Genomic DNA, 51,701 nt, shown 5'->3' on the forward strand with positions numbered 1-51,701 from the left:
ATTACGCTCGCTCTGGGTAGCTTCGAAATCGCGGAAATCCTTGGCGATGATCGACTTGGCCTTGTCCAGGTCCGCGTCTTCGGTGAAGCCGAGCTGGATGCCACCATCCTGCACGGGCAGGCTGCGGTAGCGCACGCGCTCTTTACGCAGGGCGCTCTTGACCTCGTTCTCGTAGACCTTCAGGCGGGCGTCGACCGCCTTGTCCATGTCCACTTCCAGCAGGAAGTGCACACCACCGGACAGGTCGAGACCCAGTTTCATCGGGTGGGCGGCGATATTGCGCAGCCAGTTCGGAGTGGTCTGGGCCAGGTTCAGGGCAACTACGTAGTCGTCACCCAGCGCGCGGCGGACGATGTCCTTGGCCGGCAGCTGGTCTTCCTGCTTGGCGAGGCGGATCAGGCCGCTGTTCTTGCCCAGCGAGCCGGCCTTGACAGCGATACCTGCGTCGGCGAGAGCCTTGCTGGCCTTGTCGACGTCGGCCTGGGTGACCTGCAGCGCGGTGCTCGCGCCACTGATCTGGACGGCCGGATCGTCAGGATAGAGGTTGGGTGCGGAATAGATGAAACCAACGGCCAGGACCGCCAGGATCAGCAGATACTTCCACAGGGGATACTTGTTGAGCATGACACCGCCCGTTATGACGCGGGGCGCATCTTGCGCCCCGTCGGTTGGGTTTCTAAGTGGAGGATCAGATCGCCTTCAGGGTGCCTTTCGGCAGGGTCGCGGCGATCGCGGCCTTCTGGAACTTCAGCTCGACGTTGTCGGAAACCTCGACGACGACGAAGTCCTCGGCGACCTTGGTCACCTTGCCGGCGATACCGGCGGAAGTGACGACTTCATCGCCCTTCTGCAGGCCGGACAGCAGGTTCTTGTGCTCCTTGGAGCGCTTGGCCTGGGGACGCCAGATCATCAGGTAGAAGATGACCAGGAAACCGACCAGGAAAATCCACTCGAAGCCAGTGCCGGCCGGGCCTGCAGCAGCGGCGGGAGCTGCTGCGTCAGCGTAGGCAGCGGGAATCAGAAAACTCATTGGAAACTCCTGTCTCAAAGCTTTTTCGATGAATAAGGTCAGTCCGCCAGCGGCGGCACGGGAAGGCCGCGCTTGGCGTAGAAGGCGTCGACAAAGTTCGCCAATGTACCCTGTTGGATTGCCTCGCGCAAACCAGCCATAAGCCGCTGATAATGCCGCAAGTTGTGGATGGTATTGAGCATGCTGCCGAGCATTTCGCCGCACTTGTCCAGGTGGTAGAGGTAGGCGCGGGAGAAGTGCTTGCAGGTGTAGCAATCGCAGGTCGGGTCCAGCGGAGACTCATCGTGCTTGTGCACCGCGTTGCGAATCTTGATCACCCCGGTGTCAACGAAAAGGTGGCCATTGCGCGCATTGCGGGTGGGCATGACGCAGTCGAACATGTCGACGCCCCGGCGCACACCTTCCACGAGGTCTTCGGGTTTGCCCACACCCATCAGGTAACGAGGTTTGTCAGCCGGCATGTGCTGGGGCAGGAAGTCCAGCACGCGGATCATCTCTTCCTTGGGCTCGCCCACCGACAGGCCGCCGATGGCCAGACCGTCGAAGCCGATTTCCTGCAGGCCCTCGAGCGAACGCATGCGCAGCTCTTCGTGCATGCCACCCTGAACGATGCCGAACAGCGCCGAGGGGCTGTCGCCGTGGGCGGTTTTCGAGCGCTTGGCCCAGCGCAGCGACAACTCCATGGAGCGCTTGGCAACGTCGAACTCCGCCGGATACGGGGTGCATTCGTCGAAGATCATCACGATGTCCGAGCCCAGCGCGCGCTGCACGGCCATGGACTCTTCCGGGCCCATGAAGACCTTGGCGCCGTCTACCGGAGAGGCGAAGTACACACCCTCTTCCTTGATCTTGCGCAGCGCGCCCAGGCTGAAGACCTGGAAGCCGCCGGAGTCGGTGAGGATCGGCCCCTTCCACTGCATGAAGTCATGCAGGTCGCCGTGCTTCTGGATCACCTCGGTGCCCGGACGCAGCCACAGGTGGAAGGTGTTGCCGAGGATGATCTGCGCGCCGATGCCTTCGATGTCGTGCGGGAGCATGCCCTTCACGGTGCCGTAGGTACCCACCGGCATGAACGCCGGGGTTTCCACCACGCCGCGAGGGAAGGTCAGGCGGCCGCGACGGGCCTTGCCCTCGGTGGCCAGCAGTTCGAATTTCATGAAGCTCATGGATCAGTCCTCGGGGCCGCGCGGTGCCGGGTTGCGGGTGATGAACATGGCATCGCCGTAGCTGAAGAAGCGATAGCCCTGCTCCACCGCTGCCGCGTAGGCGGCCATGGTCTCGGGGTAGCCGGCGAAGGCGGAGACCAGCATCAGCAGGGTGGATTCGGGCAGGTGGAAGTTGGTGACCAGGGCGTCGACCACGTGGAACGGCCGCCCGGGGAAGATGAAGATATCGGTGTCGCCGCTGAACGGTTTGAGCACGCCATCGCGGGCGGCGCTTTCCAGAGAACGCACGCTGGTCGTGCCGACGGCGACCACGCGGCCACCGCGCGCCTTGCAGGCGGCCACGGCGTCGACCACGTTCTGGCTGACTTCCAGCCACTCGTTGTGCATGTGGTGATCTTCGATGCGCTCCACACGAACCGGCTGGAAGGTGCCGGCGCCGACGTGCAGGGTCACGAACGCGGTGTCCACGCCCTTGGCGCGAATCGACTCCAGCAGCGTCTCGTCGAAGTGCAGGCCGGCGGTCGGTGCGGCAACGGCACCGGCACGCTCCGCATAGACAGTCTGATAGCGCTCACGGTCGGCGTCTTCATCCGGACGGTCTATATAAGGCGGCAGCGGCATGTGGCCGACGCGCTCCAGCAACGGCAGCACGTCCTCGCTGAAGCCCAGCTCGAACAGGGCGTCGTGGCGCTGCAGCATCTCGGCCTCGCCGCCGCCGTCGATGAGGATCTTCGATCCCGGCTTGGGCGACTTGCTTGAGCGCACGTGGGCCAGCACGCGATGGCTGTCCAGCACGCGCTCCACGAGGATTTCCAGCTTGCCACCGGAGGCCTTCTGGCCGAACAGACGGGCAGGAATGACCCGGGTGTTGTTGAACACCATCAGGTCACCCGGCTTGAGGAAGCCGAGGATGTCAGCGAATTGCCGATGGCTGAGCTCGCCACTAGGTCCGTCCAGCACCAGCAGACGGCTGGAGCTGCGCTCCGGAAGCGGATGGCGGGCGATCAACGCCTCGGGCAGGTCGAAATGAAAGTCAGCGACACGCATGGGAAGAGCATTCTCGAAGGGGCGCGTATCTTACTGGAAATGCCAAATTCTGACCATTCGAGCCGATTGACCGGCGCAGAGCGCCTCCCTATACTGCGCGCCCATTGCCTCGGTGGCGGAATGGTAGACGCGGCGGATTCAAAATCCGTTTCTGGCGACAGAGTGAGAGTTCGAGTCTCTCCCGGGGCACCAAATAAAACCCGTAAGACGTTGTTCTTACGGGTTTTTTCTTTTCTGTTGGCGTAATTTTGGCGTAATGCAAAATCACGGGAGCCGGGATGAAAGGAAGCAAGCGAACCTTGGGGCATATCGTCTTCTTTGGTGTTGCCATCCTGTCCACAGGTGGATGGCTGAAGGGGCATCCGCCGCCCTATGTCGTCTTCTTTGGTCTGCCTGTGCTGTTCTTCTTTTGGGCCTGGCTCTATTCAGTTTTCTTCAGTGACTAATCACTGGCACGCCTGCACCGCCGCGCGCAGCTGCACCTCATAGCCCTTACGCTGCTCCAGCTCGGCCAGCAAGGCGCGCACCTTGGCCTGCAGGCTATCGCCCTTCTGAAGCGACGCAGTCGCCCAGGCCGGCGCCTCGACTGCCGGCGCCCGGCAGGGCACCGCCACCGGCACCTCCACGCGCACCGTACGCGGCTCATGCTCGACCTGGCCAGCGCACCCCGCCAGCGCAACCACCGACACCAGAAGCCACTTCATAGCCCCAGCTCCTTGTCGATCACGGCCTCTGCCGCAGCGCACTGGTCGCCCTCGGCGCGCTCCAGCTGCAGACGCTGGGCGGCGGCGTAGTGCTGGGCGGCCTGCTGGTGGGCGTCGGCGACAGCCTGGGCCGCCTTCGCCTGCCGCTGCTCTGCCTGGTTGGCCAACTCGCCGAGCTTGGCGCCCTGCTCCTTGGTCAGTTCCTCGAGGTTCCCCCGGGCGGTCTTGCACATGACCAGTAGCGCGGCAGTTGCGTCGAGCTGCGGCCGGTAGTGTCCGGCGGCCAGCCACGCACCAACTCCGGCGCCGGCACAGAGCAGCAACAAGACAGCCAGGGCCAGGGCGAGGAACTTCCCCTGGCCAGTCACTGGACCGCCTCCAGCGCCGCGGCGTAGTTCGCCGCCCACTTCTTCCGCAGCTCGGCGCGCTGGGCGGGCGTACCGCGATCGTATGCCCCCGGGCGCCAGGTTCTCAGGTACAGGTCCCAGGCCACCGACTCCTTGCCCAGCTCCGGCAGGCGGGCCGGATCGGTATAGAGCAGCAGGCGCGCCAGGCCGGCCGCCAGCACGTCGTCGTGCTCGATGGCGTTCCACACGTCAGGCGCAGCTGGGACAACGCCACGCACGGCACACAGGCCGGTTGCCAGGTCTCGGACGTCCTGGGCGCGGTAGCGCAGCAGGCCGGTGACCATGCCGCCGCCCTGCTCTGCCTGCCAGAACGACTTCGCCGGCCCGCTGCCCATCTGGCGGCGATAGGTGAATCGCGACTCCTGCAGCCCGATGGCCAGCAGCATGACGACCGCCTGCGGGCTTTCCATTTTTGCAGGCAGCAGCAACAGCGCCGGTTCGATGATCGAGCGGCGCACTTCTCGAAGGTCCATGGTTTTCTCCAGGCATAAAAAACCCGCCGAGTGGCGGGCTTGATTGGTAGGTACCGGGTTAGGTAGCGGGGAGTAGCTTCAACAATCCCTGAAGTTGCGCCTCCAACTGGGCGATTCGCTCAGCCTGGCCGCCAATCACCGCCTGTAGCTCAGCATCTTTCGACTGCGCGAACAGCAAAGCTTCAGCTGTAGCGGCGCCGACGATAGAGACGAACGCCGCATAGGCCTCGGTGTCTCCGTCATCAACCACAACGGGGGGATTGACCGTGGCGCTTATCACTACGCCATCGCGTAGCACCTCGCTGATGTACGACGCCTGGGAGGCGATCGAGCCATCCGGATTAACGCGGGTAAGCACCTCGTAGAGTCGGGTGCGTTCTTCGAAGGATGCCATGGTGTTAGCTCACGGTTGTGGTGGTATTGATGACCTGCCAGACAGAGCCATTCGATCGGCAGATCTTTGCGCCGCCAGCGGCGTTCGACACCTCAATGCAGTGCCCGCTATAGGCTGCAGCGGATGGCAGAGTGGCCAGCGTGTAGGGAGGAAACCTGAAGGGTGTGCTCAGCTGTACACCGCCCGTTGACCCGATCGACACGCGATCGGCGCCGGACGTTCCAAGCACAAGCGGTAGCTGTGCTCCAGCGCCCGTTGCAGCTGCCAGCAGCAGAATACTGGATCCGTTATTCTGGAAAACCCCCAACGGAGAGTTCTCCACATCCGCCGAAGAGAACAGTTGGAAACCAGATATCGCCGAAGTCCCATTCGGAATGATCGGAACCATTGTCTGACCATTTACAGTGCTCGTCTGGAAGAAGGTTCGGTTAGCCAGAGACCCCACACCAGATGAAAAATCGCCCACCAGTTTTCTACCATTACCGGTGAACTGCAGGCTGCCTGGCAACGCCATGGTCTCGCCAGTCTGGTACTCGGCCCAGCCGGTCGGCGAGCTGCCGCCGCTGTATTCGTAGCGAAGCGGGATGAAGTTGTTAGCCATTGAGGGTCACCGGCAGGTTGTAGGTCGTTCCGTTGTTCATCGTCAGCGCAAGCGTGCTGTTTGCGGACACATTGATGTAGGCGCCAATACCGCCGTTGAGCAGCACCGAAACCTTCGTCGGCCGGTTCATGGAGTAGGCCACTATCGTCCCGCTATGGTTGGTGACGTACTGGTCGTAACCGCTGCCCACGCGGACGAAGTAGATGCTGTCGGCCTCCAGCACCGCCGGCAGGCTGGCCACGAACTTGTGGTGCTTGATGTTGGCCATGCGCTCACCAGTTCAAGCCGTCCCAGCGGCTGTGGATTGGCTGCCCGTCGTAGAGCAGGCCGTCGGCGTCGGCGCCGAGCTTGTCCAGGGTGACCTTGTTGGCATGGCTGTGGGCAAGGCTGACGGCGTTGTCGATCTGCGCGGGCGTGCTGGTGGGCTTGCCCTGGATCGCCGCCCAGGTCAGCTGCACGTCCATCGACTCGTACTCAGCCACCTTCAGCCAGGTGCTCGTCGCCGGGTTCCAGGCGTACAGCGCAGCGCCGGCCGTCACCGTCGGGTCACCGGTGGCGTCCTGCACCAGCACGAACACCGCCTCTTCGGGGTCCAGCGCGTCGCGTGCGGCGATGTCAGCCACGAACAGCACCAGCGCGCCACTGCTGGGCAGGCTGGCCAGCGCGGCGGCGATCAGGGCATTGATCATCGCTGAGTTGCCCAGCGCCTTGGCTTCGCCGGCCTGGTTGGTCAGGTAGCTCTCGGCATAGTCGCCGTTGTCGACGTAGTAGAAGGCGTTCGGCTGCAGGGTGCCCGGCAGCGTGGTGACCTTGAAGAACTGAACATTGTTGGCCATGGGCCGCTCCTTACCATTCGTTGGATTGCCACTCGCTCAGGCCGGAGCCTGGTGCGCCCGGCGGGCCCTGCTCGCCGACGGTGACGATCACCAGTTCGGCCGGGGCCTCGACCGTCACCGCGTATTCATTGATCTGCTCGAGCAGGAACGGCGCTCCATCAGCCTCGATGGCCACCGCCCAGGGCTCGATCTGCTCGGTGTCGCTCATGCTCGCCTCACTGCTCTACGGTGACCGGTCCCCGGAAGAAGCGACTCACCGTGCCGTCGGCGAAGGTCACCTCGAGGTGATACCAGCCAGCGGTCCAGGTGATGGCCTGCGTGGTGTCGACGGCGATCTCCACGGCGAGCGTGCCCGGTGCCGCGGAGGTGATGCCGCTGCCCATGGTCAGCTCCAGGAGCTGAGCGCCGCCCTCCTCCCGCTCGCGGATGACCAGGCGCGCAGTGGCGCCGGTGAGGTCGACCGGAGGTTGGTAGATCAGTTGCCCGGCGCCCGGCACTGGCTTGAGGCCGGCACCGCTCACGCCGTTGATCTCCAGCGTGTCGGCGTCGACCACCTCCACCCGGTGCGGCAGTTGCCGCGGCGGCTCGCGGTTCAGCTCCTGCAGGCCGCTGGTGCCGATCACCCAAGCCAGCCAGTCGCCGGCCAGGCCATGGGCGGGAACCGTCAGCCGAACGGGCGCCGTGGCCGATATCGCCGTCAGCGGCCGGTACTCCTTCGGCGGCTGCATCAGCCGCCGGGTGTCGCGGTAGGTCGCACCCCGAATGAGGCGCATAGGTAGGCAGGCCGGCTGCATGGCTGGCTTCTCCTTGGGCAAGCGGGATGGTTACTCGGTGGGCTGGAGCTGCGGGATGATCACGGTGTTGTCGTAGGAGCGGATAAAGCGGAACACGTTCATGCCGTTCGCAATCGGGAAGGTGTAGGAGTTGTCGCCGGCATCGGTCGGCGTGCCGAGCGATTCCGGGATGACGTACACCGAGTGGGTCGCGGTGCTGAAGTCTACGCCCGGGATGATCTTGAGCGTCTTCTGGGTCGGCGAGCCCTTCACCAGCAGCAGAAGCTCGTGCACGTTGTCGTCCGCCGCCATGCTGCGCATGGTCAGCGTGAACGTGGTACCGGCACCGCCTGCGCTGATCTGAAGCGCCGTCTGCCCTGCCGGCCACACGATCGCCGTGGTATTGCCGGGAGCGAGCTCGTCGGTGGTCAGGGCGTACTCGACGCCGTTGCCGCCACCGCCGGCCGGCGGGTCACCCGTGAATACCGGATCGCCCCAGTCCGCCGCCGAGGCGGTGCCGGTGGCGACGTAGGTCTTCTTGTTCGTGGTGTCGACGTAGTGCGCGCCCACCGAGGGTGGTGCGCTGCTCGGGGCGCCCGCCCCGGTGACGATGTGTTGGACGTTCGCCATGTCATGCTCCAGTCAGATTGTTGCCCTGGCCATCGACCAGGTAGTTGCCGCTGCCGTCGAGCAGCACGCCGTCAGGTACGGTGCCGCCCTCGAGCACGGTGACGCGATCCTGCAGGTCTTGAAGCGCCGTCTGCTGCTGATCGATCAGCGTTGCCTGGGCGGCGATGTCGCCCTGCAGCTGGCCGATCAGCGCGGCCTGATTCCCTATTGCATCCTGCTGCTGGCCAATCAGTTCGGCTTGGTCAGCGATGGCGCCCGATTGGGTGGCCAGCGTGCTGAACAGCCCGCCGAGGGTGCCGGCCGTCATGCTGCAGAACACCCAGGTATCGGCGGGCCAGCTGGCGGCGCCTGTGGATTCCTGGGCACGCTCGATCGCGATGGTGCCCCCGGCACCCGGCGTGGCCTTCACGATCTCCACGACGGTTTGCTGGCTGGGGTCGAGCGTGCCGACCAGTGTCAGCAGGTAGTGGTCGCCCGAGCCCATTGGGAGCTTCGCGGCCGCCGCGGTCGAGATCGGCAGCACGGCGCCGCCGGCTGCCAGTGCGCCAGTCAGCTGGGCAAAGAAGTTGTTTACGAAGCGCTGCATGGGTCACATCCAAGTCGAGATGCTGTTTCCGTCACTGGGGGCTGTGTGCTCCCCGGTGATGGGATTGAGTGAGCCGTAGCGCAACGGCCCAAAGATCGATTCGGGTTCATCCAGGTCAGCACGCCGGACCTGGTAGGCCTCCCCGCCAGCAACCGGCGCCGCCGGCCCACGGTAGTGCTGGATGTACAGCTCATCCGGCTTTACGCGGACATAGAGGCCGAACAGGTTGTTGGAGTAGCGCACCCAGTCGAAGGGCCGCAGGCGCGACCGGATGAGGCACTGTTGCTGTTGGGTCCAGTTCGAGAAGTCGAACGGCACCGGCGCCCAGGTCCCCGCGATGGGGTTGAACTGCCCCGTTACGTTCTCGCCGTTCAGCGTCTCCGTCTGTTCGACGGTACCGGCCTGGTTCTCCCAGTGCTCGGTGTGCACCACCACTTCATCCATCGTCGTTGCCAGTTCTCCGCCGACCTTCAGGGTCAGCGAGTAGGTGGTTGTGTTCGAGGTGGTGCGGTTGACCGAGGTGGGCGACGGCCCGACGTTGAACGCGGCGGCCGGGTAGTTCCAGGCGTAGAGGATCTGGAAATCCAGCGTGCAGTCCACCAGCTCCCCGGCGGCGTTGAACCACACCGCCAGGATCTTGTTCTGCACCGCGTCTGTCCGCGTGCCCTCACGAACCGCATACCGGGCAAGCTGGCCGTTTACGTCGATGCCTGCGTACACCGTACCGGGAGGGTCAGACGCCGCCGGCCGGTCCACCACCACCGGGTTCTCCGGGTCGTGCGGGTACGGCGCGCCCACCGTCCAGCGGGACTCGCGCAGCTCCCCGGAATAGGCGTCCTGCCCGATGTACGTGCCCAGCGTCTGGAGCCTGGTGCGCAACACCGAGGCCTCGGCGGCGAAGCCTGTCTGGCGATCGCCAGTGACGGTCACCAGCAGGAACCCCAGGGGAATTGGCCGCACGCCCGGCGCAATGGTGCTATCCGGGTCTTCCATGTAGAGCATCAGCACCGCTCGGGAGCCGTCCGGCGAGATATCCACAGGGGCGTTGTCGCGCTTCACCACCACGCCGGAGATGACCGGCGTGGATTGCCCGAGGTCTTCCGGCCAGGTGACCGGCATCGAGCGAATCACCTGCTTGCCGCCCAGCACGCCGAACAGGGTGGCGGTCTGGCCCTCCAGGTTGATCGTCCAGTTGCTGCCATCCGGCGCGCTGTAGACCCAGCCGCCCAGGTCACGGTTGTAGAGGTTGAAATACCGGCCGCAGAGGATCGACTGATTCCGCCACTCCCGGCCGGCAGCCTGGTCGGCGGCCAGCTCATCGTCGCTGCGCTCCACCGGCGCGATGCCGGGCACCTGGTGGCGATACGTCAGCCAGGGCATATCGCCGGGCATGTAGATCGTGCTGATCAGCATGCCGTTGGGCAGGTGCAGGCCGTCGCTATCAAGCCGGCCGTGCCACGGCCAGCCCCAGGGCGGTACGGTCATAAGGTCCCCTTCGGATCGGCCAATTGGAACTCAACGTCGGCGCCGTTGGCGTCCGTCATCCGCAGCGTCTTAATCGCCGGCAGGATCAGCAGGCCGTCGCTACTGGTCAGGCCGTCGGCGTAGTAGTCACGGTCTGGCACCTGCGAGGCGCCCTCGGCCTTGGTCTTCTCGACCAGGGGGCTCGCGATGCCGCCGGAGCTGGTGGAGGACGGCGCCTTGTACACCGCGCGCCCCGGTGTTGCCGGCCGGGAACCGCGGCGCTCCAGCTCGTTCAACTCCCCGATCTTCCGCCGCTGGCTCTCGAGCGACTGCAGGTCGCTCACCAGCTGCTGAGACTTGCGGGCAGCCGTTATCCCGCCAGCGATCGCGCGGCGCTCATCGGCAAGGGTCATGACTACAGCTCCAGCAGGTCGTTGGGGATGGCGACCCTGTAGGTTCGCGCTGTCGAAGCGGTGAACTCGTCACGGTGCTCGGCCGGCACTTCCGGCGCGGTCATCTGGTGCCGGCGCGGGAAGGCGTCCGGCGGCGAGCCAATATCCAACTCGTCGTAGTTGCCGGCGAACCCATCCAACTCATCGTCGTAGGTCATCAGGCCGCGACCGCGCAGTTGGGTCGGCAGCTGGATCAGCTCGGGCACCTCACCTGTTACCTCGCTGTTCGGCGGAGGCGGCAGGGTAAGCGGATCGTCAATCGTGCCACCGCCTCGACTGATGGCCAGGGTGATGGTGCTGATGGCTGTCTGCCCCTCGATGTCGTACTCGTCGATCAGGGAGAAGACCTTGCCCTGGGCGCGAATGCGGTCCTCCATGAGCAACGTGTGCACGAGGTCAATGCCAAGCGCCATGGAGGTCGGCACCTGCCACGCGACCTTGTTTCCGCGGTGCGAACCGAGAGCGGTAACGCGGGCTCCAGACAGAATGCATGACGCGACAAGCTCCAGCCTCTCCGTCTCACGTAGGTCGACCAGATAATCTCCAATGGGGTCCTGGGCTGCATCTGACTCCGGCCCGGTGAACTCGGCCGACTCCCAGTCATCTGCTCGTGCCAGCTCACTTTCCAGTGAAGCGCCATCTCTCCGTAGCACCGGCCCGGCCTGGGCGATGCTTTCCGAGGCCACAACGGTGAGCGCATAGCTCTCCGTGACCGGTTGCACCCAGCGCATCCCCCCCACCACGTCGGCGGCCAGCAGTAGGTTGTCGAAGTCGTTGCGCCAGGCCTGCGGCGGGTCGCAGTACACCCCGGAAAGCGGCACCGTTAGCAATTCCGCACCGGCGAGCAGGTTGTACCCAGCCGAGCTAAGCGCCTCCTCGAGCATGTCGATGGTTGGCAGCTCTGTGGAGTTGGCGCGCCAGATACAGAAGCCATTGTCCACCGACCAGCCCTGAATATCCGGATGCTCCCAATTGAAAGCCTGGTGCCTCTCGCGGAGGCGGCTGAACCGATATTTGAGGTCAAGCTCGACTTGGTTGACGCGGTCAGACAGCTTGGCGATATCCACAGACAGGGAGCCGTCGATGGTTGTGCAGGAGGCGAACCGCTTCAGGGGTGCCTGCGCAGCCCAAGGCGTCAACCGAAGCGCACCAGCAACGGATCGATCCAGGCTGCCAGCCACGGACGCCAGGCGCTCGCCGGCATAGTCCCAGCGACTGCGCCCGTCAGTGGCCTCGAACACATCGACAGTCCAGATGCCGCCCACGAGTGCGTCGATATCGGCGATCTCCATCGCTTCGACCAGGTCCTGCAGGCGGTCGGTCGCCTCGCAAGAAACGATACGGTTTCGCGGGTCGTAGCTCGGCTGCTCCAGCCACCCCGAGAATCGCTTCTCCTCGAGCCATCCGGCACCCAGGGTCTCGCGGTAGTAGATGTCGACAGCACGGCCGGTCCAGCCGACCACGTCGACGCCGGCCTCAGGCAGGTACAGGGAGAACTCCGCGATGGCGGCCGCCCCCTCCTCCCGCTCAATGCGGATGCTGCCGGTAACCTGCGCGGTGACATCTTCGTCGCCCAGCATGATCCGGCAGGACCACAGCGTCGACTGAGGGGCCGGCACTGGCTCAACCTCGCCGCCCTGGATCGCGCCAGCAGAGTTCAGCGCGAACGAGTTCAGCGGGGCGCCGTTGATCTGCATTTACAGCTCCTCGCAGGTAATCTGCCAGCCGTGAGGCGTGGCGCCGTTGCCCGGGTCCATGTCGCCCTGGGGCCGCTTCGCCGAAACGGTGAACATGGGCATCCACAGGACTTGGTAGAGCGATGCGCCAGGAGCCTCGGCGACCGCTGCCGCACTACCGGTCAAGGTCAGTTCCGCGCTCACCCACTCCTTGCCGACCAGCGCCAGTGCGTAAACAGGGAAGTCCGGCCTCGGCGTGCCGATCACCTGGAAGCTGCGGCCGGTGCTGACGATGCTCAATTGCTTGGTGCATCGCAGCTCCAGCGGCTGGGTATAGTCGAGCCCATCCAATCCGGGCGGCATCCAGCCGGAGCCGCTGAGCGCGATCGCTGAGCGCTGCCAGTGGGTCTGCTGCACGCCCTTGCCGCTGGTGAGCCGGAGGACTTCCGGGCCACCCAGCGGCGTAATGGACTGCGCCACCGTACCGGCGTGCAGCACGATGGGCAAGCCACCCAGCATGACCATGGGTAGAGACATTCAGGTGCTCCAGAAAAGGAAAGCCCCGCAGGTGCGGGGCTCAGGGTTTACGCCGGTGGCCTTTCTTCATCGACTCTCGGTGCAGCGCTGCGAACTGATCACCACCGGCCTGCATGGTGTAGGACTGCCCATTCAAGTTCAGGATTACCGTCCCCAGGCTTTCGCCACCCTGGCCGAGGGCCAGCGATTCCGGTAGAGCAGGTATGTTCGGGACAGTCACCGCCCCAACCAACCCACCATCAGCGTAGCCTGACAACCCGCCAGCCAGTCGCGACCGAAGGTCAGCCATCGTTCGGGTGAAGCCATTCCGTCGAATGCGCTCAAGGAAGGTGAGCGCTCCGGGCTCATTGACCACCCGCTTCGGCTGGACGTGCTCATCCGCGTGCACCAGGCCGACCTCTTTGAACTTCTCACCTGGACCAGTCCAGCCGCCTTCGGCAAAAGCCGGCGGTGCCGAGGGCGCGTCTGCGGTGACCCTCGCCACGTTGGAGTCAACGTCCGGCGCCGTCACCTGCACCTTGAACTTCAACTGCTCGGCGATCTGCTGAGATAGCGCCAACATCCGAGCCTTGATCTGCTCTTCGTTGGCTTGGTCCCAGGAGACGGTAACGCTCAGATTTTTCAGTGCGTCCGCCTGGCGCACTAGGTCGGAAATGCTGTCCTGTACGCTGGTCTGGATATCAGCCGCACGGACCTTCCGGACCTCCTGGGCAGCGGTAGCGATGTCCTCCAACTCCACAGCCACACCACGCAGGCCATAGGTATTCTCCCCGGCTGATAGCAACTGCTCCAACGACTCACGCGCCTTGTTGGCATACTCAATCGCTTTCTGGGGGTCGCTGTCGATCTGCGACCTGGCCTTCAGCTTCAGATCCTGCACCTGGCTGTAGCTGGCCGATGTCGCTGGCCCAGCGGTGCCATCCTTGAAGGACTGCGTCAGGTCCTTGAAAGGCTTCAGGATCGTTTCGGTTTCGCCGACCACCTGCTCGTAGTTGGCCTGGGCCTTCTTAAGTTCCTGATACTGCTGGTTCAGGTAGCCCTTCAGCTTGGCCAGACCTCCCTGCCGGGCGCGGTCGATCCGATCCTGGAACCCACGCTCGCCGGCCTCGCGCGCGGCCTGTAGTGCTCGCTCGCTGCCAGCGAATCCATCCAGAGCTCTGAGCTGCTCCTGATAGTTACGCTCTCGTTCCTTGGCCTCTTCCACCTCCGCCTTCGCCGTCCGCTTCTGCTTGGCGTCGTTCTCAGCTTTCTCACGCGCGGCTTTGAGGCTATTGAGATACTCCTCATACTTGGCCTGCTGACGGTCTAGCTCGGCCATGTCGGCAGCGCCGAAGCGAAGGAAATTCAGGATGCTCAGGTTTCCGTTGTCCTGCAGCTCCTTCTTCGCGGCCATGACGCGGGCAATCGACTTCTCCACTTCCGCGATCGCATTGTCCTGCGTGGCCTGGCGGTCGAACTCGAAAAGAGAGGCGAAACCACCTTTGTTGAACGACTTGAAGCCATCACTCACCAGCTTCACAGCGCGACTGACAAGGCTGAGACCGGTGGCCAGCGCCTTGGTTTGCCCGGTCAGATCATCGACAGCACCCACGGCCTGAGTGGCTTCGTTCGCCAACACCTGGAATTGTCCGCCGGTGGTCTTCTCCAGCGCAGCGGCCTCAGCGCGCAGCTTCGGCAACTGCTTCAGCAAGGCGTTGATAACAACGTTGGCGGTTAGCTGGCCATCGTTGGCCATCTGCTTCAGGGCGCCTCGGGCCACGCCCAGACCATCGGCCAGGGCGCGCATCAGGCGGGGCGTCTGCTCGGCTACTGAGTTGAACTCATCCCCCCGCAGCGCGCCGGCGCCCAGCGCCTGGGCGAACTGAACGATGGAGGCGTCAGCCTCCTCAGCGCTCGCGCCGCTGATACGGGTAGACGCAGACACTGCCTCGATCACGCCCAGCAGGTCCTTCTGCCCCCGCTTCAATTCAGTCAGGCTCGGCGCCAGCCGGGTATAAAGGGAGTACAGGCTAGAGATCGGCGCCTGGTTCTCGTTCGCCAGGCGGCCCAATTCGCGCTGAGCAGTGTTGAACTCCTCCTGATCGTTGGTCGCCAGCCGCAGGCGCGACTGCAGGTTCTTCACCTGGTCGGCGGCCTTGATGTAGGCGGTGACGGCCTCCGTTACCCCGAGACCAATGCCCAATCCGGCAGCGCCGTTAATGAGACCCTGGACGCGCCCAGCGCCATGGCTGGCCACGGTCAGTTCTTGGATTTCCCGGCGAGTTTCCTCCAAGCGGCGTTGCAGCTGGAGCTGCGCTGCCGACTGCTCAGCGACAGACTTGAACCCCGCCCGGCTGAGTCGCTCATAGTCCGCAGGTAGGGTGCGCAGTTGAGCCTGCAGCGTCCGCAGCCGATCTACGCCAAGCGTCCCGCCGGCGGAAGCCAGCTCTGCATCGGCGCGGCCCGCCGACACACGCTGCCCGAGCTCGCTACTGAGTCGTGCCTGCTCAGCCGCCAAGTTCCGGGTGTCGACACCTGCCGCCTGCAGTTCCGCGCGCATGCTGGACAGCCGAACAATCTGCTGCGCCTCGACACGCTCCAAGCGCTGCAGGTCCGCGACCGATGCCTTGTAGCTGGCCTGGAGGGCTTTTGTCGGAGTGTCCGTCCGAGCGATCTCGTCACCAAGCTCACGCACGCGATCACGCGCACGACGGATAGTCCGAGAGCCGCTATCCAACTGGCTCTCCAGGTCCCGAAACGCATTGGCCTGGCGCAGCGGACGCTCGACGTCCTTAACCAGCTTCTGGTACTCAGCGCGGAACCCCGAGACTGCGCGGCGCGCCTCGGCATCATCAGCCGTAAGCCGCAGCTCTACATCGGTCATGTCTTACACCTTGAGCGCCCGGAGAAACAGGCTCCATGGATAGGAAAGGACGTTCTGGTGGCCGATGCGCACCAGCAGGGCAATGGTTTGATCTAGGCGCCCTATGGCTTCACCAGAACCTTCTCCAGTCGCCCCAGCATCTCGAAAAAATGGCGGTTTACCTCACGGCAGGCCTTGGCTAGCTCTTCGAGTTGCGACGGGGTCATTCCGTCGATCTGCTCGGTGGTCAGCGAGGACATCACCGCAAGGTCATGCAGGCGCAGCGCACCACCAAGCAATGAGTCGCCGATCAGGTCGGCCGTGATGGTGTCCATCAGCTGGCGGACTTGGGCGACGGTCATTTCTCGCACAGTGACATGCAGCCCACCGATTGGGACCGTGCGACACCCTGAAGCTTCAGACATCTAATTCTCCAGAAAATAAAAAACCCGCCGAAGCGGGTTTTAAGTGATCGACTCTTACTTTCCTATTCTTCCTAGCTGTTCGATGGCAACAACCGAGTCTGTACCGTAGACTGCTGAAACTTCAGAAGACAGATTCTTAAGATCGGAAACCCTCGACGTTAGCGAGAGTTCAACCTCTAGAATCTTATCCAACTCTTTCTTCTTCTCTTCCAAGGATTTCAGATACCTTGCAGATGCGTATTGCGCAGTGTATTCATTGCTTGTTTCTATGCTTTCCTTATGGGCATCTTCCGCCGCAGCTGAGGCAGACTCAGCTCTCATTGAGGCCCGCATGATCGCGCTCATGTCGCGAATGGTCTCACGAACGCATTCCATGTAACGCGACGCTAGGACAATTTTATCCCTAGCGATCCCCGAGTCTATTCCGTTGAGATTAATTATCAGCTTGTCGATTTCAGATATAGCATTCGACGCCCTTTCAAAGTACTCGCCAAACGTGATACTTGAATCTGATTTATGATATCCAATCTGCTGAGCCAGGTAAGCAGTAGTTACCTTTATGGACGGCCTGGCCGAGGACACAACCTCATTTTCTTTATACTTGTCGTAGCCGAATTTAGCGCCAAAGCCAACTGCGCAAAACAGTAATAAAAAGGCTATCCAGAAGGCGAGTCCACGGGAATGCCCACGGTGCTTCTCTACTACTTCAGGCTCCTGCTTACCACCCTGAAGCTTCGCGTAAATCACTCCGCAACTTGTGCAGGAGTCAGGGCTAGCCTGCATTTCGTTAAGCGTGGGCTCATAGCCACATTTCGGGCATTGCATAGAGGGCTCCCTCCCATTCTTCAATGGGAGGGAATGTACCCAGATTGACACCCGGCGTCACGCCGCAGCCAGTTCCTTCTTGATGCGGAAGTACTTCGAGGTTCCGTTGCCGACCTTGGTGTTGTCCTTCAGCACCTTCGCGGTCGCCTGGAAGCCGCCGAAGTCGTCGGTGTTGATCCAGTCCATCTGCGTGGCCAGGTTGAGGCGGCACTGGAAGAAGCGAACCTCGATGCGCTTCTGGGTGCCGGCGGCGTTCTCGCCTTCGAAGAGGAACTCGAAGGTCTTGCCGCTGTTGGTCAGCGCCTCGATCACGTCCACAGCAGCGGAGCTGTAGTCCACGCTGACCTTGTACGGCGTACCGGACGGAGAGGCCTTGATCGCTGTCTCCAGCGCGCCGCCGGGCACGGGTTCGATGCCGGAGCCGGTCATCACCCAGTCGTCGAACTCGTCGAAGTCGGTAGTGCCGGCTTCGTTGCTGACGCCGGTGATGCTCAGCGGCATCTTGTCCAGGGCGATGGTGCCATCCACCTCTGCGATGTGCACTTCGCCAGTTACGGTGGTGGCCGGGACGTTGGTTGCATCGCCCCACACCAGGGAAGCCAGCACCCAGGTGAAGATCTCGCGGAAGTTGATCGCCAGCGACACGCTGGTGACGCGGTCCAGGCTGTCGTACTCACCGCCCTGCGGGGTGGTGGTGTCCGGCAGGGTCAGCGTATTGGTCTCGGTGGTGTGCTGGATGGTCGAGACCAGGCCGCACTTCTGGAACGGCAGACCAGAGCCGGCCTCACGCGCCTTCCAGTGGCCGCCGATGACGACCGTTTCTTTGTTGATGGTCATGGGCTTACGCCTCCTTGGGAGTAGTTGCGGCGCGCTCAACCTTGCCCGCTTGCTGCAGGAAGGCCTTCTGGCGCTCGGTGACTTTGATCTTGTCGCCAACCTTGCGGTCGACGCCCTGGTGGGTATGCGCGCCGGTGAGGACTACCTCGACCTGCTGCACGGGTTTCTCAGTGCTCATCGGCGGATCGGCTCCTGGATGATGGTTGTGATGTGAACGGGAACGATGACGCCGGCGTAGGGCTGGCCATTGCCGGGCGGGAAAGGATCGGATGAGCCAACGGTGGTCCCGGTGCAGCCCTTCGGAAGCCACTTCGGAAACTGACCCTCCACGGGAACAAAGGCCTGGCTGATATCCAGCTCCATGGATTCGAGCGATTCCTCGTAGGTGGAAACGTCCGTGCGAACCAGCCCGATGACGAAGTACCCGACATGCATCCGCAGCGCGCCCGGCTTGCCCTCTGGTGGCCGGTTCGGCGCCTTCTGGATCAGGACGAACTGCTGAGGCAGGCCCTTCTCGGTAATAACCTCATTCAGCCAACCGGTCCGGACCTGCTGGCCAATGTTGGTCAGGCAGCCGTTGTCGACGGTGATCTGCTCGACGCGCCGAATCAGTGCCTGGCGGACGCTGGTGAGGATGTTGCTCATGGGGCCTCCATGCAGGCAGCAGTCACCACGTGGCCGTCGTCGGCTGCGATATCCTCGACCAGCAGTCGCCGGCCGCAGCAGAGTACAAACACGCCGCCGCGCTCGACCGAGTCGAGAAACACCTTCCGCCAACTGATGGCGACAGCATCCGCACGCATCAGGCCCTCTGGGCCGTTCTGCATCAGGTTGTGGTCGACGATGACCGTCAGATTGCTCGCCACCAAGCGGCCATCCCTGGCCAGGTACTGGGCAGTTCCGTCGTTCAGCCGCTCGACCACTCGCTCATGCAGGCGGCCAAGCGCGCGAGCGAATCTGTCGCTGGTCATTGCTGGACGAGCAGCGCGGAAGCAAAGCCGCCGACAGTGGGCTCGGTGATGTAGCCGAACGGCACCGATTCGGCGGTGGCAGCAGCCACCAGCTCACCATCCAGGACGCTGCACTTCACGCCCTGGGCCAGTCCGGCGGCGGCCGGCAGGCTCCAGACGCCGCCGACCTTGGCGGAAAACTCCTCGCCCGCAGCGGCGGTCACCAGCGGTACCACTACCAGGTCGCCGACTTCCGCCGGAACGCCGGAGGTGACACCACCGGCCGGAGCGATCAGGGTCAGGACGTCGCCGTCCTGTACGAAATTCTTGGCCATGTTGGGTCTCCAGATGGCTGAAATGAAAAAGCCCCGCAGGTGCGGGGCTTGAGGTGGCGGTGCCGATTAGGCGGCGCCTTTGGACTTCACCAGACCGCGGAAGTCCAGCGGGGCCACACCGGCGTCGATGCGGACCTTGGTGGCCACGCCGTCGACGGTGAAGCCTTGCTGCTGCTCCATGTACGGCAGCTCGTTGCCATCGAGATAAGCCACCTCGATGGTGTCGGAGCCTTGGCGGGCGGCCAGGTAGAAGGCGGTGGCCGAATCGTCGTCCAGGCGCGGCTCGCCGATCACCTCGGCGAAGCCGCGAATCGGGTTGATGATGCCGCTGTTGACGTCGGCGCCCGGCACCGACTCGGAGTTGATGATCTGGTTGGCCTTGTCTTCCAGGGCCACCGGAGTCAGCACGAAGGCCGGGCGGATATTCAGGGTGCGGCCCTTGGCGTTTCCCTCCACCTGGGTCCGCTGCGTGGCCATCGCAGTCTTGGCCTTGCTCAGCGAATCGATGGACAGCGCCGAATCAGCGCCAGTCAGGTAGTTCTTGTGGTCGGCATGGAACAGGCCCTTGCCATCGCTCAGCGCCGGGTTTTTGGTGAGAACCGCGTAAACCAGATCACCGATGGTGCCCTTGGCCGCCATGCCCATCTTGCGAGGAATGTCGGTGAGCATGTTCATGTCATCGTTGATGACGACCTGGCGGGTGATGCTGAAGATCTCGCCGTAGGTGGCCAGGGCGATCTGCTCGGCGCGCTCACCGATGGTGATGTACTTGTATTCGGCGCCCTCGCGCACCTGGCGCAGAGCCGGGAACTCGCCGAGACCGATGCGGCTGGCGGTTTTGAAATCCGACAGAGAGCCCTTCTTGGTCCATTTGTCGAAGGTTTCGCCAGCCTCTTCCCAGCCCGCCAGCATGGAGCGGTTGGCGACATCCAGCAGGATGATGCCGAAGTCGCTGGTGGTGTGGGTGAAAGCGAGGCCTACCATGCGCATCGGATCGAGGGTCGAGACTCCAATGCCGCGATCAGCGAGCGAAGCGCGGGCCAGCTCGCGCAAGCTCATGAAGTTGTAGCGGTTGTCAGCTTGCCGCTCTTCCAGGCCAGCGCGAGCCAGCACGGAAGCGCGAACCGAGTCGCCCACCAGGTTGCCGTTGCCGGCGTAAATCACCGCGTTTCCGCCAGCGGCAGCTTGGGGGCCGGCGGACGGGGTGGCGCCTTCGGCCAGCTTGGCCAGGAGCTTCGCCTGGGCCTGCTCGACGGTGACAGCACTGTCCAGCAGCAGATCGTTGAGCATCTCACCATGAGTGGCGGCGAAGGGCTGGAAGACCGCGCGGATGCCGTCGCGGCGGACGTTCTCGGCGGCCTGGAGCTGGGCGCGGACTGCGTTCTCGTCCAGAGCAGCAGGGGTTGCGGGAGCCGCCGGCGCGGCCGGAGGAGTCGGAGCAGCCGGCGGGGTGACTTGCGCGCGCGGCTGCATCAGAGCTTTGAGAGCTTGGGGCATGTGGTTGAACTCCTGCATGCGTTTGGAAGTGAGTTGAGCTGCCGCGCTGAGCGGCTCGGTGAGCTGGTCGGCAAAGCCGGCCTCGATGGCCTCGCGGCCGGTCATCCAGGTCTCTTCCTTGAGAAGAGCCTTGATCTCGTCGGCGGACTTCCCGGTCTTGCTGGCGTACGCCGTGACCATGGAGTCCTCGATCTTGTCGAGAATCTCTACGTAGCGACGCATGTCATCTGCGTCGCCGCCGGAGATCCCCCAGGGTTTATGGATCATCATCAGCCCGTTCTCAGGGATGTAGATCGTGTCGCAGGCCATCAGAACGACGGTGGCCATGGAGGCGGCCAATCCATCCACGTAGCCGTCCACGCGGGCCGTGTGATGCTTAAGCAGGTTGTAGATGGCGGTCCCTTCGAAGACATCGCCACCGGGCGAGTGAACTCGCAGATCGATACGCTGCAGATCGCCGAGAGCCTTCAGTTCTTTTGCGAACTGCTGCGCGGTGATGCCCCAGGCGCCGATCTCGTCGTACAGCATGATCTCGGCCACGCCACGCGCGACGGCCTTGATGCGATACCAGCACTCACTCGGTTTGGTTTCCTCAGTCAGCGCGGCGGCCATCGCCATCGGCTGGAGCAGGTTCTTCAGGGTTTGATGGCTGCCCATTGGCGCCTCCTTGGTTGCTTGTTGCGGTGAAGTCGGGGCCAGGCACGGCCAAGTTCGCCCCGTACTGATTCACCAGTTCGCGGGCCTCGTCGGCGGTGAGCATCTTCCCGACGCCCAGATAAGCCTTCTGCACGGCCTCCACCGGATTCATGCCGTCCTTGACCAACGAGTGGTAGGCGTCCGAGCTGAAGACGAGCCCCAGCTCGCGATTGGTCTTGACCTCAGAGGCGCGGGACTTCTTCAGCTCCTGCGGGTTGCGGCCGCGAGCGCGGGCTACCTCGGCCTCGTCTGCGAATCCGGCTTTCACCAGCAATTCCCAGGCATTGGCTTCGTGCACGGGGTTGATCCACGGCATGACAGGACCTTGGTAAACGGCCGCGTAGAGCGTGGACATGTCCACGTTCTTGGGGACCTTGAGGACGCCTGCAGCAATCGCCAGCGGCAACCAGGTGCGATAAACCGGACGGCACCAGTAGTCGATAAACTCGTGCTGCAGCAGGTCGTAGCCTTCCTGCGCCTCGACCAGCTCCTGACGCTGCGCCGAGTAGGTCCCGTCGTAGGATCGCGCGATGGTCGAGTAGGCGCTGCGGCCGGCGGCTGCCACTGCCCGGAGCATGCCGTTGCGGAAGCCCTCGAGGAGAGTGCTCGGGCGATTGCTCTCGAACATCCCGATGTCTTCACCGGGCTGCAGGTCGTCGAAGACCATCCCCGGCGCGATCGGGAAGGTGCCGCGCTTGGCCTCCTCCCCCTTCGCCTCGTAGTCCTGTGGCTCACCCTTTTTGATGTAGAAGGAGATCGCCGCCGAGATGCGCGCGGCGATACGCTCGCTCTCCTCGTAGTCTTTGAGGTCCGCCAGGCGGATCAGCGCGGCGTGCAGCAGCGGTACGCCTCGGTTCTGGCCAATCCGCTTGCGGTGAGCAATGTGGATAACCCGGTCGGCCTCGACCCGCTTCGTCTTCTGCAGGATGCCCAGGCCCAGGTCCCCCGGGTGAGCCGTCAGCAGGTGGTATGCCCGCACCCGGCGCCAGGCATCCCGCTCAATGCCCTGAATGATCCCCTTTGCCAGGTCGTTCTTCTCGAACGGCAGATAGTCCGGCTCCAGCAGCTCCAGGGCGAATGGCACTGAGGTCAGGTGCTTGTAGTTCGCCACCGGCCCCATGATCTTCTGTGCCAGGGTCTCGCCATCGCGCAACCAGGTGCGGCAGACCAGGCGCTCCATCTGTGGCCTGGTGATCTCGCCGGCAGTCTCGGGCTTCAGCGACCATTCAGCCCAGGCGGCCTTGATCTGCGCACAGAATTCCAGATGCACGTCACCAGCCAGATCCAGCACCAGCGGTTCCACTCCGATACCAGCACCGCCGACCACACGCTCCTCCAGGCGGTCGAAGATGCCGGTCACGATGTCGTGGTTTTCATCGAGCCAGCGGCACTGCTCGCGGAGAGATCGGCCGGCAGCCTGCAGCGCCGAGTTTGCGCTGCGCGGTTCCCCCTTGGCCTTGTGCGTCCTGCTCGGCTTGGCGGCCTCGTAGGCCTGGATCAGTGCACGACTCCGCAGGCGGCTGGCCACGAAGCCGGGAGCGAAGGGCTCCAATACACGATCGAACCAGTTCATCAGAACACCGCCAGTTTGTAGGGTCGGGACCTGCCGCGAGCGGCGCTTTCGAGATTCGCCACTTTGCGCTCCCACTCCTGTCGGCCGGCGCGGATCTCATCCAAGTCAGCCATCGTCAGAGTGCGTGCGCCGAAGGTGACAGAGCGTCCATCGAGCACCGCCAGCTCCGCCTCCACGTACCGCTCCAAAATGGTCTTGGCCTGGGAAAGTTCTATAGCCATGGGCTGCTACCTGTAGTGCTCAGGAATGCGTCATTCACTTCCTGGGCTGATTGCTTTTTAGGGCGCTCGCGCTTGACCACGACAGCCTCAACCGGCTTCGCGGCTGACAGCCGAGCAGCTTCTAGCGCATCGAGGTCAAAGCCGAAGCGGGTCTGACTGATGCGCAGGGCGGCAAGGGCGTACACAAGGCAGTCCAGTGCCTCGTTGCGCCGTTTTTCGTTGTCCCAGACCAGTACTGGCTTGCCCTTGTGGATCTTCCGTTTCTTGCGCTCAGAGGTGAGCTGCCGAAGCTCGTCCTCGTCGCACCAGTCAACCAGGGGCAGGTGAATGCAGCCTGGCGTTGAAACCCAGGGCTGCGGCACCACGATGCCCAGGCGGCCGTAGATCACTTCCTTGGCGTTATCGGTACCCACCTCGGTCTTGTAGATCTTGTTTTTCCGGCGCCGCGGGAAGTTGGCGATGGGCTTGCCGTAGGTGCTGGCACCGAAGATCGGGATCACCCACCGAGCGCCGTGCTTGATGCTCTCCTCGGCTACAGCGTCGGAATGGTGACCGCCGGCATCCCAGCACCAGCGTTCAACACGCATGGGCGTTCCGTCCGGACGCTTGAACTGCCGATTGATCTCGACGCCAACCTGGCGCCGCAGCTCTGCGCTATCCGGGTTGCCGGTGAGGATGACGCGGCGAATCAGCCACATCTCCTCGCCAGCGCCAACGGCCCACACCCGTAGTTCGTAACGGTCATCCTGGGTGTCGATACCACCGAAGAGCCCAAGCGCCTGCTCCGGCACATAGTCGGTGCAGGGGTAGATTTCACGACGGCCGTAGAGCGTTTCCCACTCCAGGCGTTCGGACTGATCCTCAACCCACACCTCGCCAAGGATGGTGTTAGTGAAGGTCTTCAGCTTCTCGCGATCACCGTTGACCTTCAGCCACTCGTCCACCAACTCAAGCCAGCCGGTCCAGGTGCTGTAAACAGCCCAGCAGAAGAAGGCCAGAGAGCGCGGTGTCTTTATCGGCTTGTCGTCGGGCCCGAACCACGCCATGGCATCCCGCGTCCAAACCCCAGACACTTCGCAAATCCATCGGCCGCGCTCCGACGCAAGCACCATCTCATGATGCTCAAACGTGGCGTTGCACTTGTCGTTCTCGCAGGCGTACCACGCCGAGGTGGCCTCGTTGAGCTCATTCGATATCCACTTCAGGCCGTGGGAGCAGTCTTTTCCGCCCCACTTCAAAGTCTGCTCGTGATGACAGTGGGGACACGGAATGTGATAGCGAAGCTTGCGAGGCGACTCGTCGGCTGCCTTCGTGACCTGGCACTCTCCTTCAGTTCCTGGAGTAGAGCCTCGGATTGACTTCGGAGAAACCGCGCCGCGCAGGCGCTGGTCACCGAGGAAAGTTGGTGATCCCTCGCCCTCAATATCAGCGTTGAACTTCGACAGTTCGTCGTAGATGACCTCGTCAGCTGACTTCTCGCGGTAGTTGCGAGATGCGGTGCCGCCGAGCGTCCAGAGCGTCCTCCGGTTGGAAAACACTTTGGCTTCCAAGGTGTTCCGGCCATCTTTGCGGCCGTACCACGGCGCCAAAGCCAGCATCGACGGCACGTCACGAATCAGTCCGTTGACATGGCTTTTGCTGATCGCCTCAGCGTCTGGATCGGTCGGGCTCCACATCAGCACATTGCGGCGCTTGTGCTGAATCTTGTAGCCGATGTTTGCCATCAGCATTTTCGTGTAGCCGATTCGCGCCGATTTCACGAAGTTCACGACCCGAATCAGGTCGTTGCCCATGGCGTTCAGGATGGCGATCTGAAAAGGAGCAGTCTTCCACTTGCCCTCGTTGTAGGAGGACTCCGCCGACATGTAGAAACCGTCGTCGGGATCTTCAGCCCACTCAACCGCCGTCATCGGCGGCGACTTGTAAAGCCCCTGCAAACCCAGATCGACCGCTTTCCGCAGGTCATTCATCCAGGGTGGCTGAGTACTCATCAAGGATTTCCGGTAGGTCTTCGGCGAACTCCACGGCCAGGTTTCTGGCCAGCGCTATCTCGCGTTCGAAGGCCTCCAACACCAAAGGCGGTGTGTCAGGAATGCGGCTGCGCACTGTTTTGCATACCGTCTCCAGTTTCGACCCGATCTTGGCCGCGATCTTGGCAAGGGCGAAGGTGGCAAACGGAGTTGGCACGAGGGTCTTCGCTGCTACCTGGTTCTTCAGCTCCTGGGCGTCTGCTTGCGCCGTAGTAAGTCGAAGGCGCTCTTGCGTCAGCTTGTGCTCGGCCAGCGGGTCGATGCCCTCAGGAAGATCATCGTCTGGTTGGTGTTTCCGCTCCGCACACTGGAGGCGGTTTTCTAGCACGGAACGGACATCGTAGAAGGCCTCTCGACCAATCCTTGCTACCGGCTCAACGCCCCATTTATCAAAGGCTTGCGTGCTTATTGCGAGGCTCGCCGCCATTCGACTCTTGTTGAGCCAATGAGGCTGCCGGGTGATGTCTGATTTGCTCATAACAACACAACAACCAACCCCTGAATTTTGGTCATACATAGTTGGCGCGCGGGGCTCGAATTACCCTCGGGCCACACCCCTCCCGGGAGGACCCAAAATCCCCCCACGGGCCTGCAGCTATCGCGATTTTTTCGGGCACAAGTTTCAGCTGTCGGGGGTTTGGCGTGCCACAACTCCAAGCTAGTGGGGAAGTGACGTGCCACATCTCACCGGCGGCGACGGGTGCGGCGAGCCTCTGCGACTGCCTTCACGGCCTCGTCGCGCAGCCTCGCCTCAGCTTCTCGCTGCGCGATCTGATGGAAGTCGAACGTCTTGCGATAGGTAGGCTTCGACACGAACGCCAGGATCATGGCCAGTCCGTCCTTGCCCTTGGCAGTGCGCTCGGCAATGCCTATTGGCTGGCGATCAGGGCCATGCATCACGAAGTAGCGACGGTAGTTGCCCTTCTTCACGCTGCGCGCGCTGTCGGTAGCGTTGGCGTCATACCCCTGCTGGGTGTACCCGCCGATACCTGAGACCGCCTTGGTGACCTGGCCTCGGTTCATGTTGCCGTACTTATCCAGCTTCGCTCCTGCACCAGGCACAACGTACTTACCCTCAGGCAAGATGCCGCGCTCTCGCAGCTGCCGCTCTACCCGCTTCGTCCGGCGGTCACCGCCGTAGATCTCAGGAGTAAGCCAGCGCGTGGCGGGCTCGGCCTTCACCGATTCGTCCTTCATCCACACCCGAGCCACCAGCTTCTCCTTGGTGGCAGGGAACACGCGAAGACTGTTCAGGGTGTAGGGCGTCGGGCGGTCGAACACGGTGCGCATCGAGGTGACCAGCACCTTATCGACAGCCTGAGCTGTGCGAGTCAGCGCGAGAGCTGCTGCGAAGGGGATCTGGTCCTTCTCGAGGCTGGCCAGCTCTTCCTCGAAGTCATGTAGCGTGCCAGGGCTGATCTCGATCATGAGGAAGCTTTCTCAGCTCAAACGCCAGATTCTGGCCACGTTCCCATTCGCGCGAAGGGTCAGCACCAGGATGACCAGCAGCACCATCAGCAGCCAGGGCGAGACGGCAGGGACTGGCCGGGCCAGCAGCGCACCGAACATGATCTGCACTGCCTGGGCACCCGAGCCAGCAGCGAGCACGTATGCGCACAGGGAAACACCCAGGCGATACGTTGCCTCACCGCGGCGATAGGTGACGATGCGGACGCAGATAGCCCCGCACACGACGGCGGCGAGCAGGGTTACCGGATCAACTGCCATCTTTCCGACCTCCAGTAAGGCGCTCGAAGACAGCGCGCAACCAGGTTGGCGCCTTGCCTCCGATCATCCACTCAAGAACGCCGATCAGTGCCGTGACGATGCTTGCCCCCGCCACCAGGGCAGGAAGGCCCGAGTAGGCTGTCCAGGCACGCCCAACGGCCTCAGCCGCGACGTAGTAGCCACCAATCCAGGACACCAGCAGATAGCCGATCCGGGCCCAGGCAGTTAGGTCGCGGGCGTACACCACGAAGAAGATGGCGCCGGCGAAGGCGCCGATCACTGCATTCAGGTCAACGCCTGGGAACAGCGTGGCAGCTCCAAGCCCGACGACGGCGGTACCGACGGCTGCCCCACTACTCGGCTCGGCCATGGCGTTCTCCCTATATGGCCAGCGAGGCGGGCCCGAAACGAAAAGGCCCCGCACCGAGCGAGGCCATGTATTGGTGCGCGTCTTTCCGCGCTGTCCGATCAGGCCAGCCCCCGAGTACCGAAGGAATAGTAGGCCGCCTGATCTGCCGGTGTTTTCCCGTATCACCGCACCGCCGGCAGACGGTGTTCGGCTCCCCCTTGCGGGCCGTGCCGACCACGGGTCCCAATCACTGGGCAATAAAAAACCCGGCTCAGTGGCCGGGTTTTTCAAGGCGTCTCGCTGCGTTCACAGCAGTTCACGCTGGCATGAAAACACCCCTCATTCCGCGTGTAAAAGATTTTCTTTAAGCAGGTGCACGCAACTGCTCCAGGGCACAGTCAATCCATCCGACGGCCAGCTTCAGTTCCTCTCGCACCTTCGCCTCGCCGAGGCCGTACTGTCGCGCGATCCGCAAGGCTGGCCACTTGGCGCCATAGTAGAACCACACGAAGTCTCCAGCGCGCGGCGCACGGCGAATGAGTCGAGCAAGAACGCCATCTACAGCCAGCGCATCGTCATCGGTTATCCGGTAGGCCTTGGGGTTGGACATAGGCATGGCCTGGCTCATGAGAGCAGCAGCCGGCGAGACGTACCCAGGGACGCCCATCCCATCCATCCGCCAGAAGCCCCACTGCTCCAGCTTGTACTCGGTATCGCCCAGGGGCTTGTCGGTGTAAGTGCGTGGTCTGGTCATCATTCCCCCTTCGAATTGTTCAGGCCGAACAGGTCGCGCAGCAGGGTCTCTGCGGCGGCGCCTTCGGCGTTGCCCTCCAACAGCCAGCGACGCCCGAAGGCGTGCAGGCTGAGCGTGGCCGGCGATCCGTGCCAAGCCACGATGAGGCGAATCAGGTTGGCCAGGGCGCTCGGGGCGCAGGCCTTCATCTTGCTGAACTCACTGGCGGCCACCTTCAGGAACTCCCGCTCCAGCGCCGTCATGGTCTTTGAATTGGTCATTGGTTCCTCCATTGCGTTGGAGCGCCGGATGCGGCGGGAGCCGCTGATTCAGTGGGCGGGCACGAGCCCGAGGGGTTTTGCGATCCTCCCCCAGTCCACCCGTGCAACTCGTCGAAACCCTGCTGATCGAGCCAGTCGTGCCACTGCTCCAGGGCCTTGCGTTTCTGCACCGCCGCCGTGGTGTGGATGTAGGTCACGTCGAGGTCGCGCAGGGCGTGGTTGAGCAGCAACTGGCCAATCAGGTAGTCGATCCCGAGATCGGTCCAGCAGGTGCTCGCCAGCTTGCGCAAGTCGTGGCTGGTCCAGCGGCCTTGGCCCAGGCTGGCGAAGATGTCGGTGGCCTGGCTGTCGCTGATGGGGCGCTTGCCCTTGCCCGGGAACAGGTACGCGCCCGAGTAGCCGCGCCGCTGTTGCCAGTCGCGGTACCGGCACAGCAGCGCGCACACCTGCGGGGTCAGCGGTAGCCGATGCTCCTCGCGGGTCTTGGTGGTCGCCGCCGGCAGGTACCACTCCGGTGCGTCGCCGCCCAGCGTGATGTCCGCCCAGCGCGCGACGCGGGTCTCACCCACCCGGCAGCCATGGCAGAGCATCATCAGGGCCAGCATCCCCTCCGGAGGCGCCTCGGCATACCGCTCGTGCAGGTCCACCAGCAAGTCAGTGATCTGCGCCGGCCGCAGGCGAGCCTCCTTGGGCCGAATGCGGGCCTTCACGAAGTCGGTGAACTTCAGGCCGGCCACCGGGTTGCTCGCGATCTGTTCCAGCTCCAGCGCGCGGCGGAACGCCACCGCCAGCACGCCGAACACCTGGCGCACGAACGACGGTGCGTACTCGGCCTGCAGGGGCCACATCAGCAGCCGGTCCAGGCTGGAGCGGTTCACCTCGGCCAGCGGCAGGTCACGCAGCGCGGGCAGCAGGTGCAGCTTCAGGATCGAGCGGGCCGAGGCCTTGCGCTTGGTCGACAGGTTGCGATCGCGGTCCATGCGCTCGGCGTACCAGATCAGCAGTTCGCCGACGGTCTTCCAGCCGCTGGCAGTGGATCGGGCGCTGGGGTCCTCGGCGCGGCGCTGCAGAATCGCCGGTAGGGCCTCCAGCATCGCGCTGGCGGTGAGATCGGGATAACTTGCGGCCTTGCCCCACACCTTGCGCACCACGACGTGCCAGGAGCCGCGCGAGCGGTCTTGGTGGAAGCGGAAGCGCAGTGCCGGATAGCGAGCGTCGCGCAGGGTCTTCGCAACACCTTGGGCCTGCCGGCGGATCTCTGCGTCACTGAAACGGACGTAGAGGGTCGTCATGGGCCACCTCCGGCCAGCGCGCGGGTCTTGTCGACGCAGGCCTGGAACACTTCAGGGGTGACGTGCTCGCGCAGGAAGGCGATGAGCAAGGCGTCACGCTGCTGGACCAGGGACTGCTTCTCGGCGCGGCGCAGCTTGGCCATGTGATCCTGCAGGCGCTGGCGGTCCCGGTTCATCCAACGCAACGCGGTAGATGCGCGATGGAACCAACCCGCGTCGGCGTATCGGCCGTCGGTCTTCACGCCGGCGCGCGCGGCGTCTACCTGAGAGCGAATCGCGGTGCAGTCAGCGCTCAGGCGCTCCATGACCAACTCGCATTCCGCCAGGGTCTCCGGCATCACCAGGGGCTTACCCTTCTCGTTGATCATGCTGCTTTCCCCTTGCCGTACTGACGGCCCTTGTACGGCCGAGCCATCTCGACCTCTTCGTCGCTGGGCATGTAACCGCCGGCCAGCTCGACGAACCGATGGAAATGGCCCTGGTGCTGGACGTGGGCAATACCGGTGGGGCCGTGGCGGTTTTTGTCGACGATCAGCTCGGTGACGCCGGCCTGCCCCGCCGGGCTGTCGTTGTCGCGGTGCACCAGCACCACCACATCGGCATCGGCCTCGATCTGGCCTGAGTCGCGCAGGTCGCTCTTCGTGGGGCGCTTGTTCGCCCGCGCCTTCGGGCCGCGGTTGAGCTGGGCCAGCACCACCACCGGCACGCCAAGCTCCTTAGCCAGGCGCTTCATGCCCTTGCTGATCTCGGTCACCACGTCGTAGCGGCTGGCGTTCTTCTGCTCGCCCTTGATCAGCCCGATGTAGTCCACCGCCACCATGCCCAGCCCATGCTCGCGCTTCACGGTGCGGCAGATCTGGCGGATTTCCCGCATGGTCAGGGATGCGTCGTCGCACAGGATCAGCGGGGCATCGTTGAGTTTCGCGACCGCGCCGGTCAGCCCAGGCCAGTCAGAATCCCGCATGGAGTGGCCTTCGCTGATGTGCTTGAGCGGCACGCTACCGACCGAGGCCAGCGCGCGGTTGGTCAACTCCACATCGGTCATCTCCAGGCTGAAGACCAGCGCGACGTCACCGCTGTGCAGTGCCACCCGCTCGGTCAGGCCGAGGCCCAAGGTGGTCTTGCCACTGCCGGGCTCACCGGCCACCACAACCATGTGGCCAGGGCAGATTCCGGGAATGAACGCGTCCAGCGAAGGCAGCCCAGTGTCATAGCCCAGGCTCACCTGCCGGTTGAAACGCCTGTCGATGCCATCCACGGCCTCGGGCAGCACGTCGCGGATGAAGCGGTACTTCTGTCGGCTGTCGGTCCCTTCAGCCTCCAGTGCCAGCCAAGCCTGCTGGCCTTGGCTCAAAACCTCGTCCAGGGGTTCACCATCCATGAGGCGCTGGCTCATGACCTGCGCCGCGGCGATCACACGGCGCGCTACCGAGCGCTGCTTGATGGCTTTGGCGTAAGCGCCGGCGTTGGCCGTGCTCGGGGTGTTCTCCACCAGCTTCGCCGCCGTCTGAAGGACGTTCTGCCCATCAGCCAGGTGCGAGCGGGTCTCGTACAGCGTCACGATATCGATCGGGCGGCTTTGGCTACGCATGGCCACCAGCAGCTCGAACAGTTCCGCGCAGGCCGGGTGGTGGAAATCCGAGACCACCAACTGCCCACTGAGGTCGTCGATCAAATCGGGCTGCTTGATCATCGAGCCAATGACGGCGTACTCGGACTCGTGGCTGTACAACCTGGATTCGTCCGCGAAGCCTTCGACCATGTGCTCATCGGGGTAGTGCTCCATCATGCTGCACCTCCGACACGGGCAGATCGCCAGGTGAACGGGGCCAACAATCCACCGTTTTCGCGCAGGCGGTCGGCAGCGCGCGGCCCGATAAACTCCGGCAGGCGCTCGCGTGTCTGGTTGCTCACCAGCACGGTGGGCAGAACCAGTTGATACCGGCGGTCGATCACCTCATGCAGCAGCCCAGGCGCGAAGTCCCTCCCCTGTCGTGGCGTGTGCATCCCCACTTCGTCGATCACCAGCAAGTCGACCGCGGCCAACTCCTGGAGCAGTTGGGATTTGGTATGGCTGGCGTTCTGGCGGAAGCTATCGGTTACGCCCTGGATGATGGCTTCGGCGGTGACGATCAAGCCCGAGGCCTGCTCCTCGCGAACGATGTGCTGCAGGATCGCGCAGGCCAGGTGAGTCTTGCCGTTGCCGATCTCCCCCAGCAGCATCAGCGCGCGGCCCTGGCGATAGTTCTCCGCGAACTTCTCGGCGTAACCGCGGCAGATGCTCAACGCGCGAGTCTTGCCGGCATCGCCGCCGTCGGTGAGGAAGTTATCGAAGGTGCAGCTGCGGAACCGCGGGGTGATGCCGGTGGCGATCAGGTCCTCGCTCAGCTCGTGCTCAGCGGCCGCCTTCTCGGCAGCTTGCCGGTGCTCGTCTTCCTTGGGCTTGTTGTACAGCAGCTCCCACTGACAGGCCGGGCACTCGGTGCGGTACCAGCCGCCGCCGAACAGCTCGACCAGCTGCTCGTCGTAGTTTTTGTGACCACGGCCAGCGCGGCAGCAAACCTCTCGCTGCTCAGCGATTCGCGGAGCGGGACGGAATTTAGAAACGGTCATCGGGGTACATCTCCTGCGAATGGGTCGGAACGGAGAGAACGGCGCTCGACTGGGCACCTGGCTGCGCTTCTGGCTGCTGCCCCTGGTAGGGCTTCCAGTGCTCACCCTTGCCGAGGAAGGTGGACGGGAGCTTCACGTACTCGGTGCCGACCTTGCCCTTGGCCATCTGGTCGGCGCGGTAGTTGGTCGCTGCGCGGATAAGGTCTTGCGGGTCTACGCCATCCTTCAGCCGAGCCCCCCAGGCCTTCCAGGCGTCCGGCTTGGATGAGGCACGGTCGCGCTTCGGGTATTCACGCCAGAACGCCTCGAAGTCGTCTGAGTACTTGCTGCCCTTCCCTCCCTGATCACCCCCTGCAGGGGGTAGGGGGTTTATCTCTTTCTCCTCTTCTCTTCTCTTCTCTTCTCTGGTCCGCATTTCGTCCGCATCGGAAGCGGACACTTTGCGGACGCCCCTTTTCCGGCTGGAATCGAGCGCTCGACGCTTGGAAGACGCGCCGTTGTGGGCTTCGAAGCGAGGAAGGGAAATGTCATCGCCATCGCATTCGAGCCAACCGACCGCGACCATTGCCTCGGAAAACCCCTTCCAAGCGGCAAGGTCATCGAGCGATTCCAGGGTGTAGCCGGACAGCGTTCCGTCCGTTGAGTGGGAATCGAAAAGACTCCAAACGGACAACAGTCCGCCGACGATCCGGAATCTGTCCGCCTTCAAAGCGGACGACATGCGGACAACCTTCGGACTCGTCAGCAAGTCCGTCCGCATCTTGATCCAGTCACCAGCCATCAGATGTTCAGCTCCTCAGTTACCCGCTTCACGAAGTCGTCGTAGCTCTCGGCCATGACGAAGCCCTGATCTTCGAGCGCGGCGCGGCATGCCTTCGCGTGGCCGTACAGCACCCAGCGCTCGCGCTCGGGCAGGTCGCGGAATTGGCGATAGGAAGGCCATGGGCCGGCGATCACCGGCTGGCCGTTCGGGCCGGTGGTGATCCGGCCGGGGTTCGGTTGGTGGGCGCTCATCACATACGCTCCAGGCGCCCGACGAGCGTCCGCAGCTTGCGCTTGAGGCGGGTGGTCAAGTCGCGCTGATCTACCCAGCGCCGGTAGGCCGCATTGGTGAAGTTCAGGACACCCTCGAAGGCCTCGTCTTCAGGGTCTATGCGCTTCGTGGAGTCCGGATAGGGATGGCCGTGAGCCCTGAAATAGGTCAGGTACATCGCGTTGAGTTCCCGCCGCAGGGAATTCCGGCGCGTCTCGGCCTTCTGGTAGGCCACCGCCGCCTCGGCGATCAGGTGCATGTGCTGCTGCTCGTCGAATACCTTGCTCATTGCTTCACCTTCTGGACCAGGCGGAACCGGCCCTCAACATACGGATGGGTGGCCTGGGTCTCGCTGACCATCTGGCACTCGGAAACGAAGCGACGGAACACGGCGGTGATGTCGCTGGATGCCCACACGGCGTACTGGCTTCCCTGGGCCTCTTCGTGGGCATTGCGGACCATTCCCCATGGCTTGGGGCTGATCGGCATCTGGCGCACCACCGTATTCACCACCGAGGCCGATAGGCCGTAGCGCTCGTGGATCACCTCGCGGATGCGAGTGATGGGCATGCAGTTCTGCGGGCAGTGGCTCCAGACGCGCGACTCGGCCAGGTCCTCCACGTGCTGCTCGATCCGCTCAATGGCAACCTGGTGCTGAGCCTGCTGCTGTTCGGTCTGGCGCTGACGGCGCTCCAGGTCGACGGTGAGCTGCACGCTGGCCAGCAACTGCTCGGCGGCGGTCAGCGGCTTGGCCACCCGCTCCTCGAGCGCGGTCATGTGGTCGAAGACAGCGGCCTGCAGGTCGTAGCTGTAGGACATGGCCATCAGGCAGGACTCGCGCTTCGGGAAGCGGTAGCCGCGGCGGGGCCTGTTGTAGCTGTCTGGGAGATCGGCTAAGAACTCAGCCGATCTTTCGCCAAGCACTTCCGGCACCTTCGCCAGGAAGTTCTTATGCATCAGCTCGGGGAATTCCTCCGAAGGGAACAACTTGCCAGCGAACTCGGCCTGCTGCTTACGGTGGGCGTTGATGAAGTCGACCAGTTCCAGACTGGTCATGGTGGCGGCCGATCCGCCGGTGATGGTCAGGCCGGTCATTGCAGCGACTCCTCAGCAACCTTCAGGCGGTTCTCCAGCGACTCCCGCTCGCAGTCGAGCAGGTTGTGCCAGTCGTCGGTGTTGTAGATGGCGAGGCCGAGCAGCTTCGCCAGGTGCTGGAAGTCCTTCTCGCCCTGCAGACGCTCGCGAACGATATGCAGCGTCGAGCGCAGCCAATCGATCTGTTCCATGGCACAGTGGATCTGGTCGATTCCCTTCTGGGCGATCTGTTGCATCTCGGTCTTCTGATTCATTTGGGCAACCCCGCGAGGTCGGCCAGACGGCAGAAGTCGTCGAAGTTGGCGCGCGACAGGTGGATCACCGCATCCATCAGGGCGCCGGCGCGGTAATCGTTGAGGTAGGGGCCTGGCGTACCATCGCGCATCGCGTCATTGTCGAGGACGATCTCAGCCAGGACGGTGGTGGTATGCATCCGTGCCTCGAGTCGGTCTGCCAGCTCTTTGAGCTGCTTCTGCTCGTAGGTCAGTTCCTGACTTTTCATGGCTTCACCCCCTTGCACAGCTGGGAGTTGGCCGCGTCGAGCAGCGCCTTCGCGCCTTCGAGCAGGAAGCTCAGGCAATAGGCCGATTGCTCTGCGTCATCCTGGTGGCCGTCGGTGATCAGGCGAGCGAGATGGATGCTTCCGGCGAGCAAGTTGCTGCTGCCGTCCAGGCAGTTCTCAACAGTCATGCCCGGCGCGGTCGAGAACTTAGAGCAGCTGGCAATCAGCGGACTGAAGGTTTCGAGGCTGGTGCCTTCCACCTCGACATCGAGGGCGCGGCTTGGCTTGGTGCTCATGCCTCACCTCCTGCGCGCTCCAGGCCCCGTACGCAGGCCACGTTGATGCTGTTGGCGACTTCAAGGACCATCTGGATGGCCAGGATCTCCAGCCCCTGCAGTTCTCCTTCGGTGTCATCGTTGATCTGCCGAAGGAGGCAGGTGACACCATCGAGCAGTTGGCTCGAAAGGCGCAGCGCCTCAGCGACCGGCTGCCCTTCCTTCACAGCGAGCAACGCGTTTCCGGTATCTCGGCTCATCTGGAAGGACAGGCCAGTGGTTACAGCTTGTTGCGCTGGAGTCAGCGCTGGGTTATTTTTGGGTTGTGACATTTCCTCGCCCTCCTTACAGGCGAAAGCAGTCCACGCAACCGTTCCAGCGGTTGCGAATGAAGAGCCCGGTTCCAGCCGGGCTTTTTGCTGTCTGGCGAACGGGCAAAACCCATCCTCCACACAATTGGGGAAGTGCAACCCCCTGCAATCAGGGCGGCTGAGAGAGAGGAGCGCGTGCGCGCGTAGCAGACTTTTTCAAAGTGCAAGCCCCCGGTTTTGCTGGGTTAGGTCGATGCAGGCAGCCTGCACCCTTTTAGAAATATCCCAAGCTGCGACACGAACGAAGGCCCTCAAAGGGGCCAACCGATGAACACCCCGTCCAGGGCGCCGCGCCGGGGCATCCAGTAGAAAAGTGTTTTGGGAGTGACCCTTTTCGCAAAGGGCTTTTGGTTTCGCATGCGAAAGTTGGGCGATCATGCCGGCGCGCCTGTACTGGATGTCTGCACAGCATCGTTGTCGGACTGTGCTGGGAGGCCAGGTAGCTCTACGATTTCGCCATGTTCGCCGGAACTGTTGCTGGCGAAATGGCTTGGCATGAATGCCATTGGATCGGGAGCGAGGCACGACCGGCCGCCACCAGATGGAAAACGTTTGAGCTCTGCAGCCTCGAACCCGCCGCCTTGCGATTGGATGATCAGAATGATCCGCTGCGCTTTGAGAGCTTTGCTGATAGCCGCTTGGCTCAGGCCCAGCGCTTTTGCGGCGCCCTCCTGCCCATAGCGATCAACGAAAGCGCTGAGTGTTTGTCCGGTCATAGGTTCGCGCCTTTTGGTTTACCGCCAGCATAACCAGCGGTACTAGCAAATGACAAGACCGCTAGTTCTTTGAACGCATAACCGTAGGTTGTTAGGATTCGGACATGAAAAAACGACCGCTCAATGAAACTGAACTGTCTGAATGCGCAGCCTTGAAGAAGATCTTCCTGGAGAAGCGCGAGCAGCTTGGGCTTACGCAAGCGTCTGTCGCCGAAAAAATGGGCGTGAGTCAGACGGCGGTTTCGATGTACATGAATGGACGCAATGCCCTCAACGCATCTGCTGCCTCCCAGTTCGCTCAGATCTTGGAAGTCCCGGTAGCAAACTTCAGCCCGAGAATCGCCAGCATGATCAAGCTTCTAGCTGCTGGTGTGGGAGCTGCTGCAGCTTTCCGAAAGCAGGCTGAAGCGATTGAGTGGGAACTAGAGGCACACGGCAACATCGCGCCGATGTTGCAGCCGAGCAAGGACGCCAAGGAGTATCCGGTGATTAGTTGGGTAATCGCGGGGGAACGAGCTGAGTCGCCGGACAATTATTCGCCAGGCGATGCGGAAGAATGGCTGCCATCAACCGAAAACGCTGGGCCTTATGGCTATTGGCTGCGCGTAAGGGGAAAATCGATGACATCCGAAACCCCGCCCAGCTTTCCAGAGGGGACGCCTATTCTGGTTCGCCCAGAAGGATTCGAGTTGGTCAGCGGAAAGTTCTACATCGCGAAGCACCGCGACGGGGAGACTACGTTCAAGCAGTACATCTACGATGCTGGAACTGAGTATCTGGCTCCGCTGAATCGTTCGTTCAAGACATTTGAGCTTGACGATGACTGGACGATCATTGGTCGCGTCATTGACGCCAAGATCGTCGGTCTATAACCGCAGCACCGCATAAGGGCCCTGATGGGTCCTTTTTTTGGCCCAATCTAAAACCGCCGGTATTGACACTGCAAAATAACCGCTAGTAAAGTCGTCTCATCCAACGGGATTGAGGTCGACATGGAAACCATCACCACCAGCAAATGGAAAGGCACTCTCGGCATGGGCCTCGCGCCCCGCGAGCTGGAGGCGACCTTGCTCGCCGCCGACGAGATGAGCGCGAAGGAGATCGCGCGGGTGATGGGCATCTCCCCGGGCACCGTGCAGAAGCGCCTCGATGACGCGCGCTTCAAGCTCGGCGCCAAGACCGTTCGCGGCCTGGTGCTGGAAGCCTTCCGCCGCCAGATCATCGCCCCGGCCTGCGTGATGGTCCTTGCCGGCATGGCAGCAATCCACCCGATCCTCGATGACGACCCGATGCGCCGCGACCGCCGGCCGCCGGAGCGTAAGAGCGAGCTGCGCCAGACCTCCCGCCGCAGTGAGGAAGCAGGACTCATAGCCGCGTGATCAGCGGCGTGCGCTCCTGATCGAGCGCAGTCCGGTGACCACCTACCACAGATTTTCGGAAAGCCAAGTAGCCCGGCAGGCCCCCGGCTTGCCTCAAGAAAGAGGAAACGACGTGATCAACCAGACCCTGAGCCAGCTGCTCACCGAGCGCGTAACGGCGTTCGCTGAAAGCCCCAAGCCCGCCGAACTGATCGATGCCGGCATCGAGAAGATGTTCCAGTCCGTGGTCGACGACCTGTTCCGCTCGTATGGCGACTTTACCAAGGTAGTGAAGGAAGCCATGGCCGCTGCCATGCCCGCCAACGTCGGCGATGTCTTCGAGCTGACGAAGTACAACGCCATGGTCGCCTCGCTCCTACGGCAGCGCTGGGAACAGGCCGCCGTTGAATCCCTGGTGCTCAAGACCGCCGACAAGGCCATCAGCGAAGTGCTCACCGGCGACGGCCTGATCACCGGAGAAGTTTCCCTGCGCTCGCTTCTGCAGGCGTTCGTCGACGACAACAAGGACGACGCTCGGGAGCATGGCTGGAGCCATCCGGAAATCCGCTTTGAGGAAGAGCAGCGCTACGGCAACACGTACCTGGCCGTGTACTTCGACCCGGAACCGGAAGACAGCTACCGCAGTGGTGGCTACGCACGCGAGAAACGCGGCGACTACGGCCTGAAGCATCGCATCCACGTCCGCCTTACGGGCGATGAGCGCGCGCCGGCAAACAACTGGGAATCGGCAGTTCGGCCGGGCGAGGTCTACAGCGCCTCGCTTGATGACAAGAAGATCTCGCTGGAACTGAACGTGCGCAGCCCCTGGGAGCGCCAACTCGTCGCCCTCTACTTCGGCAACGCCATGCTGCTGGTCGACTGCGACCAGGACGACTTCAGCTACGGCCTCGACGACTGACTGCCAAACGACACCGGGCCGGATCAGCCGGCCCAGCCAAGGAGAAGGAACCATGCTCATCCTCAGCCGCCGCCCAGGCGAAACCATCCGCATCGGCGACGAAATCGAAGTCACCGTGCTCGGCATTCAGGGCAATCAGATCCGCATCGGCGTGAAGGCGCCGCGCAGCCTCGACGTGCATCGCCAGGAAGTCTATGAGCGCATCCACGGCGTCGAAGCAGACCGCATGCCCAAGGCAGTGGGAGAGTGAAATGGCCACTCAATCCCACGGCCAGTACCTGGCCCACGTCAATCCGAAGTTCTTCGCCGCCGTGCAACTCTTCGCTGCGGTGCGCGACGTCCGCTACTACCTGCAGGGCGTGTTCATCGATCAGCACCATGAGCAGGGCGTGGTTCTGGTAGCCACCAACGGGCACCACATGGCGGTCATGCACGACCCGGAAGGCTGGTGCGAGCGCCCGGTGATCGTCGGCGGCATTCCGAAATCGCTGATCGCCTGCTGCAAGAAAACAGGGCTGGAGCCTCCAAAGCACCTTTGGATCGGGCAAGACAGCGCTGTAGTGTCCAGCCTCGAGGCATCCGAGCCGCCTGACTCTCCCTTCTGTGCCGATGCACTGCATGCCTGCCGCATCTCTCTGATCGACGCCAAGTACCCCGACTGGCGAAAGGTCATGCCCAGGCAGGCGAAGCCTGTGGACGTGATGCCGGCGATGAATGCCGAGTATGTGGCAACCGTCACGGCCGCGGCGAAACTGCTGCACCCCAGCTATCCAGCGACGCGTGTCTTCTCGACCGGGACCGACTGCTCACTGGTGTTCCGCATCTGTGGTCATGAGGTCGCCGACAAGTTCGTGGCAATCATCATGCCCGTGCGCGACATCGAAACGCCCGAGATGCTGCCGAAGGCATTCCAACTCCCCGCCGCTGACCTTCCCGGCGCTGAAGAAGCGAGGGCCTGATCATGGACCGAATTCTGATTGTTCTCCGTGCAGGCCTGGGCCTGAACTTCGAAGCAATGCGCCCTGCCCTGCAGGTCGGTGCTCCGATCGCCATCGGTCGTGGCGGCGCCGTCATCGCCGACGTCCTCGACGACTTCCCCGCAGCGCACTCCCTCCGCCTGAAGGAGGTCCGCACCCAGCTCGGCAACGAAGGCCATGGCCACGTTGTCCCGCGCCTGGACGGGACCGTCATGCGTTGTGGTGGCCCCAGCATCTGCAAGACCTGCCAGAAGGAACGGCTGCTGCTGGACATCTGGCAGCAAGCTGCCGAGCACTCAGCGACCTACAACACCAGTGCCGACAACCGCCTTATGGACCCCGAGCTGAGTTCCACTTGCTGCGGCATCTGTAGCCAGCAGGATCACGTCGACGAGAACTGCCCCTGGCAGGGCGCTCGCGCCGGGCTGGCATTGGTGCAAAAGATCGATAGGCACCTGGTCGAGCACGCCCATGAGCTCAACGCCGCACCCAGCGAAGCACTTAAGCCCAGCATCTTCGACATCATCACCGGCACCGCTGGGCAGGCAGCCCGCGTGCCCCAAGTGCTCCCGTCGACCGAGGAACATCACGCCCAGATCGAGCGAGTCGCCGCCGACCTCCGCGAGCATGGCCCTGACCGGGAGGAGCTCAAGCCCTGCGCATTCTGTGGCGGTCCGCCGGTTCCGTTCGTGCAGCTGGCTTCCCAGGGCTTCGGCTCAGCTCCTCGCATGGAAAGCTACGGTGAAGACGGCCTGTCGATCGAAGCCTTTGTCTACTGCCACGAATGCGGCGCGAATGGCCCGACGTTCGAAGACGACATCTTCGATGCATCCGACTACGACCAGGCCATGGCCGAGGGTGTTCGCCTCTGGCAGGACCGCGACGGGCGTCATGCCGATCTGTACGAAGCCAATGCCAACCTGAACCTGTTCCCACGCTGGGACAGCATGGAAGAAGGCGGTGGCGCATGAGCATCACTATCAAGGGACATGTGCTCAACCAGCGCCAACTCGACGCCATCACTCCGGTGATGAATGACCTACTCCAGGGCCGGGTAAGCCAGCACCGCCTAGAAGATGCCTGTGTCCAAGCGCTGGAGCAAGCCGGCTGCCCGCTAGGGTACGACGTTTCCATGCCTGGGGCCGGGTCGACCATCGAGCAACGCGCCACCAAGTGGCTGCGTGACGGCCAGGTCGGCGCCTCGTCGCGTTCAATCCATGACCACATGCTGGGCCTTGCTCCGAAGCGAGGCTACTTCGACCACCCTCACGATCCTGACGACCTGAATCGGTGCCTGCTGCTGCTCGACCTGATCCCGGAGTGGGCGCCGCGCATGGGTGAGATGGCGCAGCACTGCCCTCAATGGGCTGGCCTGGCCGCCGAATGGAAATCCATCAGCGAGATGTTCCTGAGAGAGGCTGGCCTGGATTGGCAGCACCACTGTAAGGCACCTCGAACCTATGCGCTCATGCGGCGCGCCCTGGGGGAATCATGAGCAATCGCTTTCATTGGTTCTGGCACGCCTTGCTGAGCGTCGCGGCAACCGCCTTCTTCGCCATCGCGATGGGCGCATTCGAGCAGCGCGACGAAGCCCGACGCCTGGCCAAGCCTGTCATCGACATGAACGGCACCACCATCGTGGTCAGTTGCCCCAAGCCCATCACACCAACCGCCGACCGCCCAGCGCTGCGGCACGAGAGGTTCGTCCTATGACCCTGACCGCACACGTGCCGGTGACGTCCGGCTCGCAGACCTTCGAACTGGTCAGCAGCAATCCCTTCGCCGCCCTGGGTGATCGCCTGGTGCAGTTCGGACTCGCCCTGCAGAGCGGGGAAAGCACCGTCGAGCAGCTCGTGCCGCTTGCCAAGGCATGCGGCCTAGAGCTGCGCATCAAGGTAGTGGAGGGCGAGAAGTGATCCGCTCCCCCAATCGCCTGCACAAGGCGATCGACATTGCCAGCGATGAAGCCAGGCCGCTGGCCGTTCGCCTGATCGCCTACCGGATGGCAATCCGCTGCATCTGGGGCATTCGCTGCCTTGGGCTGGTCACCTACCGGCAGAAGCTCGCCGAGCTGAAGCGCGCCGGGCCATTCACTAACTCGGCGCAGAGAGCCGTCAGAGACCAGGATCGTCAGCAAGCCCAGGCTACGTGGAGTGCAATGGTGGAGACAGGCGGCTGGCTGGCCAGAGCATCAGCGTCGATCGATGAACTGATCCCCTTTGATCAGCTGTGCGACATTCTTGCCGTCAATCCAGTTCATCGCGCCGAAGCCCGCGAGGTTGCGGAGCAGTTCCGTCACACGATCGATGGCCTGCTCTGGAGCGGTGGAGTATTCGAGGACAGTGCGCACCACCGCAGCGGCCGGCGCACACGCTGGGATGCCGGCCCCTTCTCCGTGGCGATGAACTTCGCCATGAACGACTTCATGCTGAACAACCCGGACGCCGTACCTGACCCGTTCGCACCGGACGGCCCCTTCTATGGGGCGCCGCGTCGGTACCAAGCAGATGACGGGACTACCTTCATTCAGCGGCCGGGGCTCACGGTTCATCGCGCGGACGGGTCCACCAGGGTGATCGAGCGTAAGCCGGAGGTGAGCCGTGGGTAAGCCTCTCGGAACACTCGCACGGCAGGCCCTTGACCGCGCTCGGCGAATCGCGCCAGAGCCTGCGCGCAGGAAGGCACTCGCCAAACCCGCATCGATAGAGGCGCCGCCGGCGCAGAAGCGTGAGGAGGTTGAGGAAATCTGCCGCTGGTTCCGGGTGCCGCTGGCGGGGCAGCGAGTCGACCAGGTGCTGTTCAGGCAGGGCCGCATCGATACGGCCGAACTTCTGAGCACGATGCTCGGGATGATCGAGTACCAGGGCGCCGCGGCTGAGGTGATAGCGCGACTGAGGAAGGGGGCCGAGGCCAAGCCGGCAAGCTACGCCGCTGGCGTCGAGTCCCTGCTTGAGGAGGTGGCGGCGCTGGTGGCGCGCCACGAAATGAACAACCCGCGAAACGTGGCGCGGGAAAGCTGGAGGTAAGAGATGGAGCAGAGCGTTCAGCCGGCGGACCAGGACTTGGCCGCCGCCATTCGCGACCTTGTGGCGCAGCTCAGCGGGCCGAAGATCGCACCCGAGGATGAGCTGTGGACCAGCAAGGAGATTGGAGAGTACCTGAAGCTATCGCATGTGACGGTCGAGCAGCGTGTGGCGATCCGGCCAGATTTCCCGGAGCCGTTGCAGCCCTGCGGCACCGTGAAGGCGATGAAACGCTGGTTCGCTGCCGACGTGAAGAAGTGGGCAAGGCAGAACAGCAGCAAGCTACCCAAAGGCCGCCGGGGTTAATCCAGGCGGCTCGCCACTTCGGTGGCAGTCGCGTTGTAATAGATCATCAGCGAGCGCGGGTCACGGTGGCCTGTCATCCGCGCCAAGTCCAGGACGTCGAGCTTCCTGGCAAGCCTGGTGGTTGCCTCGTGGCGAGTGTCATGAAACGTCAGTCCATCGATCTTCACGCGATCGCGAATACGACGGAACATGACGTCAGCCGACTTGGACGACAGGGTGAACAGCTCCTGGCGATCACCGGCGGCATCGATCATCACCTTCAGAAGATCAACAGCGCGCGAGCTGAGCGGCACCTTGCGCGCGTCGCCGTTCTTGGTGTGGGTCAGCTCCACATATCGGGCGCGTAAATTCACCCGACCTGGGGCTAGGCCGAGAATCTCGCCTTGCCGCATGGCAGTCTCAAGCGCGATCAGGAAGGCATAGGCCAGCTCCTGCAGCTTGCTGGCCGGCGCCGCGCCTTCGACATACCCGAGGCCGTCGAGGATCTTCTTTTCCTCGGCCGTCGAGATCCGCCTATCCCTAGGCGGCCTGTTCTTCGGCCGCTTCACCTCGCGCACGGGGTTTGACTTGATCCAACGCCACTCACGCCGCGCCTGTTCGAACACGCTGGACAGCAGCGTCATCTCACGGCGGACGGTAGAGGTGGCCACCGACTTCAGGCGCAAGTCACGCCAGGCGGCGATCTGCTCGGCCCCCACATCCACCATGCGCTCGCCAACGAACTCCAGTTCGTTGATCAGCTTGTCCAGCCGGATCTCCTCCCAGCGCTGGCCAACCTTGCTGGGCGATACCTCGAGCTTGTATTTCTCCAGCGCCTCCTTCAGAGTCGAGTTCGATGCCCCTTTGGGGCTCCCCACTCCAGCCAGAATCTCAGCCTCTCGCTGAGTCGCCCAGGCCACCGCCTCGGCCTTCGTAGAGAAGGTGCCAGAGTCCCGAACTCCCTTCTTGGCCACCTCTACGCGCCACCCTCCGCTTCGCTTCCTGTACGTTGCCACCGTGAACCTGCCTTGGCGTAAATTTGGCGTAAACGGTAGCACGAAATTACGCCAAGCCTATGGAAGCTGACGAATTACCTTTGGCGTAAACCCTTATAAATCGTGGCCTTGAGTAAACCCTATAGAGGTTTACGAAGCCTGTAGTGGGATATGAGAGTCCCTCCCGGGGCACCACCACATCGTTTCAGGACTTCCCAGGAAGTCCCGAAACCCACGAAGAACCGGCCCTCTGGCCGGTTTTTGTTGCCTGCGATTTGCCCTTCAGGGTGTAGACAGGGATACCTTCATCCCCTCAGGAACAGCTACCTGTGGCGGTCTTGCTGACGTAGGCGCGCCCGGTGGCACTGACATTCACCACCCGTTCCTGGGCGCCAGCCGTGGGCGCGGAGCGGCAGACGGTGACGCTTGCCTGGGTATTGCCCACACCGCTGGGCTGGAAGTCGATCTTGGCGACACTGGAAGTGACCTTGAACCCCGTCGGGGCGGCGGGATGTTTCTGGATCACGGTGGAGCCGGAAATGACGATCCAGCCCTGCTCCCAGCCGCCCGAACCGCAACTGGCTCCATCGCTGGAGACGCACAGGCTGGTCACCGCATTGCGTTTGATCGCTTCGCTGCGCCCCATCGCCACACCCGCCACCAGATCGTTGGCGCTGGCCTTGAGCTTGCTGGCCAGGGTGGCTTCGCTCAGCGACGGCACGGCGATGCCCACCAGGATTGCCAGCACCGCCAGGCTGACCATCAGCTCCAGCAGGGTGAAACCGCTGGTTGCACGCCGGGAAACTGCGTTCATGGCGCGGTCCTCCTATCGTTCGATGTCCCAGAACACCCAGGATTTCGGCCGGGTCCCGGAAGACGGCGGCACCGCTTCGCAGCCCTGCAGCGACGAATCGGTGGCGCAAGTGCCGCCGCCGATGATGAAGGGTTTCTGCGTGCCGTCATCGAGCACCACGACCCCGGCCACCGGCGAGGGCGGCAATCCGCCGCCGGCAATCACCTGGAAGCGATCGCCGGGCGCAGAGGCATTCAGGTAGTTGATGTTGTAGTTGCGCGCGGTGCCGAGACCGACACAGCTGGTCGTGCTGGCGACCTGCGGTGTGTGGGTGCTGAAGATGATGGTGTCGAACAGCAGCAGGGCTGACGTCACCACCTGTTCGGTCGATGCCAGGCCCAGGTACCAGCCCTTCGGGTGGGCGGCAAGGTCTGCATCGCTCGGGTTGGCCGTGCTGGTGATGGCGAGCAGCGACGCATTGCAGATCACGTTGGCGCCGCAGGTGGCGTTCTCGGAAGTCAGCCAGGTCGAGTCGGTCGGGTTGTCACGCAGGGTGTAGAAGCGATTCGCCACGCTCGCGGCCGAGGTATAGCTGAGCAACGGTTTCTCGCGATCTCCGGAGCCGAGCAGGATGACGTACTGCCCGTTGCTGACCGCAACCTCGGGACCATAGAGGAACTTGCGGTTCGCCGTGCAACTGGAGGCCGAGTTGCAGCCCAGCGCGGCGATCTTGGTGATGGTCCAGTTCGCCGGCACAGTCGTTCCGATGGGCGAAACGGCGTCTGCCCCGGAAATCCGGTAGACGTTGCCCCCCAGGTCGGCGGCATAGCCGTAGACAGCCTGGCCGCTGCTGTTGGCCACCATGGTCACGTCGCCAACGACGCCGCGGTCTGTGGTGAAGGTCCTCAGCGCGGCCCCCGTGTCGGCGTCGATCATATAGATCCGATTACCTTTGGACGATGAGGTACAGGTGTTCGGGTCACCGTCCTCGCAGGCGTCATACCCACCCCCCATCGCGAGTATGGTCGAGACGCCACTGCCATAGCCGGCTGCCTTGAAGGTCGTCGGCGTGGCCCAGGTCTGCCCGATGTCGCTGTAGCCAGTGGAGCAGCCGGTATCGTTGGCCAGGTTAGGGCAGCCGATCTTCCATTTCAGGCTGGGACTGGCCAGCGTGGTGACATCGAAGGCGTACAAGGCGCGGCCGCCACGGCGCATGGCCGCGTAGATCCAGGTGCTGGTGCCCTGCAGGACCGTGGTGACCGAGCCATCCATTCCGTAGGCTTTGGGCTGCGGAGTCGGCGTACCCGTGGTATGGCCGGGGAAGGCGATGGTCACGCTGTTGTCGCGCAGCCGCTTGATGTTGGGGTAGAACTCAGGCGGCATGAACGACCATATCTCGTTGCCAGCCGGCACCGAGCCAATGGCTGCGGTACGGTTGCCGTTCACCGCCCGCAACAGGCCATCGTTGCCCCCGTAGTAGACGACTACCTGCGGTGAGGCCGCTGTCCCGTAGTTGATCGCCGCCGGGCGCGAGTGCACCACGTCACCATGCACCGAAGCGCGCACTTCCGTCAGGTTGGCGTTGGTGTTTTCGTCCTGGTTGTCGTCACCCCGCGCCCAGTTGATCAGCGTGTCGCGCTCGGTGGTGTTTGCCGTCCCCAGCAGCCCGATAGCGGTGCCGTTGGCAGTGTTGAAGTTGGTCAGGGTGGTGCAACCGCTGGCGGCGCAGGTCTTCACAGTCCGCGTGCCACCCTGGCGCAGGCGATAGGCCTGGGCGCCCTTCTCGACGATGTTGCCATCCGGGTAGTTGGATGCATCGGCGCCGGTGACCGTGAGGCACCCGCCTTGCGGCTTGAACGCCCAGTAGTTGTCGGTCGTGCTGGGCGTCCAGAAGCTGCGCGCGCATTCGGTGATGAAGCCGGTACTGCTGTTGATGGCGCTCCTGTCGTCGGCATCCACCGTTTTCAGCGCCCCGCCCACCATGCCCAGCTTGTACTGCTTGAGGTTGCCGGGCCAGCGTGGGAAGGAGTCGGTATCCGGCCGGAACATCCCGACGAACACCTGATTCAGGTAGGTGCTCTGCGTGTTGACGCTGACCGGCAAGGTCACCGAGGCGAACACGCTGTTGGTGGCCTGGATCTCGGAGAAGATGGCGTTCAGCGCGTCGGCGATCTGGGTGCCACTGGCGGTCACGTCGAAGTACTTGCCGCTGCTGACGTTGGCCATGCTCTTGAGCAAAGCGGTCCAGCCCGGTCCCTGGCCCGTGGTGACCTTGTTGATATCCACGGTATAGGTGGTGATGGCGAGACTGCTCTTCTTCATGAAGCGCGCCCACTCGTCGGCCACGTTGTCCTGCGAGCCACTGGGGGAAATCGGGATCGCCGTGGTATTGCCTCCCGCGGCGGTCAGCGCACCGGTGGCCTGGTTGACGTCGCTGGTGTTGTCCTGCGCTGCACCGTTACTGATGTAGATGATGAAATTCTTCGCGCAGCCGGCGACGATGGGGGTGACGTAGGGCGTGCCATCCTTCGACGGCAGCGCGTTTCCCGCGAGGGCGTAGACGGCGTTGGAGGATGCTGTGCCCGAAGCGTTGCCCGCGTAGTCGGTCTTCACTTTCTTGTTGCCCGAATAGGGCGCACTGGCCGAGTAGTAAAGCCAGGCCTCCTCCATCGCCTTGCTGATCTTGCCGCCATTGGACTTGTCGCCTCCCACGTCGAGACTGTTCACCAGCGCCTGGTACTTGGTCTTGTTCGTCGCATCGAACAGGCGGATGGCAGCCCGGACATAAGCCCCGTCGTTGCCCTTATCGCCGCCACCCGTCTCGGTGAACATCATCAGGCCGACACGGAACTTGTTCGCGGTCAGGCCGTTGATCACCGACACCAGCGCCGACTTTTCATTGTCGAACGCTGTGTTCCAGTTGGCTGTGTTGTCGAGAATGATCAGTACGTTCGGCGCATCCGTCGAATTCGGCGGCGTGCCAACGAACAGGTCGATGTCTTCGGCCAAGGCCGCGAACGAACCGAGGCACAGCACGCAGGAAGCCAGCGCACGCCGGAGGATCATGAAACTGCCCTGAGTCTTCATCGTCATGCTCCGCACACGGTCTGCTTCTGCGTATCGGTGAGTTGCACGCGCACGCCCGACCGTACCTTCACAGCCGTCCCGGTCACGGCATCGGTCACGGTCGCGTTGAGCTCCCAGACGGTGTTCCAGTCCTGGCTGCACATGCTCTGGGTCTGCTTGCCGCAGAGCGAAGACCCGGCGCCCTGCTTGGCGCTCAGGCAAATCGGCGCCGCCATCGACACCTGATAGTCGGTGGTGCCGTCATTGTTGATGTCGACGTTGAGCTGCTCCGCCGTCGGTGAGGTGGTGAACGCCGACCCCAACACCCGCTCGATACCGATATTGGCGGAGGCGATCGCCTCGTTGCGGAACTGCATGTTGCCCACAGCCTTCAAATTGGTGCCGCTGAGGGTGTAGGAGCTGCCCACCATCAGCATCAGCATCAGCAACATCACCAGGGTGACCACCAGGGTTGCGCCCTGCTGGCTTCTCATACTGCGGTGCGTTTTCATGGCGTCTGCCTCCGCCGGGATACGTTCACCAGCGTGGCGCTGGAGGTGAACAGGTGCCGTTTGTAGCCATCGGTGTAGGGGCCGAGAGTGGCCGAGCCGAGGGCATAGGTCTTGTCGGAGCTGTAACCCGGCGTTGGTGTGCGGCTGCGCGCCACGACGTAGAGACGCGCCTCCACGACGTTGACCAGCTGGGCTGCGGTGCAGGAAGCCGGGCCGCAGTGAACGAAGCTGCCGTCCGGAGAGCCGTCGCCTCGGTTGGTGGGCGAGGTCTTGGTGCTGTTGTCCGCCCAGGACACACCCTGCGCATAGTTCACCGCTGCGCCGGAATCGCTGATGTTGTCGAGCCCCAGTTCGACCCGGAAAGATTCGACACCCTCGATCAGCGGCACGGCTGCCTGCAGACCATTGCTCGGCGTCGCGCCACCGGATGAGTCGAACTGAGCGCGCATCAAGGTGGGAATCCCGTCCCCAGCGCTCACGGCATAGGTGCGCACGTAATAGACGTTGCTGATGAATTTGCGGCGCTCGCCCAGGGTCGTGCAGTCGCGTTTGCGCAAGGTGAAGCCGGATGTCGCGAGTACAAAGGGATTAGGGGTTGTGGGGCCCGCATCGGTGTCGCAGAAGGACGCCTGGAAATACACCTTGCCAGCGGTCAGCGCTTCGCAGGTACCGACGCCGGGCACACAGTTCTCTGCGTGGCGAATCACCACCACATCGGAATTCGCCGCCAGGTCCGAAACGATCCCCGAGCAGCCCGCGGGTACCGCCGAATAGGTCTGCACGACGATGCCCACAGCATTGAGCTTGTCCGCCTCAGTCCAGGTGGAGAAGTCCGAACAGACCGGCGCCAGGGCAGTCGGCACGTCCCCGGGAATGCCAGTCACCGTGAGGTCGTCGAACTGCGGGACGTAGCCATTCCAGAAACCGGCATGGGCGAAGTCCTCCTGCATCAACCCGACCGCGAACCGGCCGTTCTCGATCAGGGCATTGGTCTTGGCCATGTCGTCATTGGTACGGCTCAGGTTCAGGTAGAGCGACAGGACCCCCGCCATGATGATCAAGCCGATGGTGACGGCGACCATCAGCTCCACCAGCGTGAACCCCTGCTGGTTGCTGGCGCGACTCATAGGGTGGCCACCCGCACGACCGTGGTCACCACGCGGCGGCACAGATCGTTGCTGCAGCCGGAGCTGCCGTCGTAGCTTCCCGTGCCGCACGCCACGCTGGAGGGCGGCGCCGAAACCGGGCTCATCCCTTGCCAGGCGACGGTGATCATGTACTGATTGCTGCCCAGCGACTGGATGCAGCCGCGCCCGCCCAGCATGGCGCCAGCCTTGACGTTGCCACCGCCGACCTCCGCTGCGCCCTGCAGGCTGTTGCACCAGTCAGCGATATCCGCCTGCTGACGGGTGCCGGTGGTGGTCGAGCAGGTCATACCCGAGCCAACCGGCGAAGAAGCGCCGGTGACATAACCGGATGCGTTGTTGGGATTGGCCGTCATCCGACTGGAAATGTCGTTGAGCAGCAGCAGCGCCTGCGCGCGCTGGTAGGACTCCATGTCTGACAGCTGCATGCGCATCTGCAACTTGGCCAGGCCCAGCAGTCCGAGGGAAATGATCAGAATGCTGATCAACAACTCGATCAGGGTCACACCGCTCTGGCGAGAGGTCATCATGGCGATCACCACTTGGCCGACGGCGTCCTGCTGCCGTCGCTGCTGAGGGTCAGGTTGCCGTCGCTGGCCTGTGCGCCGCTCGGGGTGAAGGTGATGGTGAAGGTCGGCGGAGTGCCACTGACCACCGTGACGTCGTAGCCGTAGTTGCTCGATACCTCGCTGGGCAAGGCGTAGCCACCGCTCTCCAGCTGGCTTTTGCTGGCGTAGGCACGGTTGGCGAGCAGGTACTGCTGCTGGCGATTGGCGATGTCCATCATCTGCGCCTGGGCGGCGGACCGCTTGCCGCGGATGACGTACTGCTGATAGCTGGGATAAGCAATAGCCGCGAGGATCGCAATTATCGCCGCCACCACCATCAACTCGATCAGGGTAAAACCGCGGGAACTGACAGGCATTGTCGAGACACTCTTTTCCGGGGTCTTTAAAAAGACTCTATTAGTTAAATGGCGAATCGCCACCCCACCCACTCGATAATTCAATACCGGTCGTCGACAACGACTCGCCATATACAAAAATAGTTAGCGATAAAGTTGCCAGATTTTTCGCGCCAATTTGTTATCAACCCAGACAACACGCCACTACAGACGCCACGAGCCGGCACTGAAGAGCCACAGGACACGATTCTTAAGCATAAAAAGCAACAAACAGGAGCAACTTCAATAACAACTTATCGAGCCACAGAATAAAACATTAAATTGGCGTAAATAATTTGTGAAGAACATGTCAAACAGAAAATAGAGCATCTCCACAAAGCCCATGGAAAGACTCTGACCAGCACTCAACCCATTCAAAAAACAGAATTGAAAACAAGAACAACTTACACTTTCAAAAGTTTGTTTACGTAGCTATTCATGAGCCGACTATCGAGTCAACTTATCTGGAAACTGAAAGGCTCTGCGACAGCCAGACGCCCGGAAGACGTCGCGCCGATCACCACCTCGAATGATCCTCAGCCCCCGCTTTGCCGCCCCTGCAAGGCCGCAACGAACGCCGCCAGCGGCATTGGCCGGTCGAACAGATACCCCTGCAGCACCTCGACACCACGCAGGGCGAGATAGGCCCGCTGCTCTTCGGTTTCCACGCCCTCGGCGATGATCATCAGATCCAGCTTGCCGCAAAGCTCGACGATGCTGTCAAGGACGTGGGAGGACAGTGCGTCCACGCCGATCATCGCCACGAAGCTCTTGTCGATCTTCAGTGCATCCACCTTGAAGCGATGCAGGTAGGCCAGGCTCGAGTTGCCGGTGCCGAAGTCATCGATGGCCAGCTTGACGCCCAGCCCATGGAGGTTGTCGAAAAGCTCGTCGGTCACCTCACTGGAGACGATCAGCTCACGCTCGGTCAGTTCCAGGGTGAGCTCGGGACAATGGGGCAGGAAGCGCGCCTGGAAGTCCCGGCAATCGTCGAACAGTCCCGACTCCGTACAGTGCCGCGCACTGATGTTGAAGCTCAGGTGGAAGCCCTGGCCCAGCAGTTGCCCATGCGGCGACAACCCGTCAGCAACCTGATGCATCAGTTCGCGGGTCATCGCCACGATCAGCCCGGACCGCTCCGCCATGGGGATGAACAGGTCGGGGCCGACCATACCTTCGCGTGGGTGCACCCAGCGCATCAGCACTTCCGCACCGACCCAGCGGCCGTCGCGGGCATCCACCAGCGGTTGCAGGTAGGGTACGAATTCGCCGGCCAGCAGGGCCCGCTCCAGCTCCAGGCTCGGCGTGGCCGAGCGCCCCCAGAGCCAGAAACAGACGAATCCGGAAATCCCGCCCAGCATGAACATCAGTATCACCAGGGGCAGCGAATCCTCGTGGATGTGCCGCCACTGCGCACCCGCAGGAAAACCGCCGATTACCGAATAGGGGAATCGCTCCGAGTGCTGGATGACCCGCCCCAACGGCAGGGGGGCTGGCGAACCGTTGTAAACGCCGCCTGCCTCGTCCATCCATTGCCCGCCAACCTGCAATTGCAGGTCGCTACGTTGGTCAACCAGCTGCAGGGTATTGCTCAGGTAACGCCCGTCCACGGTCGCAAGGGCCGCATAAGGCCCTTCGGCTCGGCGCAGGATCAGCAGGGCATAGTGCGGCGTCACCCGGTTGCCGGCCA

At 63.0% G+C, this 51,701-nt stretch carries 71 protein-coding genes and 1 tRNA gene (2 of these 72 running past the window's edge); 14 read left to right on the forward strand and 58 right to left on the reverse strand.

Going from position 1 to position 51,701, the window contains the following annotated elements:
• The 4 genes from secD to queA all read right to left on the reverse strand — a co-directional run.
• A protein-coding gene (secD, locus tag ACKI1H_RS29040; RefSeq protein WP_440467101.1) for a protein translocase subunit SecD crosses the window boundary here: on the reverse strand, positions 1-624 show its 5' end (the start). The gene continues 1,239 nt to the left of window position 1, outside the view; only the first 624 of its 1,863 coding nucleotides appear in the window; it begins with the start codon at positions 622-624; the stop codon falls past the left edge of the window.
• 64 nt (positions 625-688) lie between these two features.
• Complete coding sequence (gene yajC / locus ACKI1H_RS29045; protein ID WP_017522301.1) at positions 689-1,030, reverse strand: preprotein translocase subunit YajC; 342 nt, start codon at positions 1,028-1,030, stop codon at positions 689-691.
• Positions 1,031-1,068: 38 nt separating this feature from the next.
• On the reverse strand, positions 1,069-2,187 hold the full coding sequence (gene tgt, locus ACKI1H_RS29050; RefSeq protein ID WP_138525109.1) for a tRNA guanosine(34) transglycosylase Tgt: 1,119 nt from the start codon (positions 2,185-2,187) through the stop codon (positions 1,069-1,071).
• A 12-nt stretch (positions 2,188-2,199) separates the two neighbouring features.
• Complete coding sequence (gene queA / locus ACKI1H_RS29055) at positions 2,200-3,243, reverse strand: tRNA preQ1(34) S-adenosylmethionine ribosyltransferase-isomerase QueA (RefSeq protein ID WP_440467102.1); 1,044 nt, start codon at positions 3,241-3,243, stop codon at positions 2,200-2,202.
• Positions 3,244-3,349: 106 nt separating this feature from the next.
• Between queA and ACKI1H_RS29060 the strand changes: the two genes are divergently transcribed.
• Both ACKI1H_RS29060 and ACKI1H_RS29065 read left to right on the forward strand, forming a co-directional pair.
• Positions 3,350-3,435, forward strand: a tRNA-Leu gene (locus tag ACKI1H_RS29060).
• A gap of 86 nt (positions 3,436-3,521) precedes the next feature.
• Positions 3,522-3,689: a hypothetical protein gene (locus ACKI1H_RS29065; protein ID WP_440467103.1), complete on the forward strand. Its 168-nt coding sequence runs from the start codon at positions 3,522-3,524 to the stop codon at positions 3,687-3,689.
• Here the strand turns inward: ACKI1H_RS29065 and ACKI1H_RS29070 are convergent, their stop codons facing one another.
• The 46 genes from ACKI1H_RS29070 to ACKI1H_RS29295 form a co-directional block, all read right to left on the reverse strand.
• Entirely contained in the window at positions 3,690-3,947 is a 258-nt protein-coding gene (locus ACKI1H_RS29070; protein WP_440467104.1) for a hypothetical protein, read from the reverse strand.
• Positions 3,944-4,315 (reverse strand): hypothetical protein, encoded by a 372-nt coding sequence (locus ACKI1H_RS29075; protein WP_440467105.1) that lies wholly within the window; start codon positions 4,313-4,315, stop codon positions 3,944-3,946. The genes ACKI1H_RS29070 and ACKI1H_RS29075 overlap by 4 nt, the downstream gene beginning before the upstream one ends.
• On the reverse strand, positions 4,312-4,827 hold the full coding sequence (locus ACKI1H_RS29080) for a hypothetical protein (protein ID WP_440467106.1): 516 nt from the start codon (positions 4,825-4,827) through the stop codon (positions 4,312-4,314). Before ACKI1H_RS29080 ends, ACKI1H_RS29075 begins: the two co-directional genes overlap by 4 nt.
• Before the next feature lie 58 nt (positions 4,828-4,885).
• Entirely contained in the window at positions 4,886-5,221 is a 336-nt protein-coding gene (locus tag ACKI1H_RS29085) for a hypothetical protein (protein ID WP_440467107.1), read from the reverse strand.
• A gap of 4 nt (positions 5,222-5,225) precedes the next feature.
• Positions 5,226-5,822 (reverse strand): hypothetical protein, encoded by a 597-nt coding sequence (locus tag ACKI1H_RS29090; RefSeq protein ID WP_440467108.1) that lies wholly within the window; start codon positions 5,820-5,822, stop codon positions 5,226-5,228.
• Positions 5,815-6,090, reverse strand: coding sequence for a hypothetical protein (locus ACKI1H_RS29095; RefSeq protein ID WP_440467109.1), 276 nt, complete (start codon positions 6,088-6,090; stop codon positions 5,815-5,817). Before ACKI1H_RS29095 ends, ACKI1H_RS29090 begins: the two co-directional genes overlap by 8 nt.
• Before the next feature lie 4 nt (positions 6,091-6,094).
• Entirely contained in the window at positions 6,095-6,658 is a 564-nt protein-coding gene (locus ACKI1H_RS29100) for a hypothetical protein (RefSeq protein ID WP_440467110.1), read from the reverse strand.
• 10 nt (positions 6,659-6,668) lie between these two features.
• Positions 6,669-6,866 (reverse strand): hypothetical protein, encoded by a 198-nt coding sequence (locus tag ACKI1H_RS29105; RefSeq protein WP_280056008.1) that lies wholly within the window; start codon positions 6,864-6,866, stop codon positions 6,669-6,671.
• 7 nt (positions 6,867-6,873) lie between these two features.
• Positions 6,874-7,452 carry a hypothetical protein gene (locus ACKI1H_RS29110; RefSeq protein ID WP_440467111.1) on the reverse strand — a complete coding sequence of 193 codons (579 nt, stop codon included), beginning with the start codon at positions 7,450-7,452 and terminating at the stop codon, positions 6,874-6,876.
• Positions 7,453-7,482: 30 nt separating this feature from the next.
• Positions 7,483-8,061 carry a hypothetical protein gene (locus ACKI1H_RS29115; RefSeq protein WP_440467112.1) on the reverse strand — a complete coding sequence of 193 codons (579 nt, stop codon included), beginning with the start codon at positions 8,059-8,061 and terminating at the stop codon, positions 7,483-7,485.
• Position 8,062: 1 nt separating this feature from the next.
• Positions 8,063-8,647 (reverse strand): hypothetical protein, encoded by a 585-nt coding sequence (locus ACKI1H_RS29120; RefSeq protein WP_440467113.1) that lies wholly within the window; start codon positions 8,645-8,647, stop codon positions 8,063-8,065.
• 3 nt (positions 8,648-8,650) lie between these two features.
• Complete coding sequence (locus ACKI1H_RS29125; RefSeq protein WP_440467114.1) at positions 8,651-10,132, reverse strand: hypothetical protein; 1,482 nt, start codon at positions 10,130-10,132, stop codon at positions 8,651-8,653.
• Complete coding sequence (locus tag ACKI1H_RS29130; RefSeq protein ID WP_416748269.1) at positions 10,129-10,524, reverse strand: hypothetical protein; 396 nt, start codon at positions 10,522-10,524, stop codon at positions 10,129-10,131. The genes ACKI1H_RS29125 and ACKI1H_RS29130 overlap by 4 nt, the downstream gene beginning before the upstream one ends.
• 2 nt (positions 10,525-10,526) lie before the next feature.
• A complete protein-coding gene (locus ACKI1H_RS29135; protein ID WP_440467115.1) occupies positions 10,527-12,260 on the reverse strand; it encodes a hypothetical protein in 1,734 nt (577 codons plus the stop codon).
• Positions 12,261-12,776: a hypothetical protein gene (locus ACKI1H_RS29140; protein WP_440467116.1), complete on the reverse strand. Its 516-nt coding sequence runs from the start codon at positions 12,774-12,776 to the stop codon at positions 12,261-12,263. It lies immediately after the preceding gene.
• A 40-nt stretch (positions 12,777-12,816) separates the two neighbouring features.
• Complete coding sequence (locus tag ACKI1H_RS29145) at positions 12,817-15,639, reverse strand: tape measure protein (protein ID WP_440467117.1); 2,823 nt, start codon at positions 15,637-15,639, stop codon at positions 12,817-12,819.
• Positions 15,640-15,740: 101 nt separating this feature from the next.
• Positions 15,741-15,980 (reverse strand): hypothetical protein, encoded by a 240-nt coding sequence (locus tag ACKI1H_RS29150; protein ID WP_440467118.1) that lies wholly within the window; start codon positions 15,978-15,980, stop codon positions 15,741-15,743.
• A 117-nt stretch (positions 15,981-16,097) separates the two neighbouring features.
• Entirely contained in the window at positions 16,098-16,868 is a 771-nt protein-coding gene (locus ACKI1H_RS29155; protein WP_440467119.1) for a hypothetical protein, read from the reverse strand.
• Between the two features lie 57 nt (positions 16,869-16,925).
• On the reverse strand, positions 16,926-17,705 hold the full coding sequence (locus tag ACKI1H_RS29160; RefSeq protein WP_280056019.1) for a hypothetical protein: 780 nt from the start codon (positions 17,703-17,705) through the stop codon (positions 16,926-16,928).
• A gap of 4 nt (positions 17,706-17,709) precedes the next feature.
• Positions 17,710-17,883: a DUF7210 family protein gene (locus ACKI1H_RS29165; protein WP_440467120.1), complete on the reverse strand. Its 174-nt coding sequence runs from the start codon at positions 17,881-17,883 to the stop codon at positions 17,710-17,712.
• Positions 17,880-18,350: a hypothetical protein gene (locus ACKI1H_RS29170; protein ID WP_151189218.1), complete on the reverse strand. Its 471-nt coding sequence runs from the start codon at positions 18,348-18,350 to the stop codon at positions 17,880-17,882. Before ACKI1H_RS29170 ends, ACKI1H_RS29165 begins: the two co-directional genes overlap by 4 nt.
• Positions 18,347-18,676 carry a hypothetical protein gene (locus tag ACKI1H_RS29175; protein WP_440467121.1) on the reverse strand — a complete coding sequence of 110 codons (330 nt, stop codon included), beginning with the start codon at positions 18,674-18,676 and terminating at the stop codon, positions 18,347-18,349. Before ACKI1H_RS29175 ends, ACKI1H_RS29170 begins: the two co-directional genes overlap by 4 nt.
• Complete coding sequence (locus tag ACKI1H_RS29180; protein ID WP_440467122.1) at positions 18,673-18,990, reverse strand: capsid cement protein; 318 nt, start codon at positions 18,988-18,990, stop codon at positions 18,673-18,675. The genes ACKI1H_RS29175 and ACKI1H_RS29180 overlap by 4 nt, the downstream gene beginning before the upstream one ends.
• A gap of 66 nt (positions 18,991-19,056) precedes the next feature.
• Entirely contained in the window at positions 19,057-21,144 is a 2,088-nt protein-coding gene (locus ACKI1H_RS29185; RefSeq protein WP_440467123.1) for a ClpP-like prohead protease/major capsid protein fusion protein, read from the reverse strand.
• Positions 21,080-22,756 carry a phage portal protein gene (locus tag ACKI1H_RS29190; RefSeq protein WP_440467124.1) on the reverse strand — a complete coding sequence of 559 codons (1,677 nt, stop codon included), beginning with the start codon at positions 22,754-22,756 and terminating at the stop codon, positions 21,080-21,082. Before ACKI1H_RS29190 ends, ACKI1H_RS29185 begins: the two co-directional genes overlap by 65 nt.
• Entirely contained in the window at positions 22,756-22,977 is a 222-nt protein-coding gene (locus tag ACKI1H_RS29195) for a DUF6148 family protein (RefSeq protein ID WP_440467125.1), read from the reverse strand. The genes ACKI1H_RS29190 and ACKI1H_RS29195 overlap by 1 nt, the downstream gene beginning before the upstream one ends.
• Positions 22,968-24,968, reverse strand: coding sequence for a phage terminase large subunit family protein (locus tag ACKI1H_RS29200; protein WP_440467126.1), 2,001 nt, complete (start codon positions 24,966-24,968; stop codon positions 22,968-22,970). Before ACKI1H_RS29200 ends, ACKI1H_RS29195 begins: the two co-directional genes overlap by 10 nt.
• Positions 24,940-25,485: a terminase small subunit gene (locus ACKI1H_RS29205; protein WP_440467127.1), complete on the reverse strand. Its 546-nt coding sequence runs from the start codon at positions 25,483-25,485 to the stop codon at positions 24,940-24,942. The genes ACKI1H_RS29200 and ACKI1H_RS29205 overlap by 29 nt, the downstream gene beginning before the upstream one ends.
• A 206-nt stretch (positions 25,486-25,691) precedes the next feature.
• Complete coding sequence (locus tag ACKI1H_RS29210; RefSeq protein ID WP_440467128.1) at positions 25,692-26,435, reverse strand: hypothetical protein; 744 nt, start codon at positions 26,433-26,435, stop codon at positions 25,692-25,694.
• A gap of 12 nt (positions 26,436-26,447) precedes the next feature.
• A complete protein-coding gene (locus ACKI1H_RS29215) occupies positions 26,448-26,735 on the reverse strand; it encodes a phage holin family protein (protein WP_440467129.1) in 288 nt (95 codons plus the stop codon).
• Positions 26,725-27,105, reverse strand: a complete 381-nt coding sequence (locus ACKI1H_RS29220) for a putative holin (RefSeq protein ID WP_430317535.1) — start codon at positions 27,103-27,105, stop codon at positions 26,725-26,727. Before ACKI1H_RS29220 ends, ACKI1H_RS29215 begins: the two co-directional genes overlap by 11 nt.
• Before the next feature lie 343 nt (positions 27,106-27,448).
• Positions 27,449-27,841 (reverse strand): antiterminator Q family protein, encoded by a 393-nt coding sequence (locus ACKI1H_RS29225; protein ID WP_440467130.1) that lies wholly within the window; start codon positions 27,839-27,841, stop codon positions 27,449-27,451.
• Positions 27,838-28,098 carry a hypothetical protein gene (locus tag ACKI1H_RS29230; RefSeq protein ID WP_151189194.1) on the reverse strand — a complete coding sequence of 87 codons (261 nt, stop codon included), beginning with the start codon at positions 28,096-28,098 and terminating at the stop codon, positions 27,838-27,840. Before ACKI1H_RS29230 ends, ACKI1H_RS29225 begins: the two co-directional genes overlap by 4 nt.
• Positions 28,095-29,390, reverse strand: coding sequence for a tyrosine-type recombinase/integrase (locus ACKI1H_RS29235; protein WP_440467131.1), 1,296 nt, complete (start codon positions 29,388-29,390; stop codon positions 28,095-28,097). Before ACKI1H_RS29235 ends, ACKI1H_RS29230 begins: the two co-directional genes overlap by 4 nt.
• A complete protein-coding gene (locus tag ACKI1H_RS29240) occupies positions 29,387-29,758 on the reverse strand; it encodes a hypothetical protein (RefSeq protein ID WP_440467132.1) in 372 nt (123 codons plus the stop codon). The genes ACKI1H_RS29235 and ACKI1H_RS29240 overlap by 4 nt, the downstream gene beginning before the upstream one ends.
• A complete protein-coding gene (locus ACKI1H_RS29245) occupies positions 29,755-31,179 on the reverse strand; it encodes a replicative DNA helicase (RefSeq protein ID WP_440467133.1) in 1,425 nt (474 codons plus the stop codon). Before ACKI1H_RS29245 ends, ACKI1H_RS29240 begins: the two co-directional genes overlap by 4 nt.
• Positions 31,176-32,003 carry an ATP-binding protein gene (locus ACKI1H_RS29250; protein WP_440467134.1) on the reverse strand — a complete coding sequence of 276 codons (828 nt, stop codon included), beginning with the start codon at positions 32,001-32,003 and terminating at the stop codon, positions 31,176-31,178. Before ACKI1H_RS29250 ends, ACKI1H_RS29245 begins: the two co-directional genes overlap by 4 nt.
• A complete protein-coding gene (locus ACKI1H_RS29255; protein WP_440467135.1) occupies positions 31,990-32,784 on the reverse strand; it encodes a Pyocin large subunit-like protein in 795 nt (264 codons plus the stop codon). The genes ACKI1H_RS29250 and ACKI1H_RS29255 overlap by 14 nt, the downstream gene beginning before the upstream one ends.
• Positions 32,784-33,017, reverse strand: a complete 234-nt coding sequence (locus ACKI1H_RS29260) for a hypothetical protein (RefSeq protein ID WP_440467136.1) — start codon at positions 33,015-33,017, stop codon at positions 32,784-32,786. Before ACKI1H_RS29260 ends, ACKI1H_RS29255 begins: the two co-directional genes overlap by 1 nt.
• Positions 33,017-33,325, reverse strand: coding sequence for a hypothetical protein (locus tag ACKI1H_RS29265; protein WP_440467137.1), 309 nt, complete (start codon positions 33,323-33,325; stop codon positions 33,017-33,019). Before ACKI1H_RS29265 ends, ACKI1H_RS29260 begins: the two co-directional genes overlap by 1 nt.
• A complete protein-coding gene (locus tag ACKI1H_RS29270) occupies positions 33,322-34,131 on the reverse strand; it encodes a hypothetical protein (protein ID WP_440467138.1) in 810 nt (269 codons plus the stop codon). The genes ACKI1H_RS29265 and ACKI1H_RS29270 overlap by 4 nt, the downstream gene beginning before the upstream one ends.
• Positions 34,128-34,385, reverse strand: a complete 258-nt coding sequence (locus ACKI1H_RS29275; RefSeq protein WP_440467139.1) for a hypothetical protein — start codon at positions 34,383-34,385, stop codon at positions 34,128-34,130. The genes ACKI1H_RS29270 and ACKI1H_RS29275 overlap by 4 nt, the downstream gene beginning before the upstream one ends.
• Positions 34,382-34,633 carry a hypothetical protein gene (locus ACKI1H_RS29280; protein WP_425327965.1) on the reverse strand — a complete coding sequence of 84 codons (252 nt, stop codon included), beginning with the start codon at positions 34,631-34,633 and terminating at the stop codon, positions 34,382-34,384. The genes ACKI1H_RS29275 and ACKI1H_RS29280 overlap by 4 nt, the downstream gene beginning before the upstream one ends.
• The gene (locus ACKI1H_RS29285) at positions 34,630-34,929 is read right to left on the reverse strand and encodes a hypothetical protein (RefSeq protein WP_440467140.1); all 300 of its coding nucleotides are present in this window, start codon (positions 34,927-34,929) and stop codon (positions 34,630-34,632) included. The genes ACKI1H_RS29280 and ACKI1H_RS29285 overlap by 4 nt, the downstream gene beginning before the upstream one ends.
• Positions 34,926-35,240, reverse strand: coding sequence for a hypothetical protein (locus tag ACKI1H_RS29290; protein WP_440467141.1), 315 nt, complete (start codon positions 35,238-35,240; stop codon positions 34,926-34,928). The genes ACKI1H_RS29285 and ACKI1H_RS29290 overlap by 4 nt, the downstream gene beginning before the upstream one ends.
• A 413-nt stretch (positions 35,241-35,653) precedes the next feature.
• Positions 35,654-35,995, reverse strand: a complete 342-nt coding sequence (locus tag ACKI1H_RS29295) for a Cro/CI family transcriptional regulator (RefSeq protein WP_440467142.1) — start codon at positions 35,993-35,995, stop codon at positions 35,654-35,656.
• 104 nt (positions 35,996-36,099) lie between these two features.
• Between ACKI1H_RS29295 and ACKI1H_RS29300 the strand changes: the two genes are divergently transcribed.
• The 12 genes from ACKI1H_RS29300 to ACKI1H_RS29355 all read left to right on the forward strand — a co-directional run bounded on the left by ACKI1H_RS29300 (position 36,100) and on the right by ACKI1H_RS29355 (position 42,578).
• Complete coding sequence (locus ACKI1H_RS29300; protein WP_440467143.1) at positions 36,100-36,867, forward strand: LexA family transcriptional regulator; 768 nt, start codon at positions 36,100-36,102, stop codon at positions 36,865-36,867.
• 120 nt (positions 36,868-36,987) lie between these two features.
• Complete coding sequence (locus ACKI1H_RS29305) at positions 36,988-37,374, forward strand: response regulator transcription factor (RefSeq protein ID WP_325435140.1); 387 nt, start codon at positions 36,988-36,990, stop codon at positions 37,372-37,374.
• Between the two features lie 112 nt (positions 37,375-37,486).
• The gene (locus tag ACKI1H_RS29310) at positions 37,487-38,272 is read left to right on the forward strand and encodes a hypothetical protein (protein ID WP_440467144.1); all 786 of its coding nucleotides are present in this window, start codon (positions 37,487-37,489) and stop codon (positions 38,270-38,272) included.
• Positions 38,273-38,324: 52 nt separating this feature from the next.
• Entirely contained in the window at positions 38,325-38,522 is a 198-nt protein-coding gene (gene csrA / locus ACKI1H_RS29315; RefSeq protein ID WP_440467145.1) for a carbon storage regulator CsrA, read from the forward strand.
• A 1-nt stretch (position 38,523) separates the two neighbouring features.
• A complete protein-coding gene (locus tag ACKI1H_RS29320; protein ID WP_440467146.1) occupies positions 38,524-39,231 on the forward strand; it encodes a hypothetical protein in 708 nt (235 codons plus the stop codon).
• Between the two features lie 2 nt (positions 39,232-39,233).
• Positions 39,234-40,220: a Lar family restriction alleviation protein gene (locus tag ACKI1H_RS29325; protein WP_440467147.1), complete on the forward strand. Its 987-nt coding sequence runs from the start codon at positions 39,234-39,236 to the stop codon at positions 40,218-40,220.
• Positions 40,217-40,744, forward strand: a complete 528-nt coding sequence (locus ACKI1H_RS29330) for a hypothetical protein (RefSeq protein ID WP_440467148.1) — start codon at positions 40,217-40,219, stop codon at positions 40,742-40,744. The genes ACKI1H_RS29325 and ACKI1H_RS29330 overlap by 4 nt, the downstream gene beginning before the upstream one ends.
• Entirely contained in the window at positions 40,741-40,962 is a 222-nt protein-coding gene (locus tag ACKI1H_RS29335; RefSeq protein WP_440467149.1) for a hypothetical protein, read from the forward strand. Before ACKI1H_RS29330 ends, ACKI1H_RS29335 begins: the two co-directional genes overlap by 4 nt.
• A complete protein-coding gene (locus ACKI1H_RS29340) occupies positions 40,959-41,165 on the forward strand; it encodes a hypothetical protein (protein ID WP_440467150.1) in 207 nt (68 codons plus the stop codon). Before ACKI1H_RS29335 ends, ACKI1H_RS29340 begins: the two co-directional genes overlap by 4 nt.
• A complete protein-coding gene (locus tag ACKI1H_RS29345; RefSeq protein ID WP_440467151.1) occupies positions 41,162-41,857 on the forward strand; it encodes a hypothetical protein in 696 nt (231 codons plus the stop codon). Before ACKI1H_RS29340 ends, ACKI1H_RS29345 begins: the two co-directional genes overlap by 4 nt.
• On the forward strand, positions 41,850-42,275 hold the full coding sequence (locus ACKI1H_RS29350; RefSeq protein WP_440467152.1) for a hypothetical protein: 426 nt from the start codon (positions 41,850-41,852) through the stop codon (positions 42,273-42,275). The genes ACKI1H_RS29345 and ACKI1H_RS29350 overlap by 8 nt, the downstream gene beginning before the upstream one ends.
• 3 nt (positions 42,276-42,278) lie before the next feature.
• On the forward strand, positions 42,279-42,578 hold the full coding sequence (locus ACKI1H_RS29355; RefSeq protein WP_440467153.1) for a hypothetical protein: 300 nt from the start codon (positions 42,279-42,281) through the stop codon (positions 42,576-42,578).
• On the opposite strand, the gene ACKI1H_RS29360 is transcribed toward ACKI1H_RS29355, so the two are convergent.
• From ACKI1H_RS29360 to ACKI1H_RS29395, 8 genes are all read right to left on the reverse strand, one after another.
• On the reverse strand, positions 42,575-43,531 hold the full coding sequence (locus ACKI1H_RS29360; RefSeq protein ID WP_440467154.1) for a tyrosine-type recombinase/integrase: 957 nt from the start codon (positions 43,529-43,531) through the stop codon (positions 42,575-42,577). The two genes, ACKI1H_RS29355 and ACKI1H_RS29360, sit on opposite strands and share 4 nt — an antisense overlap.
• Before the next feature lie 334 nt (positions 43,532-43,865).
• Complete coding sequence (locus ACKI1H_RS29365) at positions 43,866-44,366, reverse strand: GspH/FimT family pseudopilin (RefSeq protein ID WP_138524961.1); 501 nt, start codon at positions 44,364-44,366, stop codon at positions 43,866-43,868.
• A 12-nt stretch (positions 44,367-44,378) separates the two neighbouring features.
• Entirely contained in the window at positions 44,379-47,432 is a 3,054-nt protein-coding gene (locus ACKI1H_RS29370; protein WP_440467155.1) for a pilus assembly protein, read from the reverse strand.
• A gap of 2 nt (positions 47,433-47,434) precedes the next feature.
• Complete coding sequence (locus tag ACKI1H_RS29375; RefSeq protein WP_440467156.1) at positions 47,435-47,923, reverse strand: hypothetical protein; 489 nt, start codon at positions 47,921-47,923, stop codon at positions 47,435-47,437.
• Positions 47,920-49,050: a PilW family protein gene (locus ACKI1H_RS29380; protein ID WP_440467157.1), complete on the reverse strand. Its 1,131-nt coding sequence runs from the start codon at positions 49,048-49,050 to the stop codon at positions 47,920-47,922. Before ACKI1H_RS29380 ends, ACKI1H_RS29375 begins: the two co-directional genes overlap by 4 nt.
• On the reverse strand, positions 49,047-49,598 hold the full coding sequence (pilV, locus tag ACKI1H_RS29385) for a type IV pilus modification protein PilV (protein ID WP_171049515.1): 552 nt from the start codon (positions 49,596-49,598) through the stop codon (positions 49,047-49,049). The genes ACKI1H_RS29380 and pilV overlap by 4 nt, the downstream gene beginning before the upstream one ends.
• A 5-nt stretch (positions 49,599-49,603) precedes the next feature.
• Complete coding sequence (locus tag ACKI1H_RS29390; RefSeq protein WP_440467158.1) at positions 49,604-49,993, reverse strand: type IV pilin protein; 390 nt, start codon at positions 49,991-49,993, stop codon at positions 49,604-49,606.
• Between the two features lie 554 nt (positions 49,994-50,547).
• Positions 50,548-51,701 carry the 3' portion of an EAL domain-containing protein gene (locus tag ACKI1H_RS29395; RefSeq protein ID WP_440467159.1) on the reverse strand. Its footprint extends 394 nt past the window's final position, so the window shows 1,154 of its 1,548 coding nt (coding positions 395-1,548); its start codon lies beyond the right edge, outside the window; it ends in the stop codon at positions 50,548-50,550.

The organism is Pseudomonas sp. YH-1, from assembly GCF_051990045.1.
GTDB lineage: Bacteria > Pseudomonadota > Gammaproteobacteria > Pseudomonadales > Pseudomonadaceae > Pseudomonas > Pseudomonas nicosulfuronedens.

Coding starts and splice junctions, on each gene's coding strand:
- ACKI1H_RS29255 (WP_440467135.1), bottom strand. CDS start 32,784: ATGGCTGGTGACTGGATCAAGATGCGGACGGACTTGCTGACGAGTCCG.
- ACKI1H_RS29300 (WP_440467143.1), top strand. CDS start 36,100: ATGAAAAAACGACCGCTCAATGAAACTGAACTGTCTGAATGCGCAGCC.
- ACKI1H_RS29325 (WP_440467147.1), top strand. CDS start 39,234: ATGGACCGAATTCTGATTGTTCTCCGTGCAGGCCTGGGCCTGAACTTC.
- ACKI1H_RS29370 (WP_440467155.1), bottom strand. CDS start 47,432: ATGAAGACTCAGGGCAGTTTCATGATCCTCCGGCGTGCGCTGGCTTCC.
- yajC (WP_017522301.1), bottom strand. CDS start 1,030: ATGAGTTTTCTGATTCCCGCTGCCTACGCTGACGCAGCAGCTCCCGCC.
- ACKI1H_RS29065 (WP_440467103.1), top strand. CDS start 3,522: ATGAAAGGAAGCAAGCGAACCTTGGGGCATATCGTCTTCTTTGGTGTT.
- ACKI1H_RS29080 (WP_440467106.1), bottom strand. CDS start 4,827: ATGGACCTTCGAGAAGTGCGCCGCTCGATCATCGAACCGGCGCTGTTG.
- ACKI1H_RS29115 (WP_440467112.1), bottom strand. CDS start 8,061: ATGGCGAACGTCCAACACATCGTCACCGGGGCGGGCGCCCCGAGCAGC.
- ACKI1H_RS29180 (WP_440467122.1), bottom strand. CDS start 18,990: ATGGCCAAGAATTTCGTACAGGACGGCGACGTCCTGACCCTGATCGCT.
- ACKI1H_RS29145 (WP_440467117.1), bottom strand. CDS start 15,639: ATGACCGATGTAGAGCTGCGGCTTACGGCTGATGATGCCGAGGCGCGC.
- ACKI1H_RS29225 (WP_440467130.1), bottom strand. CDS start 27,841: ATGATGACCAGACCACGCACTTACACCGACAAGCCCCTGGGCGATACC.
- ACKI1H_RS29185 (WP_440467123.1), bottom strand. CDS start 21,144: ATGGGCAGCCATCAAACCCTGAAGAACCTGCTCCAGCCGATGGCGATG.
- ACKI1H_RS29125 (WP_440467114.1), bottom strand. CDS start 10,132: ATGACCGTACCGCCCTGGGGCTGGCCGTGGCACGGCCGGCTTGATAGC.
- ACKI1H_RS29335 (WP_440467149.1), top strand. CDS start 40,741: ATGAGCAATCGCTTTCATTGGTTCTGGCACGCCTTGCTGAGCGTCGCG.
- ACKI1H_RS29215 (WP_440467129.1), bottom strand. CDS start 26,735: ATGGCAGTTGATCCGGTAACCCTGCTCGCCGCCGTCGTGTGCGGGGCT.
- tgt (WP_138525109.1), bottom strand. CDS start 2,187: ATGAAATTCGAACTGCTGGCCACCGAGGGCAAGGCCCGTCGCGGCCGC.
- ACKI1H_RS29260 (WP_440467136.1), bottom strand. CDS start 33,017: ATGAGCGCCCACCAACCGAACCCCGGCCGGATCACCACCGGCCCGAAC.
- ACKI1H_RS29280 (WP_425327965.1), bottom strand. CDS start 34,633: ATGAAAAGTCAGGAACTGACCTACGAGCAGAAGCAGCTCAAAGAGCTG.
- ACKI1H_RS29110 (WP_440467111.1), bottom strand. CDS start 7,452: ATGCAGCCGGCCTGCCTACCTATGCGCCTCATTCGGGGTGCGACCTAC.
- ACKI1H_RS29355 (WP_440467153.1), top strand. CDS start 42,279: ATGGAGCAGAGCGTTCAGCCGGCGGACCAGGACTTGGCCGCCGCCATT.
- ACKI1H_RS29240 (WP_440467132.1), bottom strand. CDS start 29,758: ATGATCAACGAGAAGGGTAAGCCCCTGGTGATGCCGGAGACCCTGGCG.
- ACKI1H_RS29290 (WP_440467141.1), bottom strand. CDS start 35,240: ATGTCACAACCCAAAAATAACCCAGCGCTGACTCCAGCGCAACAAGCT.
- ACKI1H_RS29365 (WP_138524961.1), bottom strand. CDS start 44,366: ATGAACGCAGTTTCCCGGCGTGCAACCAGCGGTTTCACCCTGCTGGAG.
- ACKI1H_RS29285 (WP_440467140.1), bottom strand. CDS start 34,929: ATGAGCACCAAGCCAAGCCGCGCCCTCGATGTCGAGGTGGAAGGCACC.
- ACKI1H_RS29085 (WP_440467107.1), bottom strand. CDS start 5,221: ATGGCATCCTTCGAAGAACGCACCCGACTCTACGAGGTGCTTACCCGC.
- ACKI1H_RS29190 (WP_440467124.1), bottom strand. CDS start 22,756: ATGAACTGGTTCGATCGTGTATTGGAGCCCTTCGCTCCCGGCTTCGTG.
- ACKI1H_RS29235 (WP_440467131.1), bottom strand. CDS start 29,390: ATGACGACCCTCTACGTCCGTTTCAGTGACGCAGAGATCCGCCGGCAG.
- ACKI1H_RS29390 (WP_440467158.1), bottom strand. CDS start 49,993: ATGCCTGTCAGTTCCCGCGGTTTTACCCTGATCGAGTTGATGGTGGTG.
- ACKI1H_RS29070 (WP_440467104.1), bottom strand. CDS start 3,947: ATGAAGTGGCTTCTGGTGTCGGTGGTTGCGCTGGCGGGGTGCGCTGGC.
- ACKI1H_RS29375 (WP_440467156.1), bottom strand. CDS start 47,923: ATGAAAACGCACCGCAGTATGAGAAGCCAGCAGGGCGCAACCCTGGTG.
- ACKI1H_RS29105 (WP_280056008.1), bottom strand. CDS start 6,866: ATGAGCGACACCGAGCAGATCGAGCCCTGGGCGGTGGCCATCGAGGCT.
- ACKI1H_RS29230 (WP_151189194.1), bottom strand. CDS start 28,098: ATGACCAATTCAAAGACCATGACGGCGCTGGAGCGGGAGTTCCTGAAG.
- ACKI1H_RS29120 (WP_440467113.1), bottom strand. CDS start 8,647: ATGCAGCGCTTCGTAAACAACTTCTTTGCCCAGCTGACTGGCGCACTG.
- ACKI1H_RS29175 (WP_440467121.1), bottom strand. CDS start 18,676: ATGACCAGCGACAGATTCGCTCGCGCGCTTGGCCGCCTGCATGAGCGA.
- ACKI1H_RS29245 (WP_440467133.1), bottom strand. CDS start 31,179: ATGATGGAGCACTACCCCGATGAGCACATGGTCGAAGGCTTCGCGGAC.
- ACKI1H_RS29170 (WP_151189218.1), bottom strand. CDS start 18,350: ATGAGCAACATCCTCACCAGCGTCCGCCAGGCACTGATTCGGCGCGTC.
- ACKI1H_RS29130 (WP_416748269.1), bottom strand. CDS start 10,524: ATGACCCTTGCCGATGAGCGCCGCGCGATCGCTGGCGGGATAACGGCT.
- ACKI1H_RS29275 (WP_440467139.1), bottom strand. CDS start 34,385: ATGAATCAGAAGACCGAGATGCAACAGATCGCCCAGAAGGGAATCGAC.
- ACKI1H_RS29155 (WP_440467119.1), bottom strand. CDS start 16,868: ATGCAATGCCCGAAATGTGGCTATGAGCCCACGCTTAACGAAATGCAG.
- ACKI1H_RS29095 (WP_440467109.1), bottom strand. CDS start 6,090: ATGGCCAACATCAAGCACCACAAGTTCGTGGCCAGCCTGCCGGCGGTG.
- ACKI1H_RS29165 (WP_440467120.1), bottom strand. CDS start 17,883: ATGAGCACTGAGAAACCCGTGCAGCAGGTCGAGGTAGTCCTCACCGGC.
- ACKI1H_RS29200 (WP_440467126.1), bottom strand. CDS start 24,968: ATGAGTACTCAGCCACCCTGGATGAATGACCTGCGGAAAGCGGTCGAT.
- ACKI1H_RS29210 (WP_440467128.1), bottom strand. CDS start 26,435: ATGATCGAGATCAGCCCTGGCACGCTACATGACTTCGAGGAAGAGCTG.
- ACKI1H_RS29340 (WP_440467150.1), top strand. CDS start 40,959: ATGACCCTGACCGCACACGTGCCGGTGACGTCCGGCTCGCAGACCTTC.
- queA (WP_440467102.1), bottom strand. CDS start 3,243: ATGCGTGTCGCTGACTTTCATTTCGACCTGCCCGAGGCGTTGATCGCC.
- ACKI1H_RS29205 (WP_440467127.1), bottom strand. CDS start 25,485: ATGAGCAAATCAGACATCACCCGGCAGCCTCATTGGCTCAACAAGAGT.
- ACKI1H_RS29220 (WP_430317535.1), bottom strand. CDS start 27,105: ATGGCCGAGCCGAGTAGTGGGGCAGCCGTCGGTACCGCCGTCGTCGGG.
- ACKI1H_RS29265 (WP_440467137.1), bottom strand. CDS start 33,325: ATGAGCAAGGTATTCGACGAGCAGCAGCACATGCACCTGATCGCCGAG.
- pilV (WP_171049515.1), bottom strand. CDS start 49,598: ATGATGACCTCTCGCCAGAGCGGTGTGACCCTGATCGAGTTGTTGATC.
- ACKI1H_RS29380 (WP_440467157.1), bottom strand. CDS start 49,050: ATGAGTCGCGCCAGCAACCAGCAGGGGTTCACGCTGGTGGAGCTGATG.
- ACKI1H_RS29135 (WP_440467115.1), bottom strand. CDS start 12,260: ATGCAGATCAACGGCGCCCCGCTGAACTCGTTCGCGCTGAACTCTGCT.
- ACKI1H_RS29140 (WP_440467116.1), bottom strand. CDS start 12,776: ATGTCTCTACCCATGGTCATGCTGGGTGGCTTGCCCATCGTGCTGCAC.
- ACKI1H_RS29150 (WP_440467118.1), bottom strand. CDS start 15,980: ATGACCGTCGCCCAAGTCCGCCAGCTGATGGACACCATCACGGCCGAC.
- csrA (WP_440467145.1), top strand. CDS start 38,325: ATGCTCATCCTCAGCCGCCGCCCAGGCGAAACCATCCGCATCGGCGAC.
- ACKI1H_RS29090 (WP_440467108.1), bottom strand. CDS start 5,822: ATGGCTAACAACTTCATCCCGCTTCGCTACGAATACAGCGGCGGCAGC.
- ACKI1H_RS29330 (WP_440467148.1), top strand. CDS start 40,217: ATGAGCATCACTATCAAGGGACATGTGCTCAACCAGCGCCAACTCGAC.
- ACKI1H_RS29305 (WP_325435140.1), top strand. CDS start 36,988: ATGGAAACCATCACCACCAGCAAATGGAAAGGCACTCTCGGCATGGGC.
- ACKI1H_RS29295 (WP_440467142.1), bottom strand. CDS start 35,995: ATGACCGGACAAACACTCAGCGCTTTCGTTGATCGCTATGGGCAGGAG.
- ACKI1H_RS29160 (WP_280056019.1), bottom strand. CDS start 17,705: ATGACCATCAACAAAGAAACGGTCGTCATCGGCGGCCACTGGAAGGCG.
- ACKI1H_RS29195 (WP_440467125.1), bottom strand. CDS start 22,977: ATGGCTATAGAACTTTCCCAGGCCAAGACCATTTTGGAGCGGTACGTG.
- ACKI1H_RS29250 (WP_440467134.1), bottom strand. CDS start 32,003: ATGACCGTTTCTAAATTCCGTCCCGCTCCGCGAATCGCTGAGCAGCGA.
- ACKI1H_RS29100 (WP_440467110.1), bottom strand. CDS start 6,658: ATGGCCAACAATGTTCAGTTCTTCAAGGTCACCACGCTGCCGGGCACC.
- ACKI1H_RS29320 (WP_440467146.1), top strand. CDS start 38,524: ATGGCCACTCAATCCCACGGCCAGTACCTGGCCCACGTCAATCCGAAG.
- ACKI1H_RS29270 (WP_440467138.1), bottom strand. CDS start 34,131: ATGACCGGCCTGACCATCACCGGCGGATCGGCCGCCACCATGACCAGT.